This is a genomic window from Pseudomonas putida (assembly GCF_028682475.1).
Taxonomy (GTDB): Bacteria; Pseudomonadota; Gammaproteobacteria; order Pseudomonadales; family Pseudomonadaceae; genus Aquipseudomonas; species Aquipseudomonas putida_AG.
Map to the genome: position 1 here is coordinate 1 of NZ_JANHLE010000034.1, position 55,945 is coordinate 55,945.

The 55,945-nt window shown below is 60.0% G+C and carries 53 protein-coding genes, 5 tRNA genes and 2 pseudogenes (1 of these 60 cut by a window edge); 35 read left to right on the top strand and 25 right to left on the bottom strand.

From position 1 onward, the window contains the following. The first annotated feature begins 121 nt into the window (after positions 1-121). Genes NPS47_RS21950 through NPS47_RS21960 form a run of 3 tightly spaced genes read left to right on the top strand, consistent with a single transcriptional unit; the run spans position 122 to position 3,684 of the window. Positions 122-781, top strand: coding sequence for a paraquat-inducible protein A (locus NPS47_RS21950; protein ID WP_274296865.1), 660 nt, complete (start codon positions 122-124; stop codon positions 779-781). Continuing rightward, positions 768-1,391, top strand: coding sequence for a paraquat-inducible protein A (locus tag NPS47_RS21955; protein WP_274296866.1), 624 nt, complete (start codon positions 768-770; stop codon positions 1,389-1,391). Before NPS47_RS21950 ends, NPS47_RS21955 begins: the two co-directional genes overlap by 14 nt. Continuing rightward, a complete protein-coding gene (locus tag NPS47_RS21960) occupies positions 1,384-3,684 on the top strand; it encodes a PqiB family protein (protein WP_274296867.1) in 2,301 nt (766 codons plus the stop codon). The genes NPS47_RS21955 and NPS47_RS21960 overlap by 8 nt, the downstream gene beginning before the upstream one ends. A 148-nt stretch (positions 3,685-3,832) precedes the next feature. On the opposite strand, the gene rpsT is transcribed toward NPS47_RS21960, so the two are convergent. Further along, positions 3,833-4,111 (bottom strand): 30S ribosomal protein S20, encoded by a 279-nt coding sequence (rpsT, locus tag NPS47_RS21965; RefSeq protein WP_010220592.1) that lies wholly within the window; start codon positions 4,109-4,111, stop codon positions 3,833-3,835. Between the two features lie 251 nt (positions 4,112-4,362). On the opposite strand from rpsT, the gene murJ reads away from it, so the two are divergent. The 6 genes from murJ (at position 4,363) to ispH (ending at position 11,698) form a co-directional block, all read left to right on the top strand. Then, a complete protein-coding gene (gene murJ / locus NPS47_RS21970) occupies positions 4,363-5,901 on the top strand; it encodes a murein biosynthesis integral membrane protein MurJ (protein WP_274296868.1) in 1,539 nt (512 codons plus the stop codon). 118 nt (positions 5,902-6,019) lie between these two features. After that, on the top strand, positions 6,020-6,970 hold the full coding sequence (ribF, locus tag NPS47_RS21975; RefSeq protein WP_274296869.1) for a bifunctional riboflavin kinase/FAD synthetase: 951 nt from the start codon (positions 6,020-6,022) through the stop codon (positions 6,968-6,970). Next, positions 6,967-9,798 carry an isoleucine--tRNA ligase gene (gene ileS / locus NPS47_RS21980; protein ID WP_274296870.1) on the top strand — a complete coding sequence of 944 codons (2,832 nt, stop codon included), beginning with the start codon at positions 6,967-6,969 and terminating at the stop codon, positions 9,796-9,798. Before ribF ends, ileS begins: the two co-directional genes overlap by 4 nt. Next, positions 9,791-10,306 carry a signal peptidase II gene (gene lspA, locus NPS47_RS21985; RefSeq protein ID WP_274296871.1) on the top strand — a complete coding sequence of 172 codons (516 nt, stop codon included), beginning with the start codon at positions 9,791-9,793 and terminating at the stop codon, positions 10,304-10,306. Before ileS ends, lspA begins: the two co-directional genes overlap by 8 nt. After that, positions 10,299-10,736 (top strand): FKBP-type peptidyl-prolyl cis-trans isomerase, encoded by a 438-nt coding sequence (gene fkpB, locus NPS47_RS21990; RefSeq protein ID WP_274296872.1) that lies wholly within the window; start codon positions 10,299-10,301, stop codon positions 10,734-10,736. Before lspA ends, fkpB begins: the two co-directional genes overlap by 8 nt. Positions 10,737-10,750: 14 nt before the next feature. Next, positions 10,751-11,698 carry a 4-hydroxy-3-methylbut-2-enyl diphosphate reductase gene (gene ispH / locus NPS47_RS21995; protein WP_274296873.1) on the top strand — a complete coding sequence of 316 codons (948 nt, stop codon included), beginning with the start codon at positions 10,751-10,753 and terminating at the stop codon, positions 11,696-11,698. Here ispH and NPS47_RS22000 read toward each other — a convergent pair. After that, a complete protein-coding gene (locus NPS47_RS22000; RefSeq protein WP_274296874.1) occupies positions 11,687-12,166 on the bottom strand; it encodes a GspH/FimT family pseudopilin in 480 nt (159 codons plus the stop codon). The genes ispH and NPS47_RS22000 overlap by 12 nt on opposite strands. A gap of 141 nt (positions 12,167-12,307) precedes the next feature. Here NPS47_RS22000 and pilV point away from each other — a divergent pair, with 141 nt between their 5' ends. Genes pilV through thiO form a run of 5 tightly spaced genes read left to right on the top strand, consistent with a single transcriptional unit; the run spans position 12,308 to position 15,254 of the window. Further along, positions 12,308-12,526, top strand: a complete 219-nt coding sequence (gene pilV / locus NPS47_RS22005) for a type IV pilus modification protein PilV (RefSeq protein WP_274296875.1) — start codon at positions 12,308-12,310, stop codon at positions 12,524-12,526. Continuing rightward, entirely contained in the window at positions 12,523-13,194 is a 672-nt protein-coding gene (locus tag NPS47_RS22010) for a prepilin-type N-terminal cleavage/methylation domain-containing protein (RefSeq protein WP_274296876.1), read from the top strand. Before pilV ends, NPS47_RS22010 begins: the two co-directional genes overlap by 4 nt. Beyond that, positions 13,191-13,694, top strand: a complete 504-nt coding sequence (locus NPS47_RS22015; RefSeq protein WP_274296877.1) for a hypothetical protein — start codon at positions 13,191-13,193, stop codon at positions 13,692-13,694. The genes NPS47_RS22010 and NPS47_RS22015 overlap by 4 nt, the downstream gene beginning before the upstream one ends. A gap of 11 nt (positions 13,695-13,705) precedes the next feature. Continuing rightward, entirely contained in the window at positions 13,706-14,113 is a 408-nt protein-coding gene (locus NPS47_RS22020) for a type IV pilin protein (RefSeq protein WP_274296878.1), read from the top strand. Positions 14,114-14,150: 37 nt separating this feature from the next. After that, positions 14,151-15,254 carry a glycine oxidase ThiO gene (gene thiO / locus NPS47_RS22025; RefSeq protein WP_274296879.1) on the top strand — a complete coding sequence of 368 codons (1,104 nt, stop codon included), beginning with the start codon at positions 14,151-14,153 and terminating at the stop codon, positions 15,252-15,254. Between the two features lie 78 nt (positions 15,255-15,332). On the opposite strand, the gene NPS47_RS22030 is transcribed toward thiO, so the two are convergent. Continuing rightward, complete coding sequence (locus tag NPS47_RS22030; RefSeq protein ID WP_274296880.1) at positions 15,333-15,563, bottom strand: PP0621 family protein; 231 nt, start codon at positions 15,561-15,563, stop codon at positions 15,333-15,335. A 93-nt stretch (positions 15,564-15,656) separates the two neighbouring features. Further along, positions 15,657-16,673, bottom strand: a complete 1,017-nt coding sequence (locus NPS47_RS22035; protein WP_274296881.1) for an outer membrane protein assembly factor BamD — start codon at positions 16,671-16,673, stop codon at positions 15,657-15,659. 150 nt (positions 16,674-16,823) lie between these two features. On the opposite strand from NPS47_RS22035, the gene rluD reads away from it, so the two are divergent. The 8 genes from rluD to NPS47_RS22075 all read left to right on the top strand — a co-directional run bounded on the left by rluD (position 16,824) and on the right by NPS47_RS22075 (position 22,553). Continuing rightward, positions 16,824-17,786, top strand: a complete 963-nt coding sequence (gene rluD, locus NPS47_RS22040) for a 23S rRNA pseudouridine(1911/1915/1917) synthase RluD (protein WP_038606900.1) — start codon at positions 16,824-16,826, stop codon at positions 17,784-17,786. Beyond that, complete coding sequence (gene pgeF / locus NPS47_RS22045; protein WP_274296882.1) at positions 17,783-18,523, top strand: peptidoglycan editing factor PgeF; 741 nt, start codon at positions 17,783-17,785, stop codon at positions 18,521-18,523. Before rluD ends, pgeF begins: the two co-directional genes overlap by 4 nt. Before the next feature lie 125 nt (positions 18,524-18,648). Continuing rightward, the gene (gene clpB, locus NPS47_RS22050) at positions 18,649-21,213 is read left to right on the top strand and encodes an ATP-dependent chaperone ClpB (protein WP_274296883.1); all 2,565 of its coding nucleotides are present in this window, start codon (positions 18,649-18,651) and stop codon (positions 21,211-21,213) included. A 295-nt stretch (positions 21,214-21,508) separates the two neighbouring features. Next, positions 21,509-21,584 (top strand) — tRNA-Asn (locus NPS47_RS22055). 10 nt (positions 21,585-21,594) lie between these two features. Then, positions 21,595-21,671, top strand: a tRNA-Pro gene (locus NPS47_RS22060). Positions 21,672-21,676: 5 nt separating this feature from the next. Continuing rightward, positions 21,677-21,752: transfer RNA gene (locus NPS47_RS22065), tRNA-Lys, on the top strand. A 98-nt stretch (positions 21,753-21,850) separates the two neighbouring features. Next, positions 21,851-21,927 (top strand) — tRNA-Pro (locus NPS47_RS22070). 104 nt (positions 21,928-22,031) lie between these two features. Next, positions 22,032-22,553, top strand: coding sequence for a dihydrofolate reductase family protein (locus NPS47_RS22075; RefSeq protein ID WP_274296884.1), 522 nt, complete (start codon positions 22,032-22,034; stop codon positions 22,551-22,553). Positions 22,554-22,647: 94 nt separating this feature from the next. Here NPS47_RS22075 and NPS47_RS22080 read toward each other — a convergent pair whose 3' ends face one another. From NPS47_RS22080 to NPS47_RS22100, 5 genes are all read right to left on the bottom strand, one after another. Beyond that, a complete protein-coding gene (locus tag NPS47_RS22080; protein WP_038606912.1) occupies positions 22,648-23,943 on the bottom strand; it encodes an NAD(P)/FAD-dependent oxidoreductase in 1,296 nt (431 codons plus the stop codon). Between the two features lie 84 nt (positions 23,944-24,027). Beyond that, complete coding sequence (locus NPS47_RS22085) at positions 24,028-24,201, bottom strand: DUF3094 family protein (RefSeq protein ID WP_107024999.1); 174 nt, start codon at positions 24,199-24,201, stop codon at positions 24,028-24,030. 168 nt (positions 24,202-24,369) lie between these two features. Next, positions 24,370-24,999 carry a DUF1780 domain-containing protein gene (locus NPS47_RS22090; protein WP_038606917.1) on the bottom strand — a complete coding sequence of 210 codons (630 nt, stop codon included), beginning with the start codon at positions 24,997-24,999 and terminating at the stop codon, positions 24,370-24,372. Positions 25,000-25,009: 10 nt separating this feature from the next. After that, positions 25,010-26,062, bottom strand: a complete 1,053-nt coding sequence (locus tag NPS47_RS22095; protein WP_274296885.1) for an MBL fold metallo-hydrolase — start codon at positions 26,060-26,062, stop codon at positions 25,010-25,012. 57 nt (positions 26,063-26,119) lie between these two features. Beyond that, positions 26,120-26,785, bottom strand: a complete 666-nt coding sequence (locus tag NPS47_RS22100) for a hypothetical protein (RefSeq protein ID WP_274296886.1) — start codon at positions 26,783-26,785, stop codon at positions 26,120-26,122. Positions 26,786-27,003: 218 nt separating this feature from the next. Between NPS47_RS22100 and NPS47_RS22105 the strand changes: the two genes are divergently transcribed. After that, positions 27,004-27,693 (top strand): energy-coupling factor ABC transporter permease, encoded by a 690-nt coding sequence (locus NPS47_RS22105; RefSeq protein ID WP_274296887.1) that lies wholly within the window; start codon positions 27,004-27,006, stop codon positions 27,691-27,693. A 3-nt stretch (positions 27,694-27,696) separates the two neighbouring features. Here NPS47_RS22105 and yacG read toward each other — a convergent pair whose 3' ends face one another. Genes yacG through NPS47_RS22125 form a run of 4 tightly spaced genes read right to left on the bottom strand, consistent with a single transcriptional unit; the run spans position 27,697 to position 30,603 of the window. After that, a complete protein-coding gene (gene yacG, locus NPS47_RS22110; RefSeq protein WP_274296888.1) occupies positions 27,697-27,903 on the bottom strand; it encodes a DNA gyrase inhibitor YacG in 207 nt (68 codons plus the stop codon). Next, positions 27,900-28,523: a dephospho-CoA kinase gene (coaE, locus tag NPS47_RS22115; protein ID WP_274296889.1), complete on the bottom strand. Its 624-nt coding sequence runs from the start codon at positions 28,521-28,523 to the stop codon at positions 27,900-27,902. The genes yacG and coaE overlap by 4 nt, the downstream gene beginning before the upstream one ends. Continuing rightward, the gene (locus tag NPS47_RS22120) at positions 28,523-29,392 is read right to left on the bottom strand and encodes a prepilin peptidase (protein WP_274296890.1); all 870 of its coding nucleotides are present in this window, start codon (positions 29,390-29,392) and stop codon (positions 28,523-28,525) included. The genes coaE and NPS47_RS22120 overlap by 1 nt, the downstream gene beginning before the upstream one ends. A 2-nt stretch (positions 29,393-29,394) precedes the next feature. Continuing rightward, positions 29,395-30,603 carry a type II secretion system F family protein gene (locus tag NPS47_RS22125; protein ID WP_274296891.1) on the bottom strand — a complete coding sequence of 403 codons (1,209 nt, stop codon included), beginning with the start codon at positions 30,601-30,603 and terminating at the stop codon, positions 29,395-29,397. A 220-nt stretch (positions 30,604-30,823) separates the two neighbouring features. On the opposite strand from NPS47_RS22125, the gene NPS47_RS22130 reads away from it, so the two are divergent. Together NPS47_RS22130 and NPS47_RS22135 are read left to right on the top strand one after the other, a co-directional pair. Then, the gene (locus NPS47_RS22130) at positions 30,824-31,252 is read left to right on the top strand and encodes a pilin (protein WP_274296892.1); all 429 of its coding nucleotides are present in this window, start codon (positions 30,824-30,826) and stop codon (positions 31,250-31,252) included. 63 nt (positions 31,253-31,315) lie between these two features. After that, positions 31,316-31,391, top strand: a tRNA-Thr gene (locus NPS47_RS22135). Between the two features lie 294 nt (positions 31,392-31,685). Here the strand turns inward: NPS47_RS22135 and NPS47_RS22140 are convergent. The 3 genes from NPS47_RS22140 to NPS47_RS22150 are packed head-to-tail and all read right to left on the bottom strand — an operon-like array spanning position 31,686 to position 35,094. After that, complete coding sequence (locus NPS47_RS22140; protein WP_274296893.1) at positions 31,686-33,455, bottom strand: hypothetical protein; 1,770 nt, start codon at positions 33,453-33,455, stop codon at positions 31,686-31,688. Further along, on the bottom strand, positions 33,452-33,928 hold the full coding sequence (locus NPS47_RS22145) for a hypothetical protein (RefSeq protein ID WP_274296894.1): 477 nt from the start codon (positions 33,926-33,928) through the stop codon (positions 33,452-33,454). Before NPS47_RS22145 ends, NPS47_RS22140 begins: the two co-directional genes overlap by 4 nt. Next, positions 33,925-35,094, bottom strand: a complete 1,170-nt coding sequence (locus NPS47_RS22150; protein ID WP_274296895.1) for a dsDNA nuclease domain-containing protein — start codon at positions 35,092-35,094, stop codon at positions 33,925-33,927. Before NPS47_RS22150 ends, NPS47_RS22145 begins: the two co-directional genes overlap by 4 nt. 891 nt (positions 35,095-35,985) lie before the next feature. On the opposite strand from NPS47_RS22150, the pseudogene NPS47_RS25855 reads away from it, so the two are divergent. Then, positions 35,986-36,948: pseudogene (locus NPS47_RS25855) on the top strand (HAMP domain-containing protein); the annotation flags it as partial. Positions 36,949-37,206: 258 nt separating this feature from the next. Beyond that, positions 37,207-37,803 (top strand): annotated as a pseudogene (locus NPS47_RS25860) (methyl-accepting chemotaxis protein); the annotation flags it as partial. Between the two features lie 60 nt (positions 37,804-37,863). On the opposite strand, the gene NPS47_RS22160 reads toward NPS47_RS25860, so the two are convergent. The 4 genes from NPS47_RS22160 to NPS47_RS22175 form a co-directional block, all read right to left on the bottom strand. Further along, a complete protein-coding gene (locus NPS47_RS22160) occupies positions 37,864-38,061 on the bottom strand; it encodes a hypothetical protein (RefSeq protein ID WP_274296914.1) in 198 nt (65 codons plus the stop codon). A 438-nt stretch (positions 38,062-38,499) separates the two neighbouring features. After that, positions 38,500-38,718 (bottom strand): hypothetical protein, encoded by a 219-nt coding sequence (locus NPS47_RS22165; protein ID WP_038606968.1) that lies wholly within the window; start codon positions 38,716-38,718, stop codon positions 38,500-38,502. Between the two features lie 252 nt (positions 38,719-38,970). Further along, complete coding sequence (locus tag NPS47_RS22170) at positions 38,971-39,288, bottom strand: DUF3077 domain-containing protein (RefSeq protein WP_274296897.1); 318 nt, start codon at positions 39,286-39,288, stop codon at positions 38,971-38,973. A 77-nt stretch (positions 39,289-39,365) separates the two neighbouring features. After that, positions 39,366-39,593 carry a hypothetical protein gene (locus NPS47_RS22175; protein ID WP_274296898.1) on the bottom strand — a complete coding sequence of 76 codons (228 nt, stop codon included), beginning with the start codon at positions 39,591-39,593 and terminating at the stop codon, positions 39,366-39,368. A 401-nt stretch (positions 39,594-39,994) separates the two neighbouring features. Here NPS47_RS22175 and NPS47_RS22180 point away from each other — a divergent pair, with 401 nt between their 5' ends. From NPS47_RS22180 to NPS47_RS22190, 3 genes are all read left to right on the top strand, one after another. Continuing rightward, positions 39,995-40,597 (top strand): hypothetical protein, encoded by a 603-nt coding sequence (locus tag NPS47_RS22180; RefSeq protein ID WP_274296899.1) that lies wholly within the window; start codon positions 39,995-39,997, stop codon positions 40,595-40,597. A gap of 158 nt (positions 40,598-40,755) precedes the next feature. After that, positions 40,756-41,997: a molybdopterin-dependent oxidoreductase gene (locus tag NPS47_RS22185; protein ID WP_274296900.1), complete on the top strand. Its 1,242-nt coding sequence runs from the start codon at positions 40,756-40,758 to the stop codon at positions 41,995-41,997. Between the two features lie 10 nt (positions 41,998-42,007). Beyond that, positions 42,008-42,655 carry a c-type cytochrome gene (locus NPS47_RS22190; RefSeq protein WP_274296901.1) on the top strand — a complete coding sequence of 216 codons (648 nt, stop codon included), beginning with the start codon at positions 42,008-42,010 and terminating at the stop codon, positions 42,653-42,655. A 112-nt stretch (positions 42,656-42,767) separates the two neighbouring features. Here the strand turns inward: NPS47_RS22190 and NPS47_RS22195 are convergent, their stop codons facing one another. The 3 genes from NPS47_RS22195 to NPS47_RS22205 all read right to left on the bottom strand — a co-directional run bounded on the left by NPS47_RS22195 (position 42,768) and on the right by NPS47_RS22205 (position 46,807). Beyond that, positions 42,768-45,206, bottom strand: coding sequence for a TonB-dependent siderophore receptor (locus NPS47_RS22195; protein ID WP_274296902.1), 2,439 nt, complete (start codon positions 45,204-45,206; stop codon positions 42,768-42,770). Between the two features lie 102 nt (positions 45,207-45,308). Continuing rightward, positions 45,309-46,268 (bottom strand): FecR domain-containing protein, encoded by a 960-nt coding sequence (locus NPS47_RS22200; RefSeq protein WP_274296903.1) that lies wholly within the window; start codon positions 46,266-46,268, stop codon positions 45,309-45,311. Further along, positions 46,265-46,807: a sigma-70 family RNA polymerase sigma factor gene (locus tag NPS47_RS22205; RefSeq protein WP_274296904.1), complete on the bottom strand. Its 543-nt coding sequence runs from the start codon at positions 46,805-46,807 to the stop codon at positions 46,265-46,267. Before NPS47_RS22205 ends, NPS47_RS22200 begins: the two co-directional genes overlap by 4 nt. Positions 46,808-47,023: 216 nt before the next feature. Between NPS47_RS22205 and NPS47_RS22210 the strand changes: the two genes are divergently transcribed. After that, positions 47,024-48,340 carry a type II toxin-antitoxin system HipA family toxin gene (locus NPS47_RS22210; protein ID WP_274296905.1) on the top strand — a complete coding sequence of 439 codons (1,317 nt, stop codon included), beginning with the start codon at positions 47,024-47,026 and terminating at the stop codon, positions 48,338-48,340. After that, on the top strand, positions 48,337-48,690 hold the full coding sequence (locus NPS47_RS22215) for a helix-turn-helix domain-containing protein (protein ID WP_274296906.1): 354 nt from the start codon (positions 48,337-48,339) through the stop codon (positions 48,688-48,690). The genes NPS47_RS22210 and NPS47_RS22215 overlap by 4 nt, the downstream gene beginning before the upstream one ends. A 10-nt stretch (positions 48,691-48,700) precedes the next feature. Here the strand turns inward: NPS47_RS22215 and NPS47_RS22220 are convergent, their stop codons facing one another. Beyond that, positions 48,701-49,489 carry a TatD family hydrolase gene (locus NPS47_RS22220; RefSeq protein WP_274296907.1) on the bottom strand — a complete coding sequence of 263 codons (789 nt, stop codon included), beginning with the start codon at positions 49,487-49,489 and terminating at the stop codon, positions 48,701-48,703. A 2-nt stretch (positions 49,490-49,491) separates the two neighbouring features. After that, complete coding sequence (cra, locus tag NPS47_RS22225; protein ID WP_274296908.1) at positions 49,492-50,487, bottom strand: catabolite repressor/activator; 996 nt, start codon at positions 50,485-50,487, stop codon at positions 49,492-49,494. Between the two features lie 283 nt (positions 50,488-50,770). Here cra and ptsP point away from each other — a divergent pair, with 283 nt between their 5' ends. The 3 genes in view from ptsP to NPS47_RS22240 are tightly spaced (each overlapping or abutting the next) and all read left to right on the top strand, a layout consistent with a single transcriptional unit that may run on beyond the window. Then, positions 50,771-53,629: a phosphoenolpyruvate--protein phosphotransferase gene (gene ptsP, locus NPS47_RS22230; RefSeq protein ID WP_274296909.1), complete on the top strand. Its 2,859-nt coding sequence runs from the start codon at positions 50,771-50,773 to the stop codon at positions 53,627-53,629. Next, positions 53,630-54,580, top strand: a complete 951-nt coding sequence (pfkB, locus tag NPS47_RS22235; protein WP_274296910.1) for a 1-phosphofructokinase — start codon at positions 53,630-53,632, stop codon at positions 54,578-54,580. Then, on the top strand, positions 54,577-55,945 hold the 5' portion of the coding sequence (locus tag NPS47_RS22240; protein ID WP_274296911.1) for a PTS fructose-like transporter subunit IIB. The gene runs 362 nt beyond the window's last position; the window shows 1,369 of its 1,731 coding nt (coding positions 1-1,369); the start codon lies at positions 54,577-54,579; the stop codon falls past the right edge of the window. Before pfkB ends, NPS47_RS22240 begins: the two co-directional genes overlap by 4 nt.

Sequence of the window (55,945 nt, forward strand, 5' to 3'; positions counted from 1 at the left end):
TCCGGCCTTGTGGGAGCTGGCCTTGCCAGCGATGCCGAGACCACGCAACAGCTGACTTGACCCGCGATCCAGACGCTGCGTATCGGTTAGAATGGCGCCCTCGTTGACTCAGAAGTTCACTATGTCCGAACCTGTCGATTCCCATCCGCTTGCCGACTTACCCCTGGATCAACTGGTGGCGTGTCACGAATGTGACCTGCTGATGCGCAAGCCTGTGCTCAAGCTGGATGAAAAAGCGCATTGCCCGCGCTGCGGCTACGAGCTTTATGCGCACCGTCACAATGTCGTTCAACGCAGCCTGGCACTGGTCCTTGCCGCCTTGCTGCTCTACATACCGGCCAACTTTCTGCCCATCATGCAACTCCATCTGTTGGGCCAGAGCTCCAATGACACGGTCTGGAGCGGCGTGGTGGGCTTGTACAACACCGGCATGGCCGAAGTGGCAGTGGTGGTATTCCTCTGCAGCATGGCCATCCCCTTGCTCAAGCTGCTGTGCCAGCTGGCGGTGCTGTTGAGTATTCGTCTGAACATCGGCCGCAGTTACGGTTTGTTGCTTTACCGGATTTATCACCATCTGCGCGACTGGGGCATGCTCGAGGTGTATTTCATGGGCGTGCTGGTGGCGATGGTCAAGTTGGTCGAACTGGCGGAGTTGAGTCTCGGCCTCGGGCTGGCCTGTTTTATCAGTTTGCTTTTGGTGCAGGTGTGGCTGGAGGTGGTGATGTCACCCCACCAGATCTGGAGTGCTTTATCGGGGGAAGACCTGCATGCGTGCGATTGATGCTGGAATTCTGATTTGTGGCGAGTGCCATGAACTGAATCGCCAGGAGCCTGAGTGTGACTCGCAAACCTGCAGTCGTTGCGGGGCGATTGTGCATGCGCGGCGGCCGAACAGCCTGGCGCGAACCTGGGCTTTGCTGCTCACCTCGGCAATTCTCTACATCCCGGCCAACGTGCTGCCGATCATGACTGTCAGTACGCTGGGGCAGGGGGCACCGGACACCATCATGTCCGGTGTCATCACCCTGATTAAGTTCGGCATGTTGCCGATTGCTGCGGTGGTGTTCATTGCCAGTATTCTGGTGCCCACCTTCAAGTTGGTGGGTATCGGCTTGCTGCTCTATTCGGTGCAGCGCAAGCAGCCACTGTCTGCGCGGCAACGCATTCTGATGTACCGCTTTATTGAATTTATCGGACGCTGGTCGATGCTCGACATCTTCGTGATCGCCATTTTGGTGGCGGTGGTGAACTTTGGCAGGATCGCCAGTATCGAAGCCAACCTGGGCGCCGTCGCCTTCGCCAGTGTGGTGATTCTGACGATGCTCGCTGCAGTAACTTTCGATCCCCGACTGATTTGGGATAACACGGAGTCGGATGACGACCATGAGTGATTTGCCTACGGCTAGAACCCGCCCAGCTTCGAACTGGTCGGCCATATGGATATTGCCCCTGATCGCCCTGGTCATTGGCGGCTGGCTTGGCTGGCAGGCCTACCGCGAATCAGGGGTGAACATTCAGGTTCGCTTCGAGAGCGGCGAGGGCATTGTTGCCAACAAAACCGAGGTGGTCTTCAAGGGCATGTCGGTGGGCAAGGTGAAAGAGCTGGTGCTGGATGCCAAGGGCAGCAACACCGGTGTTATCGCCACCATTGAAATGAACAAGGAAGCCGAGCCACACCTCAATACCGGCACACGTTTCTGGCTGGTCAAGCCGAGTGTCACGCTGGCTGGCATCACCGGTCTGGAGACCCTGGTATCGGGTAATTACATTGCCGTGAGTCCAGGTACGGGCGAGCCAAGCAAACGTTTCAAGGCGCTGGATGAGGCGCCGCCGTTGTCTGATGCCGAGCCAGGGCTGCACCTGACCCTCAAGGCGGACCGACTGGGCTCACTCAACCGCGACAGCCCGGTGTTCTACAAACAGATCCAGGTCGGCAAGGTGAAAAGCTACCGCCTGGCCGAAGATCAGGGCACCGTGGAGATCAAGGTCTTCATTGAGCCGGCCTACACCAGCCTGGTGCGCAAACACACGCGCTTCTGGAACGCCAGTGGCATCAGTATCGATGCCGACCTGTCCGGGGTGAAAGTGCGCAGTGAGTCGCTGGCCAGCATCGTTGCCGGCGGTATTGCCTTTGCGACGCCGGAACACCGTAAGGACAGCCCGCCAACCGATCCGAACCTGCCGTTCCGCTTGTTTGAAGACTTCGATGCTGCCCAGGCGGGTATCAAGGTCAAGGTCAAGCTGAGCGACTTCGAAGGGCTGCAGGCCGGGCGAACGCCGGTGATGTACAAAGGCATCCAGGTCGGCTCGCTGAAAACCCTGAAAGTCGATGCTGACCTCACCAGTGCCGTAGCCGAATTGACCCTGGACCCATTGGCCGAAGACTACCTGGTAGACGGCACCCAGTTCTGGGTGGTCAAGCCGTCCATCTCCCTGGCCGGGATCACCGGTCTGGAGGCGCTGGTCAAGGGTAACTACATTGCCATCCGGCCGGGTGACAAAGGTGCTTCTCCACAGCGCGAGTTCGAGGCCCGGGACAAAGCGCCGCCGCTGGACCTGAAAGCGCCGGGGCTGCACCTGGTGCTGTTCAGTGACAACCTCGGTTCGCTGGAGGTTGGCAGTCCGGTGCTCTACCGTCAGGTCAAGGTCGGTACCGTACAGAGCTACCAGTTCTCCAAGAAGAGCAAGCGTCTGCTGATTGGTGTGCACATCGAGAAGGAGTACGCCAAGCTGGTCAACGGCTCGACGCGATTCTGGAATGCCAGCGGTATCACCCTCACCGGTGGCTTGTCGGGCGTGCAGATCAAGAGCGAATCGCTACAGAGCCTGATGGCGGGCGGTATCGCTTTCGATACGCCGATACCGAATGTGCCGCTCAAGCGCCGGATTCCGAGTTTCCGCCTGAATGTGGATCAGGAGGCGGCCAATCGCAGTGGCACCACCGTGACCATTCGGGTCGAGCGGGCTGATGGCCTCAAGGTCGGCACCCCGGTGCGCTTCAAGGGCCTGGATGTTGGCAAGGTCGAGCAGGTCGATCTGACCGATGATATGCAGGCGGTGCTGCTCAAGGCGCGGATTACCGAGGTGCCCGAGCGCATTGCGCGTGAAGGTACGCAGTTCTGGGTGGTCAAGCCGGCCCTGGGTATCGTCAAGACCGCGAACCTGGAAACGCTGGTGACGGGGCAGTATCTGGAAGTGCAGCCCGCCTCGAAGAACCTGGGGCCGCAGCGCACGTTCAATGCGTTGCCACAAGCGCCGGACTTCTCCGCGCGTGAGCCGGGTCTGGCGTTGGTGCTCAGTGCGCCGCGGCGAGGTTCGATCAAGCCGGGTGTGCCAGTCACCTATCGTGAGATCCCGGTGGGCAAGGTGACCGGCTTCGAATTGGGGCAGACCGCAGACCGCGTGCTGATTCATATCCTTATCGAGCCGCGCTATGCCGCCCTGGTGCGTGGCGGTAGCCGATTCTGGAACAGCAGTGGCTTTGGCTTTGACTTCGGCTTGTTCAAGGGGGCTACGGTGCGTACCGAGTCGCTGGAGACCTTGATCGAGGGCGGTATTGCCTTTGCAACGCCAGATGGCGAGAAGATGGGTAACCCGGCTCGACCGCAGCAGACCTTTGCCTTGTTCGACAAGGCTGAGGACGAATGGCTGCAGTGGGCACCGAAGATTCAGATCGGTAAGTAACAGCGTCAATCGCGGGGCAAACCCGCTCCCACCGGGGGATGTACGAACGGTGGGAGCGGGCTTGCCCCGCGATGCTTCTAATGACAACCGACAAATCGCAGGCAATAAAAAACCGACCCTAGGGTCGGTTTTTTAACAAGCGTGTCGCTTAGGCAGCTGCAGCTTCTTTCAGCGCCTTGATGTGGCCATTCAGACGGCCTTTATGGCGAGCAGCCTTGTTCTTGTGGATGATGCCTTTATCGGCCATACGGTCGATAACAGGAACAGCCAGAGTGTAAGCAGCTTGCGCTTTTTCGGCGTCTTTTGCGTCGATGGCTTTAACTACATTCTTGATGTAGGTACGAACCATGGAACGCAGGCTGGCGTTGTGGCTGCGACGCTTCTCAGCCTGTTTTGCACGTTTTTTGGCGGAAGGTGAGTTGGCCACCGTCGAGCTCCTCGAAAGACTTGGTAAATAGCAAACAAAATAGGCCGCGAATCATGCCGATGAGTTAATCGGTTGTCAAGGGCACTTGCATGGATCCGCTGAGTGGTTGTTCCTGACAAGGGAGTGATTCCCTTCTGCGGTACGACCTGTAAACTCGGGAGCTTTTGCTCTGCTTGCGTTGCGGCGCGGAGTATCGCACAACTGGGCGCGTTCCGGCACAGCCCTTTATCTTTAGGCGTAAAAAACTTTCAATGAACCTTCTGAAATCCCTGGCCGCGGTCAGCTCCATCACCATGATTTCGCGGGTGTTGGGCTTTGTGCGCGACACCATCCTGGCGCGGGTGTTCGGTGCCGGCGTGGCAACCGACGCCTTTTTCATCGCCTTCAAATTGCCCAACCTGCTGCGGCGGATCTTCGCCGAGGGCGCATTTTCCCAGGCGTTCGTGCCGATCCTGGCTGAGTACAAGACCCAGCAGGGCGACGAAGCGACACGCACCTTCATTGCCTATGTCAGCGGTTTGCTGACCCTGGTACTGGCTCTGGTGACCGCGCTCGGCATACTCGCCGCGCCCTGGGTGGTGTGGGTCACTGCACCGGGCTTTGTCAGCAGTGGTGAAAAATTCGAGCTGACCACCAACCTGTTGCGGGTGACCTTCCCTTATATATTGCTCATCTCGCTATCGTCGCTGGCCGGGGCCATTCTCAATACCTGGAACCGATTTTCGGTGCCGGCCTTCGTGCCGACCCTGCTCAATGTGGCGATGATCGGCTTTACCCTGTTCCTCACCCCGTACTTCGATCCGCCGATCATGGCCCTGGCCTGGGGCGTCTTGGCCGGCGGTCTGGCGCAGCTGCTGTACCAGCTGCCACATCTGAAGAAGATCGGCATGCTCGTGCTGCCGCGCCTCAATCTGCGTGATTCGGGTGTGTGGCGGGTGCTCAAGCAGATGCTGCCAGCGATCCTCGGCGTGTCGGTGAGCCAGATTTCGCTGATCATCAACACCATCTTCGCCTCGTTCCTGGTGGCCGGCTCGGTGTCGTGGATGTACTACGCCGACCGTCTGATGGAGCTGCCTTCCGGGGTGCTCGGCGTGGCGCTGGGCACCATCTTGCTGCCGACCCTGGCCAAGACCTACGCCAACCGCGACCGTCATGAGTACTCGCGGATCCTCGACTGGGGCCTGCGCCTGTGCTTCCTGCTGGTGCTGCCATGCACCCTGGCCATGGCGATCCTCGCCGAGCCGTTGACCGTGGCACTGTTCCAGTACGGCAAATTCAGCGCACACGACGCCGCCATGACCCAGCGTGCCCTGATTGCCTATTCGGTCGGCCTGTTGGCGATCATTCTGGTCAAGGTGCTGGCCCCTGGCTTCTATGCCCAGCAGAACATCCGTACTCCGGTTAAAATCGCCGTATTCACCCTGGTCTGCACCCAGCTGTTCAACTTGATGTTCATTACTCACCTGCAACATGCAGGGTTGGCCCTGGCGATCAGCCTCGGCGCCTGCCTGAATGCCGGTCTGTTGTACTGGAAACTGCGCCAGCAGCAGCTGTTCCAGCCACAGCCGGGCTGGGGTAAGTTCCTTGCCAAGCTGGTCCTGGCGGTGCTGTTGATGTCGGCGGTACTGCTGGTGGGCATGCATTACATGCCAGCCTGGGAAGAAGGCCAGATGCTTGAACGTTTCCTGCGTCTGGGCGTGTTGATACTGGCGGGTGTAGTGACTTATTTCGGCAGTCTGTTCGTGTTTGGTTTCCGTCCGCGTGACTTTGCCCGCAAGGCACTGCATTGAGCGGCGACTACGGCCAGACGTCGGTTTTATCTATTCCACGCCTCGGGGTGACGCTGCTGCCTGTCGTCCGCGCCCGGGTGTGGTTATAATCGACCACTTTATGAGCAAGAAGCGCGTTATGCAGCTGGTTCGAGGCCTTCACAACCTGCGCCCCCAGCACCGGGGCTGTGTCGCCACTATTGGCAACTTCGACGGTGTTCACCGTGGCCACCAGGCAATCCTGGCGCGCCTGCGTGAGCGAGCGGTAGAGCTGGGCGTACCCAGCTGCGTGGTGATTTTCGAGCCGCAGCCGCGAGAATACTTTGCTCCGGACACCGCGCCGGCGCGCCTGGCCCGCTTGCGTGACAAGGTCGCGCTGCTGGCCGCTGAAGGCGTGGACCGGGTGCTGTGCCTGGCGTTCAACCAGCGCCTGAGCAAGCTCAGCGCCGCCGAGTTCGTCGATACCATCCTGGTCGACGGCCTGGGGGTCAAGCACCTGGAAGTTGGTGATGATTTCCGCTTTGGGTGCGACCGGGTCGGCGACTTCGAGTTTCTCCAGCAAGCCGGCTTGAGCCAGGGCTTCACCGTTGAAGCGGCGCAGACCGTCGAGCTCGATGGCCTGCGGGTCAGCAGCACGCAAGTGCGCCAGGCCCTGGCCAACGCTGACTTCGCGCTCGCTGAACGTCTGCTCGGGCGCCCGTACCGCATCAGCGGTCGCGTCTTGCACGGGCAGAAGCTGGCACGCCAACTGGGCACACCGACTGCCAACATACAACTCAAGCGTCGTCGTGTACCGCTGAGCGGGGTTTACCTGGTCAGTGTCGAACTCGATGGCAAGGCCTGGCCCGGCGTCGCCAACATCGGCGTGCGGCCAACCGTTTCCGGGGATGGCAGTGCCCACCTGGAAGTGCATCTCCTTGATTACGCCGGCGATCTCTATGGCCGGCGCCTGACGGTGGAATTCCACCACAAGCTGCGTGAAGAGCAGCGTTTCGCCTCCCTGGAGGCGCTGAAGTCGGCGATCGATGCGGATATCGCCGCCGCACGTGCCCATTGGCACGCTCAACCGCTAACGAAGAGCCTGAAATGACCGACTATAAAGCCACGCTAAACCTTCCGGACACCGCCTTCCCGATGAAGGCCGGCCTGCCACAGCGCGAACCGCAGATTCTGCAGCGCTGGGACAGCATTGGCCTGTACCAGAAGCTGCGCGAAATTGGCAAGGATCGTCCGAAGTTCGTGCTGCACGACGGCCCGCCCTACGCCAACGGCAAGATTCACATCGGTCATGCGCTGAACAAGATTCTCAAGGACATGATTGTCCGCTCCAAGACCCTGTCCGGTTTCGATGCCCCGTACGTCCCGGGCTGGGACTGCCACGGCCTGCCGATCGAGCACAAGGTCGAAGTGACCCATGGCAAGCACCTGACCGCGGACAAGACCCGCGAGCTGTGCCGTGCCTACGCTGCCGAGCAGATCGAAGGGCAGAAGACCGAGTTCATCCGCCTGGGTGTGCTGGGTGACTGGGACAATCCTTACAAGACCATGAACTTTGCCAACGAAGCCGGTGAAATCCGCGCCCTGGCCGAGATGGTCAAGCACGGCTTCGTGTTCAAGGGCCTCAAGCCTGTGAACTGGTGCTTCGATTGCGGTTCGGCCCTGGCCGAAGCCGAGGTCGAATACGCCGACAAGAAATCGCAGACCATCGACGTGGCTTTCCCGATCGTCGATGACGCCAAGCTGGCCGCCGCGTTCGGCCTGGGCTCGCTGGCCAAACCGGCTTCGATCGTGATCTGGACCACCACCCCGTGGACCATCCCGGCCAACCAGGCGCTGAACGTTCACCCGGAGTTCAAGTACGCCTTGGTCGACGTCGGCGACAAGCTGCTGGTGCTGGCTGAAGAGCTGGTCGAGTCGTGCCTGAAGCGCTACGCGCTGGAAGGTTCGGTAGTCGCCACCGCAGCAGGTTCGGCGCTGGAACTGATCAATTTCCGCCATCCGTTCTACGACCGCCTGTCGCCGGTTTACCTGGCTGACTACGTCGAACTCGGCGCCGGTACTGGCGTGGTTCACTCCTCGCCAGCCTACGGCGAAGACGACTTCGTGACCTGCAAGCGCTATGGCATGGTCAACGACGACATCCTGACCCCGGTGCAAAGCAACGGTGTCTACGTGCCATCGCTGGAATTCTTCGGCGGCCAGTTCATCTGGAAAGCCAACCCGGCGATCGTCGAGAAACTTTCGGAAGTCGGTGCGCTGATGTACACCGAAACCATCAGCCACAGCTACATGCACTGCTGGCGCCACAAGACCCCGCTGATCTACCGCGCCACCGCGCAGTGGTTCGTCGGCATGGACAAGCAGCCAGACAACGGCGAGACCCTGCGCAAGCGTGCGGTCAAAGCCATCGAAGACACCAAGTTCGTCCCGGCCTGGGGCCAGGCGCGCCTGCATTCGATGATCGCCAACCGTCCGGACTGGTGCATCTCGCGTCAGCGTAACTGGGGCGTACCGATTCCGTTCTTCCTCAACAAACAGACCGGCGAGCTGCACCCGCGCACCGTCGAGCTGATGGAAGAAGTGGCCAAGCGCGTCGAGAAAGAGGGCATCGAAGCCTGGTTCAAACTGGACGCCGCCGAGCTGATCGGTGACGAGGCCGCTCAGTACGACAAGATCGCTGACACCCTCGATGTCTGGTTCGACTCCGGCACCACGCACTGGCACGTCCTGCGTGGTTCGCACAGCATCGGTCACGACACCGGCCCGCGTGCCGACCTGTACCTGGAAGGTTCCGACCAGCACCGCGGCTGGTTCCATTCCTCGCTGCTGACTGGCTGCGCCATCGACAACCACGCACCGTACCGCGAGCTGCTGACCCACGGTTTCACCGTCGACGAAAACGGCCGCAAGATGTCCAAGTCGCTGGGTAACACCATCGAGCCGCAGAAGGTCAACGACACCCTCGGTGCCGACATCCTGCGCCTATGGGTTTCGGCCACCGACTACTCCGGCGAGATGGCGGTTTCCGAGCAGATCCTGCAGCGCAGTGCCGACGCCTACCGGCGTATCCGCAACACCGCGCGCTTCCTGCTCTCCAACCTGTCCGGCTTCGACCCGGCCCGCGACCTGCTGCCGGCCGAAGACATGCTGGCGCTGGACCGCTGGGCGGTCGACCGTACCCTGCTGCTGCAGCGCGAGCTGGAAGAGCACTACGGCGAATACCGCTTCTGGAACGTCTACTCGAAGATCCACAACTTCTGCGTACAGGAGCTGGGTGGCTTCTACCTGGACATCATCAAGGACCGTCAGTACACCACTGGCGCCAACAGTGTTGCCCGCCGTTCCTGCCAGACCGCGCTGTACCACATCAGCGAAGCGCTGGTGCGCTGGATCGCGCCGATCCTGGCCTTCACCGCCGACGAGCTGTGGCAGTACCTGCCGGGCGAGCGCAACGAGTCGGTGATGCTCAACACCTGGTACCAGGGTCTGACCGAGCTGCCGGAAGGCTTCGAACTGGGTCGCGCCTACTGGGACCGTGTGATGGCGGCCAAGACTGCGGTCAACAAGGAACTGGAGAACCAGCGTTCGGCCAAGGCCATCGGTGGCAACCTGCAAGCCGAAGTCACGCTGTTCGCCGACGACGCCCTGAGCGCCGACCTGAACAAGCTGGGCGACGAGCTGCGCTTCGTGCTGATCACCTCGGCCGCCAGCGTTGCGCCGTTCGTCCAGGCGCCAGCCGATGCGGTCGAGACTGAAGTGCCTGGCCTTAAACTGAAAGTGGTCAAGTCCGGTCATGCCAAGTGCGGCCGTTGCTGGCATTTCCGCGCCGACGTCGGGGCGAACCCGGAGCATCCGGAAATCTGTGCCCGTTGCGCCGACAACATCAGCGGCAACGGCGAGGTGCGTCACTATGCCTAACCCTGCTGCAGGGCGCTTCGGGCGCCTTGGCTGGCTCTGGCTGAGCCTGCTGGTCCTGGTCCTCGACCAGACCAGCAAGGTCTACTTCGAGGGTGCGCTGAGCCTGTACCAGCAGATTGTGGTCATCCCTGACTACTTCAGCTGGACCCTGGCCTACAACACCGGAGCCGCCTTCAGCTTCCTGGCTGACAGCTCCGGCTGGCAGCGCTGGCTGTTTGCCCTGATCGCCCTGGTGGTCAGCGGCGTGCTGGTGGTCTGGCTCAAGCGCCTGGGGCGCAACGAGACCTGGCTGGCGGTAGCGCTGGCGCTGGTGCTTGGCGGCGCTCTGGGTAACCTGTACGACCGTATCGTGCTGGGCCATGTGGTCGACTTCATCCTCGTCCACTGGCAGAACCGCTGGTATTTCCCGGCCTTCAACCTGGCCGACAGCGCCATTACCGTGGGTGCGGTGATGCTGGCGCTGGATATGTTCAAGAGCAAGAAGTCCGGAGAACCCGTCCATGACTGAGACCCGCATTGGCCAGAACACCGAAGTGAAACTGCACTTCGCGCTGCACCTGGAAAACGGCGATACCGTCGACAGCACCTTTGACAAGGCGCCGGCGGTATTCAAGGTCGGCGACGGCAACCTGCTGCCGGGCTTTGAAGCGGCCATTTTCGGCTTCAAGGCCGGTGACAAGCGCACCGTTACCGTCGAACCGGAAAACGCCTTCGGCCAGCCCAATCCGCAGAACGTGCAGATCATGCCACGCTCGCAGTTCAACGATATGGAGCTTTCCGAAGGTCTGCTGGTGATCTTCAACGACGCTGCCAATGCCGAGCTGCCGGGTGTGGTCAAGGCGTTCGATGACGCCCAGGTGACCATCGATTTCAACCATCCACTGGCCGGCAAAACCCTGAGCTTTGAGGTGCAAATCCTCGAAGTCACAGCGCTTTGAGCCCGGAGCCGAGCATGCAAATCAAACTCGCCAACCCTCGCGGCTTCTGCGCGGGCGTGGATCGGGCGATCGAGATCGTCAACCGCGCCCTGGAAGTCTTCGGCCCGCCGATCTATGTGCGTCACGAAGTGGTGCACAACAAGTTCGTGGTCGAAGACCTGCGCGCCCGCGGCGCCATCTTTGTCGAAGAGCTGGATCAAGTACCGGATGATGTCATTGTCATCTTCAGCGCCCACGGTGTTTCCCAGGCAGTGCGCCAGGAAGCGGCCGGGCGCGGTCTGAAGGTGTTCGATGCCACCTGCCCGCTGGTCACCAAGGTGCATATCGAGGTGGCGCGCTACAGCCGCGACGGCCGCGAATGCATCCTGATCGGCCATGAAGGTCATCCGGAAGTCGAAGGCACCATGGGGCAGTACGACGCCAGTAACGGCGGCGCGATCTACCTGGTCGAAGACGAGGAAGATGTAGCCCAGTTGCAGGTCAATAACCCGGACAAACTGGCCTTCGTGACCCAGACGACGCTGTCGATGGATGACACCAGCCGGGTGATCGATGCTTTGCGTACGCGCTTCCCGAACATCGGTGGCCCGCGCAAGGACGATATCTGCTACGCCACCCAGAACCGCCAGGACGCGGTGAAACAGCTGGCCGACGAATGCGATGTGGTCCTGGTAGTGGGCAGCCCGAACAGCTCCAACTCCAACCGCCTGCGTGAGCTGGCCGAGCGTATGTCGACGCCGGCTTACCTGATCGACGGTGCCGAAGACCTGCAGAAAAGCTGGTTCGATGGTGTCGAGCGCATCGGTATCACGGCCGGTGCCTCGGCGCCGGAAGTACTGGTGCGCGGTGTGATCGAGCAACTCAGGGCGTGGGGCGCCACCGGTGCCGAAGAGCTCGATGGCCGCGAAGAGAACATCACTTTCTCGATGCCCAAGGAACTGCGCGTTCGTTCACTGATCTGACCCGGCGGCTGCGCACAGCGGCTCCTTGATCAGCGCATCGCGCAGGCTGACTCTGCCGGTGTGCGACAGCACCACCTGATAGTGACTCAGCGCTTCGGGACGTTGGCAAACATGCAACGTCCCGGCCTGAAACGCGCCGCCCCCGCGTAGCGGCACGCCCAGGCCATTGAAGCGCACCTGCCGGGCCACCGGCTGGTTTCCAATAATGAGCGTTCGTCCATTGCTGCGCCATTCGTGCAGCAGTTGCGGACTGTCGTGCTCGACAATCATCTGCCAGCCTTTACTCCAGTCCGACTCCAGTGCTTGCAGGCGCACGTTGCTATTGCGTAGCAGCGCCTCACTGCGCGCGGTGCGCAGCGCCTGGGCCAGGTCCTTGGCGGCGACCTGCCGCTGTAGTCCGGTACTCATGTTGTTGTAGGCCGGGATGCTCATCTGCGTAAGCAGGCCGAGCAGGGCCGATGCGAACAAGATTTGTATCAGTGTTACGCCCTGTTGCTTCACCGTGCATTCCTCCCTGGAAGTGCTTCGCTATAGATTCAAAGCCGACGTTGCTGGTGTCCAGTCGGCCGGGTTGGCAAAGGGCTGTGGAAAAGTCTCGGGAGGTTGGCCATGGATGGCTGGCAGCAACAAGGCATGACGTTGATTGAAGTGCTGGTGGCGATGGCCGTGTTGGGGCTGGGCCTGTTTGCCGCCGCCGGTTTGCAGGTGCAGGCCTTGCAGGCCACTGAAAGCGCACTACGCAGTACCCAGGCGGCCTATCTGGCCCATGGCGTACTTGAGCAGGCCCGTGCTGGCGAGGCTTTACGCAATAAGGACGCTGGGCAATGAGCAGGCAAGCGGGTTTCAGTCTGCTGGAAGCGTTGCTGGCCCTGAGCCTGGGCTTGCTGGTGCTGCTCGGTGGCAATCGCCTGTTTATTGCCGCGAGCCAGTCCTGGCAGGCGCAAGAGGCGGCGGCGCGGATGCAGGAGGATGCGCGCCACGCTCTGCAGCGTCTGGCCCAGAGCATTCGCATGGCCGGAATGTTCGGCTGCCTGCGTCACGATGCCATGGTCTTCGACGACCCCTTGGCTGCCGACGCATTTGCGCAGCCTGTGCAACTCACGCGCGGTGCGGATGGGCGTCTGCTGCGTCTGAGCCTGATCAGTGCCGAGGTCGTGCAGGCCAGTGGGCGGCCGGACTGGACCCTGGTCACCGACTGTCGAACGCAGGCCCATGTGTATGCAGGTATTCGCGCCCCTGAGGTGGGGCAGTTTGCCGTTCCCATCCGTCGTCAGGACTACCGGCTAGTCGCCAACGAACTGCGCCTGCGTAGTGGAGCAAGCGATGGCACCCTGGTGGACGGGGTCGATGAGCTGCAGCTTGATCTGGTCAGGGACGGCTCCTTGGGTATTTCCGGCGTGCACCTGGGCCTGACCCTTGTCGACGCACAGCAACGTGTCAGGCCACAGACTTATCGAACGAGCATTGCCCTGGGCAATCCGTTGGATGGCTCATGAGGCAGCGAGGCCTGGTACTGCTGTTGAGCCTTGCGTTGGTGTTACTGCTGGGGTTGCTCGGGTTATCGGCGCTCGGCAGTGCGATCCAGCAGGAGCGCATGGCACGCAACCTGTCGAGCACGTTGCAAGCGTTCGAACAGGCGCAACAACTGCTGCAGCAGGCAGAGTCCAGGGCGCTGGAGCTGGCAGGGCCACGTTGTGAGTTTTGCCTGCCGCCCCCGGAAGCCGGTGTGATCACCTCGGGCGGCGTGTATGCGGGTACGGGTGCAAGCTCCGGACTGTCTTGGCAGGCAGGTGATCGCGGCTTCTATCTCATTCAGTCCTTGGGGGAGAGCACCAAAGCCAGGCAGATGCCGCCAGACCTCAAGGTAGCGCTGTATCGAATCACTGCCGTGGCGCGCGATGGCAGCGCCCGCAGTGTGCTGGAGAGCGTGATCGCGCAACCCGTCGGGCCAGCGCCGCAGCACGGGCGACGGATCCTTTGGCGGCAGGTCTATTGAGGAGCAGGTGAATGAAGCCGCAGAAAGGATTGAGCCTGATCGAACTGTTGATTGTCATCGCCGTGGTCGGCATTCTGGCGGGCATTGCCTACCCCGGTTACAACGACCAGATCAGAAAAGCTGCACGCACGGAAATTGTCGGCTTGCTGTTCGCCAGTGCGCAGCAGCTGGAGCGCCATTACTCACGTGCAGGTCAGTACAGCGATGATGAAACGCTGGTGACGCCACTGGCGAGCGGGACCGCTCACTATCGTTTGCAAGCGGTACGCGACAAGGAGTCTTTCACCCTGCTGGCACGACGTCTCCCTGGTGGCCTGATGAAGGCTGATCCGTGTGGTGACTATGTGCTTGAGCAGACGGGTGTGCGCGGCAATCCCGAGAGCATCGGGGATGCCGGCAGTGGTTGCTGGGGTGGCTGAAGCCTTTCGCGATTTACTTCAGAAGTTGGATCGATAGATGACCAAGCAAGTAGTGATAGTCGGCGGCGGAGTGATCGGCCTGCTGACGGCGTTCAACCTGGCGGCCGAGGTCGAGCAGGTGGTGCTGTGCGATCGCGGTGAGCTGGGGCAGGAATCGTCCTGGGCCGGTGGTGGCATTGTGTCGCCGCTTTACCCCTGGCGCTACAGCCCGGCAGTGACGGCCTTGGCGCACTGGTCGCAGGATTTTTATCCACAGCTGGGCGAGCGTCTGTTTGCCAGTACCGGGGTCGATCCCGAGGTGCATACCACCGGCCTGTACTGGCTGGATCTGGATGACGAAGCCGAGGCCCTGGCCTGGGCCGAGCGGGAAGGGCGGCCATTGAGTGCAGTGGATATCTCGGCGGCCTACGACGCTGTGCCAGTACTGGGCGCGGGTTTCCACCGGGCGATCTACATGGCCGGCGTGGCCAACGTGCGTAACCCGCGCCTGGTCAAATCGCTCAAGGCGGCGCTGCAGGCGATGCCGAATGTGAGTATTCGCGAGCATTGTGAAATCACTGGATTCAGCCAGGACGGCGGACGAATCACCGGTGTCGAGACTGTTGACGGTGTAATTGCCGGTGATCGTGTCGTACTGACTGCTGGCGCCTGGAGTGGCGATCTGCTGCGCCCCTTGGGTCTGGAGCTGCCAGTCGAGCCGGTCAAAGGGCAGATGATTCTGTTCAAGTGCGCCGAAGATTTCCTGCCAAGCATGGTGTTGGCCAAGGGGCGTTATGCGATCCCGCGGCGCGATGGTCATATTCTGGTGGGCAGTACCCTGGAGCATGCCGGATACGACAAGACCCCGACCGCCGAGGCCCTGGAAAGCCTCAAGGCTTCAGCCATCGAGTTGCTCCCGGCGCTGGCCGACGCCACGCCGGTTGGCCATTGGGCGGGTTTGCGTCCGGGTTCGCCCGAGGGCATTCCCTATATAGGTGAAGTGCCGGGCTGGGAAGGTTTGTGGCTGAACTGCGGGCATTACCGCAATGGCCTGGTGCTGGCGCCGGCGTCTTGCCAGCTGTTTGCCGATCTGTTGCTGGGCCGTGAACCGATCATCGATCCACGGCCTTATGCGCCGGCAGGGCGGTTGGTCAGGGAGTAGGGGACATCGCGGGGCAAGCCCGCTCCCACAGAGAGAGGCTCGGTGGGAGCGGGCTTGCCCCGCGATAAAACGGCTGATTCAGCGCTGATCGCCGGGCCCTTGCTCCAGATGCGCCTGGCTGCAATACCACTGGCTGCCCAGACGCAGGGCGCGGTCATTGGGCAGGTGCACGCCGCAATGGGCGCAGCGCACCATTTTCAACGGGTCTTCGAGGCTGTTGTCGGGCTTGGCAGCGTTGCTGGCCTTGAACTTGCGCCACAGCCAGAAAGCGGCGGCAATCAGGGCGATCCAGAAAAGTAGGCGAACCATGGTGTCCAGCTTTATCAGTGAAGAGCCTTTAGTCTAGGGCTCGGGCATGAAAAAAGGGAGGCCTTGGCCTCCCTTTATCTGTTGCATGATCGATCAGTCGAACACGCCAAAGGTCATGTAGCTGAACCAGGAGCGGTCGTCGTTGTTGCCTTCCGCTTCGTGTTGCTCTTCTTCGACGGCGTCGCTGTTCTCTGGCAGCAGTTCGGCCGGAATCGCTTCCTTGGCGTCTTCATACTGCTTGATCACGTCCTGGTTGGCGCGGGTTTCGCCCGGCGGCAGCGGTGCTTCGGTCTCGATCAGACCGAGGGTAGCCTTGGACAGCCAGGAGCGGTTGTCGGCTTCATCCTGCTTGGGCTGGAACTGGCCGTCGACCAGGCTCGGGTGATCCGGGTAGTTGAGCTTGAGGGTTTCCAGGCTGGTAGCGGCCAGTTCGTCCAAGTGCAGACGCATGTAGGCTTCGGTCATCACCGCCAGGCCGTCGCCGACCGATGGAGTTTCCTGGAAGTTCTCGACCACGTAGCGGCCACGGTTGGCGGCGGCGACATAGGCCTGACGGCTCAGGTAGTAGTCGGCGACGTGGATTTCGTAGGACGCCAGCAGGTTGCGCAGGTAGATCATGCGCTGCTTGGCATCGGGCGAGTAACGGCTGTTGGGGAAGCGGCTGGTCAGCTGGGCGAACTCGTTGTACGAGTCGCGGGCAGCACCCGGGTCACGCTTGGTCATGTCCAGCGGCAGAAAGCGCGCCAGCAGGCCACGGTCCTGATCGAAGGAGGTCAGGCCCTTGAGGTAGTAGGCGTAGTCGACGTTCGGGTGCTGAGGGTGCAAGCGAATGAAACGCTCGGCGGCCGATTTGGCGGCTTCTGGCTCGGCGTTCTTGTAGTTCGCGTAGATCAGCTCGAGCTGGGCCTGATCGGCATAGCGGCCGAACGGATAGCGCGATTCCAGCGCTTTGAGCTTGCTGGTGGCGCTGGTGTAGCTGTGGTTGTCCAGATCGGCCTGCGCCTGCTGGTACAGCTCGGCTTCGCTCAGGTTTTCGTCGACGACTTCCTTCGAAGAACAAGCAGCGGTCAGTCCGAGGATGGCGATCAGCAGCAGGTGTTTCACTTGCATGGCGGCTTGCGTCCCTATGACGGCCGCTGTCTTGGGCGTGGCCGTCCTGTTATGATGAGCACCCCGATGAAACTTGCGGGGCAAAAGACGTCGTATTTAACCACAAGCGTGCAGTCGAAACCAAAGGCTGTGCCGCCCGCTGATTCGAGCATGTCCGAGATCATTCAACTTAGCGCAGAGGTGCCGTCCGAATTGGGCGGGCAACGCCTCGACCAAGTCGCCGCCCAATTGTTCGCTGAGCACTCGCGCTCGCGCCTTTCCACCTGGATCAAGGAGGGGCGCCTGACGGTCGATGGCGCCGTCCTGCGTCCGCGCGATATCGTCCACGGCGGCTCGCTGCTGGCCCTTGAGGCCGAGCAGGAAGCCCAGGGCGAGTGGGTGGCCCAGGACATCGAACTGGATATCGTCTATGAAGACGACCACATCCTGGTGATCAACAAGCCCGCCGGGCTGGTGGTTCACCCGGCTGCGGGCCACGCCGATGGCACCCTGCTCAACGCGCTGCTGCACCACGTGCCGGACATCATCAACGTCCCGCGCGCCGGCATCGTCCACCGCCTGGACAAGGACACCACCGGTCTGATGGTGGTGGCCAAGACCATCCAGGCGCAGACCCAGCTGGTCGCCCAGTTGCAAAGCCGCAGTGTCAGCCGCATCTATGAATGCATCGTGATCGGTGTCGTCACCGCCGGTGGCAAGATCAACGCCCCGATCGGCCGTCATGGCGGGCAACGTCAGCGCATGGCGGTGACCGAAGGCGGCAAGCCGGCTGTCAGCCACTACCGTGTGCTGGAGCGCTTCCGTTCGCATACCCATGTGCGGGTCAAGCTGGAAACCGGGCGTACCCACCAGATTCGCGTGCACATGGCTCATGTGAACTTCCCGTTGGTCGGTGATCCGGTCTACGGCGGTCGCTTCCGTATTCCGCCAGCCGCCAGCCAGACCATGGTCGAAGCGCTCAAGACCTTCCCGCGTCAGGCCCTGCATGCGCGCTTCCTGGAGCTGGATCACCCGGTGACCGGCGAGCGCATGGGCTGGGAGTCGTCGCTGCCGGACGATTTCGTCTGGCTGCTGTCGCTGCTCAAGCAGGACCGCGAGGCGTTCGTCGGATGAGTGCGCTGACGCACGCCCTGCTGATCCCGGACTGGCCTGCGCCAGCCGCGGTTCGCGCGTGCGTCACCACCCGTTCTGGCGGGGTCAGCCTGCCGCCTTATGAAAGCTTTAACCTCGGTGACCATGTCGGCGATGCGCCGGATGCGGTGACCGAGAACCGTCGGCGCCTGACCGCCGAGTTCGGCATCCAGCCGGCCTGGCTCAAGCAGGTGCACGGTGTGGTGGTGGCAGATGCCGAGCCGAGCGTAATCGCCGAAGCCGACGCCAGCTGGACCGCCACCCCAGGCATCGCCTGTACGGTGATGACCGCCGATTGCCTGCCGTTGCTGTTCTGCGACCGTGCCGGTACCCGTGTCGCGGCAGCCCATGCCGGTTGGCGCGGTCTGGCCAGCGGGGTTATCGAAGCCACCCTTGACCGCCTGAACCTGCTGCCAGAAGAGGTGCTGGTGTGGTTGGGCCCGGCGATCGGCCCGCAAGCCTTCGAAGTCGGTCTGGAAGTGCGCGATGCCTTCACGACCGTTCATCCGGAAACTGCCCAGGCTTTTGTGCCCGGTGCACGCCCGGATAAACTGATGGCCGACATCTATACCCTGGCGCGCCTGCGTCTGGCCGCTCGTGGCGTAAATGCGGTGTATGGCGGTGGTTTGTGCACCGTCAGCGATCCTCGCTTCTATTCTTATCGGCGCACCCCGCAAGGTGGGCGCTTCGCCTCATTGATCTGGCTGGCCCCGCGCTGACCTGAATCAACCCCGCTAAGCTTGAATCCGCCAGAATCACCCTCATCTAATGGGGTATCTCAGGCAGGTTTATCTTCATCAGGTGTGTCCATCGCTCCGGCCTGCCCATAAAAGGAAGGTAACTTATGCGAATAGACCGTTTGACCAGCAAATTACAGCTGGCGTTATCCGACTCCCAATCCCTGGCCGTTGGTATGGACCATCCCGCCATCGAGCCTGCGCACCTGCTGCAAGCGTTGATCGATCAGCAAGGTGGTTCGATCAAGCCGCTGCTGATGCAGGTCGGCTTTGACGTCAACAGCCTGCGCAAGGCGTTGAGCAAAGAGCTCGACCAACTGCCGAAAATCCAGAACCCGACCGGCGACGTGAACATGTCGCAGGACCTGGCGCGCCTGCTCAACCAGGCCGACCGCCTGGCCCAGCAGAAGGGCGACCAGTTCATCTCCAGTGAACTGGTGCTGCTCGCCGCCATGGACGAGAACAGCAAGCTGGGCAAATTGCTGCTGAGCCAGGGCGTGACCAAGAAAGCCCTGGAAAACGCCATCAGCAACCTGCGTGGCGGTGAGGCAGTCAACGACCCGAACGCCGAGGAGTCGCGTCAGGCCCTGGACAAGTACACCGTCGACCTGACCAAGCGTGCCGAAGACGGCAAGCTCGATCCGGTGATTGGCCGTGACGACGAAATCCGCCGGACCATTCAGGTGCTGCAGCGCCGGACCAAGAACAACCCGGTGCTGATCGGTGAGCCTGGCGTGGGTAAAACCGCCATCGCCGAAGGCCTGGCCCAGCGCATCATCAACGGCGAAGTGCCGGATGGCCTCAAAGGCAAGCGTCTGCTGTCGCTGGACATGGGCGCACTGATTGCCGGTGCCAAGTTCCGCGGTGAGTTCGAGGAGCGCCTCAAAGCGCTGCTCAATGAGCTGTCCAAGCAGGAAGGGCAGATCATTCTGTTCATCGACGAACTGCACACCATGGTCGGCGCCGGTAAAGGTGAAGGCTCTATGGACGCCGGCAACATGCTCAAGCCGGCCCTGGCCCGCGGTGAGCTGCACTGCGTCGGTGCCACGACCCTGAACGAGTACCGCCAGTACATCGAGAAAGACGCGGCCCTGGAGCGGCGCTTCCAGAAAGTACTGGTAGAGGAGCCGAGCGAGGAAGACACCATCGCCATCCTGCGTGGCCTCAAAGAGCGTTACGAGGTGCACCACAAGGTGGCGATCACCGACGGCGCGATCATTGCCGCGGCCAAGCTCAGCCATCGCTACATTACTGACCGGCAGCTGCCGGACAAGGCCATCGACCTGGTGGACGAAGCGGCCAGCCGCATTCGTATGGAGATCGACTCCAAGCCGGAAGTGCTCGATCGCCTGGAGCGCCGCCTGATTCAACTGAAGGTTGAATCCCAGGCGCTGAAGAAAGAAGAAGACGAAGCCGCTATCAAGCGTCTGGAAAAGCTGACCGAAGAGATTGCCCGGCTGGAGCGTGAATACGCTGACCTGGAAGAAGTCTGGACCTCGGAAAAAGCCGAAGTGCAGGGCTCTGCGCAGATCCAGCAGAAAATCGAGCAGTCGCGCCAGGAGCTGGAAACCGCACGGCGCAAAGGCGACCTCAGCCGCATGGCCGAGCTGCAGTACGGGGTGATCCCGGACCTGGAGCGCAGCCTGCAGATGGTCGACCAGCATGGCAAGGCCGAGAACCAGCTGCTGCGTAACAAGGTGACCGAAGAGGAAATCGCTGAAGTCGTCTCCAAGTGGACCGGTATTCCGGTTGCCAAGATGCTTGAAGGCGAGCGGGAAAAACTGCTGAAGATGGAAAGCCTGCTGCACCAGCGTGTGATCGGTCAGGAAGAGGCAGTGGTTGCGGTCTCCAACGCCGTTCGTCGTTCGCGCGCCGGCTTGTCCGACCCAAACCGGCCAAGTGGCTCGTTCCTGTTCCTCGGCCCGACCGGGGTAGGTAAGACCGAGCTGTGTAAAGCCCTGGCCGAGTTCCTGTTCGACACCGAAGAGGCGATGGTACGTATCGACATGTCCGAGTTCATGGAGAAACACTCCGTGGCCCGTCTGATCGGTGCGCCACCGGGCTACGTCGGTTACGAGGAGGGCGGTTACCTGACCGAAGCGGTACGGCGCAAACCGTATGCCGTGGTGCTGCTCGACGAGGTTGAAAAGGCCCACCCGGATGTGTTCAACGTGTTGCTGCAGGTGCTTGAAGACGGTCGCCTGACCGACAGCCACGGACGCACGGTGGATTTCCGTAATACCGTGATCGTGATGACCTCCAACCTCGGTTCGGCACAGATCCAGGACCTGGTCGGTGATCGCGAAGCGCAACGGGCTGCGGTGATGGACGCGGTGGGTGCGCATTTCCGCCCAGAGTTCATCAACCGTATCGACGAAGTGGTGGTGTTCGAGCCGCTGGGCCGCGATCAGATCGCTGGCATCACCCAGATCCAGTTGGGCCGTCTGCGCAGCCGTCTGGCTGAGCGCGACCTGAGCCTGGAGCTGAGCGACGAAGCGCTGGATAAACTGATCGCCGTCGGTTACGACCCGGTCTATGGCGCACGGCCGTTGAAACGGGCGATTCAGCGCTGGATCGAGAACCCGTTGGCGCAGCTGATCCTGGCTGGCAAGTTCCTGCCAGGCACCGGGATTACCGCCAAGGTCGAGGGCGAGGAAATCGTCTTCGCCTGATTTTTCGGGTGGTTACGCTAAGGCCTCGAAATTCGAGGCCTTTTTTCTTTGCATTTTTTCTCGAGTGCTTGTAAAGTGCGCCCCGCTGTATGTCGCCCCGCAGGTTTCCAGCAAAATCGGGAATCTGAAAAAAAGTTGCAAATCAGTAAGTTGAATGCAAATTAGGGGTTGACAAGGGTTTTGAAGGTTGTAGAATAGCGCGCCTCAGAGACATGAACGCAGCGATGCACAAGGTCGAAGGGTTCGAAGCGGTAGTGATACAGTTTTCGAAATTGCAGTACTTGAAATTGATAGTTCCGCGATAGCTCAGTCGGTAGAGCAAATGACTGTTAATCATTGGGTCCCAGGTTCGAGTCCTGGTCGCGGAGCCAAATTTCAAACCGGGGTATAGCGCAGTCCGGTAGCGCGCCTGCTTTGGGAGCAGGATGTCAGGAGTTCGAATCCCCTTACCCCGACCATTTTTGGGTCGTTAGCTCAGTTGGTAGAGCAGTTGGCTTTTAACCAATTGGTCGTAGGTTCGAATCCTACACGACCCACCATTTTTGAAGCCGGTACGCTGGGTTCAAATCTTAAAAGGTTGGATTGCCATTAGCGTCCAGCCGTAAAAAAGGCGCCTTAGTTGGTGCCTTTTTTTTACCGGGGTATAGCGCAGTCCGGTAGCGCGCCTGCTTTGGGAGCAGGATGTCAGGAGTTCGAATCCCCTTACCCCGACCATATTCAGAGAAAAGGGCACCTTGCAAAAGGTGCCCTTTTTTCGTTTCTGCAGCCCTGAATATTGCCTGCTACTATCCGCCAATATTCTGCAAGGGAGCTGCCCCATGACCCTCAAAGCCTCCGTATACATCGCCACCAGCCTCGATGGCTTCATCGCCCGTGCAAGCGGCGAGCTGGACTGGTTGATGGTTGCCACCAGTTCCAGCGACGACCACGGCTACGCCGCTTACATGGCGTCGGTCGATACCCTGGTCATGGGGCGCAACACCTACGAAAAAGTACTGACCTTTGGTGACTGGCCCTATCCGCACAAGCGCGTGGTGGTGTTGAGCACTACCCTGGGCCAGGCGCAGGGGGTCGAAGTGCATCCCGGGCCGATTGCCGAGCTGCTTGAGCATTTGCGCGACACAGGCGCCAGGAGCCTGTACCTCGATGGTGGTCAGGTGGTGCAGAGCTTCTTGCGTGAGGGGCGGGTGGATGAGCTGACCATCACCCGGATTCCGGTGTTGCTGGGCAGCGGGATCCCCCTGTTCGGGGCCTTGGCGGGGGATGTGAAGCTGCAGCATGTGCGCAGCACCACCTTCGAGAACGGTTTTGTGCAGAGTACCTATCGGGTACTTCGTTAATAGGGCTGCTTTGCAGCCCATCGCCGGCAATGCCGGCTCCCACATGTCCGGTGTTCACACTGACCTGTGGGAGCTGGCCTTGCCAGCGATGATGTCAGTGCAGCTTCAGGCGCGGCTCGGTGCCACGGCCGATGCGGCTACCCAACATCAGCATCAAGGTACGGAATGTGCCGTATAGCGCCATCTGGTGCATGCGGTACAACGACACGTAGAACATCCGCGCCAACCAGCCTTCGAGCATCACGCTACCGGTCAGGTTACCCATCAGGTTACCCACCGCCGAGAAGCGCGACAGCGATACCAGGGAGCCGTAATCGCGGTAGGCGTAAGTCGGCAGGGGTTTGCCTTCCAGGCGCGCCTTCAACGATTTGGCCAGCATCGAGGCCTGCTGGTGCGCGGCCTGGGCCCGTGGCGGTACGTTGCGGTCGCTGCCCGGCTGCGGGCAGGCAGCGCAATCACCAAAGGCGAAAATGTCGTCGTCCAGTGTGGTCTGCAGGGTAGGGCGAACCACCAGCTGGTTGATCCGGTTGGTCTCCAGGCCGTCGATGTCCTTGAGGAAGCCCGGCGCCCGAATACCAGCGGCCCAGACTTTCAGGCTGGCCGGGATCACGTCGCCATTGCTGGTTTTCAGCTCGGTTGCCGTCACTTCACTGACCGAGGCATTGGTCATCACCGTCACCCCGAGCTTTTCCAGGGTCTGGTGCACCGGCACGCTGATACGCTCCGGCAACGCCGGCAGTACCCGCGGGCCCGCTTCGATCAGGGTGATGTGCATGTCCTTGGGCTGGATGCGATCCAGGCCATACGCCGCCAGCTCGTGCGCGGCGTGATGCAGTTCGGCAGCCAGTTCCACACCGGTGGCACCGGCACCGACAATCGCCACGCTGATGGTTTCATTGGCCTGATCGCCGGCATGGGCGCGCAGGTAATGGTTGAGCAGCTGCTGATGGAAACGCTCGGCCTGCTTGCGGGTATCAAGGAACAGGCAGTTCTGCGCCGCACCCAGCGTACCGAAGTCGTTGGTGTTGCTGCCCACGGCGATCACCAGGGTGTCGTAGCCCAGAGTACGCGCAGGCAGCAGCTCGCGGCCCTCTTCGTCGAGGGTGGCGGCCAGCTGGATCTGTTTGCTCTCGCGGTCCAGGCCACTCATGCGCCCGAGCTGGAACTGGAAGTGATTCCACTTGGCCTGGGCCACGTAGTTCAGTTCGTCTTCCGAGGAGTTCAGCGAGCCGGCGGCGACTTCGTGCAGCAAGGGCTTCCAGATGTGCGTCAGGTTGGCGTCGACCAGGGTAATGCTGGCGCTGCCCTTCTTGCCCAGGGTTTTACCCAGGCGGGTCGCCAGTTCCAGGCCGCCGGCGCCGCCGCCGACAATCACAATACGGTGAGTCATGGGGATATCTCATAAGGTTTACGGAATTCTGTTCGAGCGTCATCGGCCGCTCGGGGCGGGCGGTTCGGGCGAGCGCAAGGCAGCTCATAGCACCAGGTTACTCAAGAGGCGGCTCAACAGGCCCAGGCCAACAGTCACCAGCACCACCATACAAAGGAGCAGCCACGGCCGGAAAGGCTTGCGCTCGACTTGATGCTGGGGAGCTTGCAGGTATTGATCGACACGACGTTGGTCTTCGGGGTTCAGGCGGCTGGTCATGAGGGCCTCGTCAGGTAGACGCATGTGACTGAAGGGAAGCTACAGGGTTCACTGTAGTTGTTTGAACAAGGCCCATGGCGCAGTCACGCGGCGGTCATTATGACGAATGATTGCGCTTTGTATCACCGCCGCGCAATTTATGCCATTACGCGTTGGCAGGGGGCCAGCTCAGAGGCTGATGCCAACATCGAAAACAATGCTGCGGCCCAGGTTGCCACGCAGAAAGTCCGGCGCATCCGGGTGGGCGAACAACACCCGGGCGAAGGTCGGGCCGACCAGCGACAATGAGCGCCAGCCCTGGCGCAGGTACTCGGTGGGCGGCGGGAAGTGGCTGTTGAGGTCGAGCACTTCGCGCTTGAGGCTGGCGAAGGCGATGATGTCCAGTTCGCTCAGGTCGAGCCCGCGTTCCTGGTAGTTGTGCGATTTTTTCCGCAAGGTCGGCGCCAGACGCTGCAGCAGCTCCTGGGCACTGATCCGTCGTGGCCGGGCTTCACGCCGCACCAGCTGGCTCAGGGAAAAGGCACTGCGCCGCCGTTGCAGCTCTTCGCGCCACTCGTCGTTGAGCCGACGGCCTTCGTCGAGGACGAAAAACACTTCAAACGCCGCATCGCGAAACAATACGTCAGGCGGCTCCTGGCCGGCGGGAGTGAAGTCCTCGCTGCGATAAGGAATGTTCAGGCCTTGCAGCAGGCGCTGGCACACCCAACGCTCACGTTCCCATTTACGGGCATTGGAAAGAAACGCATTGGCTTGTTCGGCCTGAATGGTTAGCAGGCGCAAGTAGTCTGAGTCGTCCATGGGGACAAGCTTAGCGTTCAATTGTGTCTACAGAAATAAAGTCGTTAACCGAGCGTGGGTTACGCGGTGGCAGAGCGATTTCGCTGAACGGTCTGGGCACGACGATCTGTGATGCTTTCGGCAATGCGGTGCGCACGATCCGGTACAGGGCGTGTACGTCTTTTTCGCCGCGTAGCACTTTGGGGTCCTGCGGGTCGCCGCCGAAAAAGTCCTCCCAATGGCACAGTACGACCAGCCGCGGTTGAGTCAATTCGATCAGCGCCTGTGGATATCTTTTGACTTGAATCCACGACGCCACCGGCAGGATCGCGACATCGATACCCCTGCCATCGCCAAGATCGGGAGGAAATCCATAAGGCGCGTCGCTTGAACTGTCCTGATAGTGAATGCGGTAGGCGATTTCGCCGTTTTCATCCAGCAGGTCCACCAGCCAGGCCAGGGTCTGGCCTTCCTTCCAGTTGCGGAAGCTCTTGGGCAACGTTTTCAGGTCTTGTTGGTAACTGCCGCCCATCAGGTCAATGTGTGTGGCGTTGGGCGCGTGGCTGCTCTGAATCGGCATGGCCCGGATAGTGCCTTTTTTCGATTTGAACCAGCCATCTTCCCGGGCAATCGGACGTGGTCCGTTGGGGCCGGGGAGCCAGGCCATTTTCTTCTCGGCATCTTCGAATTCACGCTCCGCACCGACTTCGGCGCGCAAGATATGCCCGGCAGTGCGTGAGCCATAGAAGGTCGCGTTCGGGGTTTTATGGTTCAAAACCCAGGCCACATCGAGCAGATGATCGTAGTGGGCGTGACCGACCAGCAGCATGGTCGCTTCCGGGGTTCTGGGCATGCCTTTGTTGATTCTTTTGACATCGGGCGTGAGCCAGAGCAGCTGGGGCAGGGAAGGGCGGCTGAAAAAAGGGTCGAACACCACCGCTTCATCACGCCAGCGCAGCAGAAACCCCGCCACACCGAAAAACTCCAGTTTTGGTTTTGCCAGTTTGTGCTCGTCCGATGGTTTTATCGGGCCGAGCTCACTCAGGTCCTGCGGACACCCGGCCGTCAGCAGCACCAGCACCATCAGCATCCAGCGCATTGCACACCCTCCATGCTCGCGTTCAGCACCAAGGCAGAGGCGTTACTGTGGTGATTCGGTGATGGTGACGCGCGCGCATCCCTGGTTATTGCGGTAGAGCAGATCCCCCAAAACCGATCCGCCACCCACGTCGTTCACGTAGAAGAACAGCGGGCCGTCGCTGCGCGCGGTAAAACTGCTGTTGAAGATTCGGCCGCCTTCCACCGCCACGGCATCAGGCGGGCAGCGCCACGCTTTGGGCCACTCCTCGATCGTCGGTCCAGGATCGCAGTAGCCTTTCGGTAATGTTTTTTCCGGATTGATAGGCAGCGCGTAACTGTCGTCGCCGCTGGTGCCGATACGCGCCATGGTCTGAAACCAGGGTTGATCGGGGTGCCGACGTAGAGACGTTGAGAGGGCGGTTACCCACGAAGCGGGAAACTTCGGCGGACATTCGTAGCCGCCGGGGTTGGCTGGAATATATTTGTCACTCCAGCGCCACTGATCAGGCACCTGCAACTTCACCTGATAGGTGCGGCCTTGATGAACCTGCATGCCGGAGTAGGCGCAGAGCGAGCGTGTGTCGAACCAGAAGGTCGCGGCATCGCTGGCGCTGCCGTCCTTTACCTTGCACAAGGTTTCATAGTTCGCCGCCGAGGCGGGCAGCGGCTGGCCCAGCAGTATTGCCAGGGCAATCACCATGAGGGCTGTAACGAGAGGTTTGGGCATGACTCACTCCGTTTCAGGAGCGCCAGTGTCGCTTGCGTTTGAGCATAGCCGAATCCGGTGGGAGCGGGCTTGCCCCGCGATGCGATGTGACAGTGGGAATGCTATCGCGGGGCAAGCCCGCTCCCACCGGGAGGTATCACATTACCCACGCAAGCGGTCTGAGGCGTAGCTTGCGGTGTAGACTGCCAGCAACGTCTTGTCTGAAGGGCTCTGCTGCCGTGATTGATGCTCAAGTGCTGTCTGACCTCAGCCTGACCCTGGGGTGGGTCGGCTATGCCGTGCTGCTGGTGTGGGCGGTGGCGCGTACGCGCTGGGTTGAACTGTTCACGGACAGTCGCCGTCAGCACCTGCTGTTCGGCACGGTGTTCGCCTTGTTTGCGTTGTGGTTGGTGCGCCGCGATTTCGACAACGGGGTGTCGTACCACTTCATCGGCATGACCGCCGTCACCTTGCTGCTGGATTGGCCGCTGGCGATTGTCGGCGGTTTGCTGGCGCAGGTCGGGTTGATCCTGCTCGGGCGTCAGGACCTGGCCGCCATGGGCGTCAACGGCCTGTTGTTCATCGGCCTGCCGGTGCTGGTCACCGAAGTCTGCGCGATCCTGGTGGAACGCGCGCAGCCGAAAAACCTGTTCGTTTACATCTTCTGTTCGGGATTTTTTGCCGCAGCCCTGGCGGCACTGCTGTGCCTGTTGCTCGGGCTGGGTTTGCTATGGCTGGACGGGCGCTTCGTGATGCCGGAGTGGATCGAAGACTTTATCGGCTACCTGTGGCTGATCATCTTTCCCGAAGCCTTTATCAACGGCATGATCGTCAGCGCCCTGGTGGTGTTTTGCCCGGAGTGGCTGGAAACCTTCAACCGCACCCGCTACCTGCAGGCGCCGTGGAAGGACGACGACGCCGGGCGTTAAGGCTCAATGGTGGGCGCGCGGATCGAGCTCGCCGGAAAACAGATCGTCTTCAGCATCCGGTGCAACTGGAATCTTGTGCTCTTCAGCGGCCCAGGCGCCGAGGTCGATCAACTTGCAGCGGTCGGAACAGAACGGCCGGAACGGGCTGGCATCGCTCCACTCAACGGGGGCGCCACAGGTCGGGCATTCTACGGTCAGGGGTTGGCTCATGCTTGGCCTCCTCGCAAAGTCAGGTAAAAGTGGTGCAGGCGGTCGACCTCTGAATGCAGCCAGGTCAGGTCGCGGTCGTTGACCAGCACATCTTGGGCATGGCGCAGACGCTCTTCGCGGCTGGCCTGAGCCTTGAGAATGGCCTGCACCTGTTCAGGGCTGGTCTGGTCGCGCTGCAGGGTGCGCTGGATTTGCAGCTCCTGCGGGGCATCGATCACCAGCAGGCGTTGGGTGCGCTGAAACTGGCCCGACTCGACCATCAGCGGCGACACGAACACCGCATACGGCGACTCGGCCTTGGCCAGGTAACTGAAAATCTCCTGACCGATCAACGGATGCAGCAGGGCTTCCAGCCAGCGCCGTTGCTCGGGGTCGCGAAAGATCAGCTCGCGCAGCGCCGCCCGGTTCAGTTGGCCATCTTCCTGCAGCACACCCGCACCAAAGCGCTCGACAATACTGGCCAGCGCCGGACGCCCGGGCTCGACCACCCAGCGCGCGGCCTGATCGGCGTCGACCAGGTGCACACCCAGTTCGACAAAGCGCTGGGCCGCAGCGCTCTTGCCGCTGCCGATGCCGCCGGTGAGACCGAGAATCCAGGGAGTGAAAGCAGCGGTGGTCATCACATTCCAGAAAGGTTCAGGTAAGAAGTGGTTATTTGACCACCCCAGAGCAGTGCGATCCAGCCCGCGATGGCCAGATAGGGACCAAAGGGGATCGGCGTGCTGGCCTTCAGGCCTTTAACCCGCAGCATGATCAGCCCGATTATCGCGCCGAGCACCGACGACAGCAGCAGCGTCAGCGGCAGGATCTGCCAGCCACCCCAGGCGCCGATCAGCGCCAGCAGCTTGAAGTCGCCGTAACCCATGCCTTCTTTGCCGGTGATGAACTTGAACAGCCAGAACACCGACCACAGGCTCAAATAGCCTGCGACCGCGCCCCACAGAGCATCCGCCAACGGCACGAACAGCTCGAAAGCGTTGACGATCAGCCCCAGCCATAACAGCGGCAGCACCAGCACATCGGGCAACAGCCGGTGCTCGATGTCGATCAGGCTCATGGCCAGCAGCCCCCAACTCAATAGCATCAGGGCCAGTGCAGCGGTATTGGCGCCCAGATACCAGGCGACGAACCCCGTCAATGCCGCACAGCCCAGTTCCACCAGTGGATAACGGGCACTGATGGCGCTGCGGCAACTGCTGCAGCGCCCGCGCAGCAGCAAGTAGCTCAAAACCGGAATGTTTTCCCAGGCACGAATGCGATGCCCGCAGTGTGGGCACTGCGAGGCGGGCAGAAACAGATCGTAGCGCTCAGGCGCGTCTTCGCCCGGCAGTTCCAGCACCTCCCGCGCTTCCGCCTGCCACTGGCGTTGCAGCATGATCGGCAGACGGTGCACCAGCACGTTGAGAAAACTGCCGACGATCAGCCCCAGGAGCAGGGCAAAGCTCAGGTAAAGCAGCGGCTGGCTGGCCAGCGTATCCATCAGGTCCATGTTCAGATCACACTACCCAGCTGAAAGATTGGCAGGTACATGGCGATCACCAGACTGCCCACCAGCAGCCCGAGAATCAGCACGATCAGAGGTTCGAGCAAGCTGGCCAGGTTATCGAGCAAGCGCTCCACGGCACTTTCGTAATGGCTGGCGACTCTGGCGAGCATATCGTCCAGCGTACCGCCTGTCTCGCCGATGGCGCACATCTGTTGCATCAACCTTGGAAACAACCCGCTGCTGGCCATCGCCAGGCTCAACGGCTGGCCGCTGGCGAGGTCCTTGCGCAGGCGCAGCACCGCTTTTTCATACAACGGATTGCCGCAAGCTCCGGCCACCGGCCCCAGCGCTTCCACCAGCGGAACCCCAGCGGCGAACGAGGTGGACAGCGTGCGGGCGAAACGGGCGAGGGCGGCATTGCTCAGCAAATCACCAACCACCGGCAGCTTCAGCGCCAGGCCCAGACACCACAGACGAAACGTGGGCTGGCGTCGGTATGCCCGACCCAAACCCCAGACACTGCCAACCCCGCACAGCAGCAACCAGCCAACGTAGTGCCCCAACCACTCGGACAACCCGATCACCCGTCGGGTGAATGCCGGCAGCTCTGCGCCGAAACCGCTGAACATCGCCTGAAACTGCGGCACCACCTCAAGCAGCAACAGGCTGGAAACACCGAGCCCGGTCAACAGCACGATCAGCGGATAGGTCATGGCTTTCTTCAACCGCGCGCGCAGCGCCTGGCGTTGCTCCTGCAGGTTGGCGACCTGTTCAAGCACCGCCTCCAGGCTGCCGGACTGTTCACCGGCGGCAATCAGGTTGCAGTACAGCGCATCGAAATATTGAGGGTGTCGACGCAACGCATCCGCCAGATTGCTACCGGCGCCGATATCCGTCTTCAGCGCGCCAATCAGGCTGATCAGCGCCGGATTGCTGCTGCTTTGGGCAATCACCTCAAGCGCTTGCAGCAGCGCAACGCCGGAGCAGATCAAACTGGCCAGCTGGCGGCTGAACTGGCTCATCTCGCGGCTACCCAGCGTGCTCCGCCGGCGCCACAACCTGGCGTGCACCCGTTCCACGCTAACCGGTCGAATACCGCGTTTACGCAACTCGGCGCGCAGCAAGGCAGGGCTGCGTCCGCGGATTTCACCGCCGACCAGCGCCCCTTGCGCTGTGGTCCCTTGCCAGCTGTAGCTATAGGTTTTTTCGGTCATCGCGACATCCTTGTGGCGTGGCCCGCACAAACCCGGAAACAGCTTCAGGGCCAGTGCCACGGGCAGGAGTGCCCGCTGCTCACTAGAGTAGTCGAGCCGGCATCAGCGAATGACCGGCACAGGGTGACAAAAGGTGTCTATTCGGGCCTACTGGCGCGCCTGTTGGCGGCCTGCCCCTGAGCGCCGCTGACCAGAACCGATTTTGCGAGGGAGAACGTCCATGAAAGGACAAAGCGGCATTACCTTGATCGAACTGATGATCGTCGTAGCGATCATCGGCATCCTGGCGACCATCGCCTTGCCCATGTACACCAACCACCAGGTGCGGACCAAGGCGACGGCTGCCCTGGTCGAGATTTCCGCCCTGAAAACCCCGTTTGATTTGCGCATGAACGAGGGGAAAGATGTTGCCGACGTCGCTGCTCTGGGCGGTCAGGCTACTACCAGCAACTGCGCCATTACCGCTACTGGCACGGCTGCCACTGGCGCGGGCAGCATCGTCTGTACCCTGGTCGATGCCCCGGCTACTGCGCTGGGCAAAACCCTCACGCTGACTCGTTCGGCTAGCGGTTGGGCGTGCGCCAGCACCCTTGAAGAAGACCTTGCCCCAGCAGGCTGCAAGCCCGCTGAAAGTGCTGCGGCACAGTGAGCAATAGCTGTTATTAAACAGTGATTTGCGTAAGCGATCCGGCAGTGGTAGCGTTGGTGCCACGCCGGTGTAGCTCAGTCGGTAGAGCAGCGCACTCGTAACGCGAAGGTCGCAGGTTCGATTCCTGTCTCCGGCACCAGTTCAGGTTCCATTGAAGGCGATCAAAATCTTTGGAGCTCTCGAAAAACCCGTCTTTTGGCGGGTTTTTTCGTTATAGCGTTCTGTTGGATTCCGAAGGATGCCAGCCGTTGCAAGGGTGACGTTTGGGATAAAGTCGCTTTGATAAGGGGTTCACCCTTATGGCTCGCACTACTTAACATCAAGCAAAACAAGAGCAACTAAATAGATGCGGTTGCTTTTTCTTGTGACTATGTCAACTTGGAAAGTTAGAAAAATAATCTGCGGGGCTGCTTAAGCCCAGCAGATTCTAACTCTAGCTATGAGGGCCACCTACGTGCAGGAACATATTCTGATCCGCACCAACGTAAGAGGGTAGCCACTCAGAATCATTGCCATCGCCAGAGTAATGATATTCGGTGGTAGAAAAAACAACTTGAGCTCCATGCTGACTACATAGAGACTTCAAAGCATTTAGATATCGCCCTAGGTCATCATTATTGATTTCATGCTGTTTTGGTGTATCTAGAATCAGAAACCTAAATCCTAGTACTCCCCGCTCAGCAAAAACCTGAAATACCGCTGCATGATAGGCCAATACAGCCCGAATCTTAGTGCTACCCTTGATCTGCGCTATGGTTTCGACGCCAAGCAACGGAGTGAAGTCATCTTTGAATGTTATATCCCTGCTCACGTTATATGTGTGCAGTATGTCGAGCCACTCTATGAAATGTTTACGGATGTCAGCTCTAACCTTTATCAAATCAGGGGATGAAGATCGGTCATTAGAAAAGGATTGATAATTTGCATATGCCTTGTCTCTTTCAATGATTGAGGCGAAATGTTTCTCTTCCAGAGATGAAATTTTGTTAAGCTCGCTAAGCTGCATCTGTAGCTCAAATATTTCTGTTTTCAGCTTCGTTATTGAGTCAACTAGAGCAGAAATTTCACTGCGGGAACTTGAAATGTTGCGTTCATCCACAAGCTGCTGGATCACGACTTCTTGAGCGGCACGTTGATTTTTTAGTTCCTCAATCCTTACCTCATCAAGACTAGCATTTCTCTCTAGGTCCTTAATCTGGTCGCGAAGATATAAAAGATTTTTGCTATACGCCTCTGAGCTAGAGGAAAACAACTGGCAAACTTCAGATCCGCAGACTTCTTTGAAAGAAAGAAAAACCCTTCGAGCCTCCTCATTGAGGTTAAGGGTTTCGATTTCTGTATTGATTTCGTGGACTATCCTACCAATACCATCATTTCGCTTTTTAAGCTGATAGATCTCGCCTGAAATTTCACGAATTGTATTTCTACGGCCTGATATTAGACGATCGATAGCATCAATAGAGTCATCACGACTTGCGCCAACGCTCTGAAGGCTCTCAACTTCTATCTCAAGCTGCTCTATTTCAGAGGTTAACTCAACTCTGGATTTGTGTTGTCCTGAATTATTTTTTTTAGCAGACTCAATCATCCTTGCTAGAGTCTGGGTTTCCTTATCTAAAAAGTCCAGGTTCTCTTTGGCTCTAAACTTATCTTTTTTTAGATCAAATGAATTTTTTACGGGGAGATCAAAGACCATTCTCATCATCTCGGAAAATTGATCTTTAATAAACCGGCTGGGTGGGCAGTAGATCTCAGTGTAGCCAATATCTTGGTCTAAATAATATAAGGGCAGTAAAGAGGAAAGGTATGGGTAGCCCAATTGATTGGCAGTGGTAACCAAATTATGTGCTGTTAGCCCCAGCCACTCAAATAGGTAGCGAGAATAATCAAGTTCATTGAAAAAACGCTGGGCTACCCCAGAGGGCTCTATAACCTGTATGTCGATATCTCTGCTGTATACTCGGCGCAGTATCAACACTCCTTTGCTCGACGATACTGTCAATTCGACGTGCTTACATTTATCGTAAATATCATTCCTGAATACACTGGGGAAGCCCAAGCAAAACGGGATAGACTGTACGACCGGAGTTTTACCACAGCCGTTAGGACCAAATAGTTGAGTAATATCGCGTCCAAAGTAAAAAAGAGGCGACCCCCATCCAGAGGGACCGTTCGGGAAAATTTTCAGGCTTACGAGATTCATTCCAACTCCAAATCTAGCTGCTTGGCAACGCAAATATTTCTATAAGCTCTAGCTATCTGCGCAAGATTATAAGCTAGATCGTCATCTTGGCTTGTTGCTCTTGCTATGATCTTCTTGCCAAGGTCAGTAATGGCTAGGCGGCTCTTTCTATTATTAACCTCAATGAGGTAAGAATTTTCAAGGAATGTAATTGCTTTAACGGTTCTAACTCTTAAGTTGGCAGACCAGCCAAGGTGTTGAGCAGATCCTTTAAAGCCTGGCATGGCGCTTTCGATACTTTCTCCTACAAGCTGCCCTAACTCAGAAATTCTAGGCTTTCTCTTATCCTTGGCCATCAAAAGAACTATTAGACAAATTAGCGGGAGCTGAAAAAGAGCCTCGTTATTAAGGTAGTACTTGCCTGCGCCAACCGCCTCGACTGGCAAAATCAAATCATCAGATTCTACTGTGGCGAAGAAGCTATCAAAATTCATGACTTTCCCTTCACTAGCGCAGAGAATATCCCGCCCAAGATGAGGTCCTCAGTTAGATCAAATTTTAGTCCATGACTCTCAAGCTCGATTAGCAGATCTCTGATAGGTTGTCGCAGAGTACTAACAGCTAACATTCCTTGAGGTCCAACCGATTTCCAAAGGGTAGACCCGATGCGCTCAGAAATAGATAAAAGCTCAAGTTCAGGAACAATGTGCCGTGCGTTTCTAAACCACAGATCCCAATCTATCTTACATCTTGAGCAATACATAACGGCAGAGATATCAGCTCCACCGGCCTTCAGAGATCGCTGTATCATAGACGCTGACCTGACAGCGTTAGGATCGCCACCATTAAGTAAGGCCAAGTATGCATCCTTGGAGATACTCAATATCGACAATAGATCATCTATAGAAATGCCCGCGAAAGTCTCTATAGATTCGGCGTCCCAGGTTTTTATCACGCCACTGGACTTCCGCTCAACTAGGTCTAATAGTCTTAGCAAGATCTCTCTGAACTCAGCGCGCTCAAGTTCAATTTCACTAAATTGGTATATTTTTTCTTTCACCACCAAATCAAAAAAGCTATCACCTTCCTTTAGATAGGAAACATCTGACTGAAAGCATAGCTTGGATAGGCGCTCTTTTATTTGCTCTAATGTATATTTTTCCGCCCCTTCACCAAAGCACTCATTAAATCGATCAATAAGAACCGCTGTGAACTTATTAGAGAAGCTTCCAGACTCTATATCATCCATCAAGTCAATGACTTCGTCACTATTGTGAATGTTGCTCTGAAAAACTACTGAGTTACAGAATTGATCAAAAACCACCGTATGGAGCAAGAGCTTTCCAATAAAGCTTTCTTTTATAGACTTTGAGCATTGCTTTGACTGATCTTTTAGTTTTGATTTGAGGCCAAATAGTTCATTAATGCTCCAGTTATGGTTTTGCTTGCCCTTCGTTTTGACTTGATAAAATATATAGGTTAATCCACTACCATCGTTTTTTCTAATGACGAAGTCGTCATGCAAATCGCAATAAACCCTATCTACATCTAGCCCCTCAAGAATCGACAGTGTTGCAACCGCCGCTGAGCGAACTTGTGCACGATATCTGCTAAAAGAGTCTCTACCACTTTGCTCCCTTGCTCGTCTACTCTCCAGCATCATCCTGTCCCAAGATTGTTAAACTTTGCCGCAGACACACGGATTGACAGGCATATATGGGACGCACCTAAACGCTTATAGGAAGGAGTCGTGCCAAGTTATCCTGTATAGTTCCAGTCCTTGGTTGGCAGATAGCCATCATGTAGAAAATAGCTGTTCAAGACGCTGAGGTAAAGCCTGTAGTAGAATCCTGAGGATTTTCGATGGAATACGGCGCGATCAGGCTTGATCCAGCCAGCTTGGAGCCTACGGTTCGGCGACTGAATGGGGGAATTATTAAGAGACACCGAATGCCGGCATGTCTCTCGGAGAGTGCCTACTCCGACTAGCCAAGTGATCTCCTCTTACACCTCAAAAATGGCAGCCTTGCTATCCGCGCTCCTAGCATTCCATATGGTATTCCAACACAAATATGAATTGATATTTTCTCTAAATATCAATGAGTTAATTAATAACTACAACTTAACCTGGCTCAGGATCTCGCGGTGCTGTTCTAGTCAGCGAGTGCAGCCTCCACCACCCACCGGTATCGGTGCTCAGAAGGCCAGATCATGAGATCCGCATGCTGTCGGTTGTAGGGGGCGCCAATCAATAGATTCGAATGCACTTTGGCTCCTGTCTCCACCACAGAACAGTTTCTTGAAGTCTATGGTTGTCTACGAAGCGCCACACAAAGCCCGCTCACTACTGGCTTTGTGGTGTCCACCTACCTCACATTGCCTTCACCCCCATCCCCCCACCAAACGGCATCACCCCCTCCCTCCACCCTCAAGCTTTCCCCCCCGCAACCGATACCAATCAAATGTCCCGGTAAAAAGACCTACTGAACACACCATGAATAAAAATCTGCGTTTCAGTCACAAAATTCTTTTGGTCGCGTCATTGATCGTGATGCTCGCCTTTACCCTGTTCACCCTGTACAGCGACTACCTCCAGCGGAATGCGACGCGCATTAATCTGGAAAACTACCTGGCTGAAATGGGTACCTCGACGTCCACCAACATCCGCAACCTCCTGGAGGGGCGGATCAGTCTGGTGGAAAACCTGGCACAGAACATTGCCCAGGACCCAGCCAACGCTGAGACGCTGATGGGTCAGAACGCTCTGATCTCGAGCTTTCTCACCGTCTACCTGGGCAAGGTTGATGGCGGTTTCAGTGTTCGTCCAGACGCCAAGATGCCCGACGGCTATGATCCGCGCACCCGCCCCTGGTACAAGGACGGCATGAGCGCCAGCGGCGCGATGCTCACCGAGCCCTATATCGATCTGACCACCAACAAGATGGTCATCGGCATCCTCAGCAAGGTCTCCGGCAGCATCGGTGTGGTCGGGGGCGATCTGGCCCTGGATGGCCTGGTGGAAATCATCAGTTCGCTGAACTTCGGCGGTATGGGCTATGCCTTCCTGGTCAACGACCAAGGCAAGATCCTGGTCCACCCGGACAACGCGCTGGTGATGAAGTCGCTGTCGGACCTATACCCTGCGAACACGCCGAAGCTGTCTGCTGAGCTGACCGAGGTCGAGGCCAATGGCCAGGCCCGTCTGCTGACCTTCGCGCCGATCAAGGGCCTGCCTTCAGCCAATTGGTACATCGGTCTGTCGGTGGACAAGGACAAGGCCTATGCGATGCTTAGTGATTTCCGCACCTCGGCAATCATTGCCACGCTTATCGCGGTGGCCATCATTATCACGCTGCTCGGCCTGCTGATCCGTGTCCTGCTGCAACCGTTGAACACGATGATCCGCGCGATGGAAGACATCGCTGAAGGTGAAGGGGATCTGACCAAGCGCCTGACCATCCACAGTCAGGACGAGTTCGGTGCGCTGGGCACGGCGTTCAACCGTTTCGTCGAGCGTATCCACGCCTCTATCCGTGAAGTGTCGTCGGCCACCGAGCAGGTCAACGAAGTGGCACTGCGGGTGGTGAGCGCGTCCAACTCGTCGATGGTCAATTCCGACGAGCAATCCAATCGCACCAACAGCGTCGCGGCCGCGATCAACGAGCTCGGCGCCGCCGCCCAGGAAATCGCCCACAACGCCGCCCAGGCTTCGCAACAGGCAAGCTCGGCGCGTCACCTAGCCGAAGAAGGCCAGCAGGTGGTTGAGCGCAGCATTGCGGCAATGAATAGGCTGTCGGATCTGATCTGCACCTCCAGCTCGCACATCGAGACGCTCAACAGCAAGACCGTGAACATCGGCCAGATCCTCGAAGTGATCACCAGCATCTCTCAGCAAACCAACCTGCTGGCGCTCAACGCCGCGATCGAAGCGGCCCGGGCCGGTGAAGCCGGGCGCGGTTTTGCGGTGGTTGCCGATGAAGTACGTAACCTCGCGCACCGTACCCAGGAGTCGGCGCAGCAAGTGCAGAACATGATCGAGGAGCTGCAGGTCGGCGCCCGCGAGTCGGTTGACACCATGGGCCAAAGCCAGCGCCACAGCCAGGACAGCGTCGAGATCGCCAATCAGGCCGGTGAGCGTCTGGGCAGCGTGACCCTGCGCATCGGCGAGATTGACGGCATGAACCAGTCGGTGGCCACCGCCACCGAGGAGCAAACCGCTGTGGTTGATTCGATCAACATGGACATCAACGAGATCAACATGCTCAACCAGGAAGGGGTGGAAAACCTGCAGTCCACCCTGCGCGCCTGCGCCGACCTGGAACAGCAGGCCAGCCGCCTGAAACACCTGGTGGGCAGCTTCCGTATCTGATCCGCGCCTGGCGAAATTCCGCGCCTACAGAATCAAACCCTGTAGGTGCGGGATTTGAACTCACTCGCCGTCATCATCGGGGACTTCATCGGTAACCATGACCCGCGCATGCGCGCTGTGCTCGTCTTCGATGCGTAAGCCGAAGTAGCGGGAGTCATTGGCGTCCCAAAACGCCTCGACCTGTGTCATGAGTGCGTTGTTAAGCAGCACCTCAGCACTACGCTCCAGGATGATTGAGTATCGTCTTTCGGTGTTCATTACAAAGGAGGCTCGCAACAGCTGAGGGAAGAGGCCGGGGTGAACCAGCATCGTTGCCATTATGCCGCCTCACTCGTTTTCGACCGCAACCGCTCATCGTTTCATTGCGTTTTTGCCTGCCGCGGGACGTTCGAACACCCCACCATCATCCCGTGCGCCAGATCCTCAACCATCGCCTTGTAGTGGTCTAATGAACTGACCTAATGATTCTGAACACCCATTTAGGCGAGAGTGCTCCCATAGAGAGGTGTGCGGATATCCCGAATGTGCTGGTTCTGTGTGTCGGCACCAAATGAGGTCTGGTGCGCCTTGGACATGGCCTATGAGCAGCATGGCCGGCCTCAGAGCGTTCTGTTTCACTCCGGGATGAGTTGACCACTACAGACGAAGGCTAGTGCTCAGAGTAGGGCGGCGCACTTCCGGCTCCGCCCAGGCGCTTCAACCTTTATTCGCGTTGAGCTTGCGCAGCTCTTCGTAGGTAGCAGACTGGACGAACCAGAAGCCAGAAACGATGCACCAAACCAAGGTGCCGACCACGAAAATCCCCAGGGCTGGCAAGAAGCCGCTGGTGAAGATGGCGATGAAAGAGAAAAGCCAGATCACGGCCAGGGAGACATAGAGGACGATGTTGTTGACGCTGATGACGAAGTCTTTCACAGGGCGTATTCCTTGCGGGAAGTCAAAAATTACCCCTCCGGGGGCATACGAATGCTATCACATTGCCATGATTTGGGTGGCGAACACGGCCCACGCCATAGGACTCGATGTTCTCTGACAGGAGGTTAAGTGATGCAGCATGCAAGATTCGAAAGCGGGCAGCTTTACTTGTTAGGTTCTCACACAGTGTTGAGTCCCCATTGCATAAGGCCAACGATGCTATTCAATATATTTGGGTAAATGAACCAAGCATCAACTTGCACTTTTGAAGTGCCCCGAGCTCCCCACCATCATCCCATGCGCCAGATCCTCAACCATTGCCTTGGCCATCCCGCTCAGGTAATGCGCTGCACAAATCATCGCTTCATCCTGCTCAAACAACACATGCTGGGTGAGTTTGCTCACACAGTTCATCAGCAGCGCCGCTTGTTCCAGAACAAAGTCCGCATTGTGCCCAGGCTCAACCCGGAACAGGCGGTCAGCAGCCATGCCGCTTGCGCCTTCTCCGAACACCCCGACACCTGTTGTTTTTAAACCTGTGCTGTTGTTTCCAATAGAATCTTCGTTCATCCATTCTCTCCCGGCATGCACTAGGCCCTAAGCAACCAGCCTTGCCTCAGCAACGCTGGCGCTCACTTGTGGATAACTCAGTGTTGTGACTGAACCTTGCTCAACGCCACTTCAACCAAACTTCGGGCGTTGTCGATTTCGTGCATGGTGGACAAGGTCAGGATTTGGCCTGGAGAGCTGGAATGGAGGAGGACGGTCTGTTGCGCCACGGTCATGGCACAGACCAGGTATTCAGAGATCTGGACGAGGATGTCTTCGAGGGATTGGTTAGTGTGAAGCGGTGGATCAGGAACGATTTTTAGCATGGTAGCCTCCCAGTGAACGGAGCCGCCACGTATCTGCTGTCAAACAAATGGGTGGCAACTGTACGCGGGTTGACAGACCGAACACCGGGGAACTCGGCGCACACGAAGGTGCCCCACGTACAATTGCCATAAAGGCTTGCACATGTTCCGCGATGAGATCGGCCTGTCAAAACCGGTCGTTGAAATTGGCAACGACCGGTCGAGACTAGGCCCCTCGCGGGACCACCGCAATGACTTGAAAGCCGCAAAAGTATGATTCGGAAATGGACTACAGGGAATCGGGAAATTCTGAAAGTTCGTTGCGCTGAAGCAGGTGACCCTGCCAAGGTGCAGGCCATCATAGAATTCTGCGTGACATACGAAGGGCAACTAATGCCCTCATTTTTTTGCTGGGGCGATGGATGAAACAAGGGCTGGTTTGGGCACTGATGCTGATGTGTTTGATCTTGACTGGCTGCGCCACCGCGCCACCCAGGGATCAGAACAATCTCTGCAATATCTTCCGCGAATACCCGGACTGGTACGAAGATTCGCTGGAGATGCAGCAGAAGTACGGCACGCCGCAACACGTGGCGATGGCGATCATGAAGCAGGAAAGCAGTTTCGTTCACGATGCGCTGCCGCCGCGTGATTATCTCTTGTGGGTGATTCCCTGGGGCCGTGTGAGTTCGGCCTATGGTTATGCACAGGCCCAGGACCCGGTCTGGGGTGAGTACAAGGACGGCACCGGCAATGGCGGCTCGCGGGACAATTTTGATGACGCGATGATGTTCATTGGCTGGTACACCGACGGCACGCAAAAGCAGCTGGGGATCTCCAAGTGGGATACCTACAACCAGTACCTGGCCTACCACGAGGGGCGCGGTGGGTTCAGCCGCGGCACCTATCGCAGCAAGCCCTGGCTGATGCAGGTGGCGCGCAAGGTTGAGCAGCAGTCGAAGGTTTATGGTGCGCAGCTCAAGCAGTGTCGGACTGAGCTGGAGGAAGATACTGGCTGGTTTTGATGTGCTGGTAACCGCTGCTCCCCTCTGTCATCAATTGCCAAGCCGCTGACGCTCAATGAAAAGCAGCGAATCTGCGGGTGACGATACTGAAAGGCGCGAGAAAAACTGACAGTGCGCTGTCAGTCGCCTTTCAGGAACGCCATCACAGGGAGCGCGGCATGAAGTTCAGCTTTATCGGTAACAAGCACCTTGGCCGTCGACGTGTGCTGCGCGATGCCTTCGCCCTGGCGGTGGCCGCCTCGCCGTTGGCAAACCTGGCCAGGGCGGCCGACGAGAACGTCGAAGAGGTAACCTTCGCCGCCGGGCCGCGGCCACTGGTGCAATACCCGCAGAAGCGCCCGCTGACCCTGGTGACCACCCGCCCGCCGCACCTCGAAACGCCGTTCACGGTGTTCAACGAAGGGCCGATCACGCCCAATGACGCGTTTTTCGTCCGCTACCATCTGGCCAATTTCCCTACCAGCATCGACCCGGACAGCTACCGGCTGACGGTCAAGGGTTCGGTCGCTACGCCGCTGTCATTGTCTCTTGATGAGCTCAAGGCCCTCGCCGACCCCGTCGAGGTGGTGGCAGTCAATCAGTGTTCGGGCAACAGCCGTGGCTTCTCGATGCCACGGGTGTTCGGTGCGCAACTGGGCAATGGCTCGATGGGCAACGCGCGCTGGCTGGGGGTGCCGCTCAAGGCGGTACTGGAAAAGGCGAGCGTGAGCGCTGCGGCCCGGCAAGTGACCTTCCGTGGCCTCGACAAGCCGGTGCTGGCGAGCACGCCGGAGTTCATCAAGGCCCTGGACATCAGTCATGCCATGAACGGCGAGCCGATGATCGCCTGGGCAATGAATGGCACCGACCTGCCTTTTCTCAACGGTTACCCGATCCGTCTGGTGGTACCGGGCTATTTCGGCACGTACTGGGTCAAGCACCTGAGCGAGATCGAGGTGCTCGACCACACCTATGACGGTTTTTTCATGGCCAAGGGGTACCAGATTCCGGACAACGATTGTTTCTGTATCGCGCCCGGCACCACGGCGGCGAAAACCCGGCCGATTTCCACATTGCCGGTGCGCAGCTTCATTACCAGCGTCAAACACGGCGATGTGTTGCCACTTAACAAAAGTGTGCTGCTCAAGGGCATCGCGTTCGACGGTGGGGCTGGCGTCAACAAGGTGGAGGTTTCGATTGACGGTGGTCAGCGTTGGCGTGAGGCCACGCTGGGTGAGGACCTGGGGCGTTTCTCCTTTCGCGAGTGGACGCTGGCGATCAGCTTTGACAGTCAAGGCGCCACTCAATTGATGGTGCGCGCCAGTAACGCTGCGGGCGAGACACAGCCGCTGCGAGCCGACTGGAACCCGGGCGGCTATCGCCGTCACGTCGTCGAAACCACCCACGTGACCGTCGCCTGAGGAAGCCTGCATGAGCCAGATGAAACGCATGACCACCTTGCTGTGCGCGGTTCAGGTTTGTTGGGTGGCGATGCTTGAGGCTGCGCCGCTGTCGATCACCTTGCCGGCGGAAACGGCGGTGTTCAAGGCCAATGCGCTACCGGGCTACGCGTTGGCCCAGCAGAAGTGTTCAACCTGCCATTCTGCCGATTACATCAGCTTCCAGCCGCCGGGCATGAGCCTGGCGCAATGGACGGCCGAAGCCGGCAAGATGCAGAAGGTGTATGGCGCGCCGATCAGCGATCAGGATGTGAGCATCATCGGCGCTTACCTGGCGACGACCTACGGCAGTGCCCAGGCGAGCGATGCCGATGTGCAGGCGGCCTCGTATCCGGCGCCGGGCAAGCCTCCGGCAGGGCAGGGGGCCAAGGTCGATGCCATGGCGTTGTTGCAGAGCAATGCTTGCCTGTCTTGTCATGCGCTGGATCACAAGGTTGTCGGTCCGGCGTATCACGATGTGGCGGCCAAGTACGCCAACGATGCGCAGGCATTGGCCAAGGTGACGTCGAGCATTCAGCAGGGAGGTACGGGCAAGTGGGGGAATGTGCCAATGCCGCCGTTTACGCAATTGAGCCCGGATCAGCTGCAGGTTATGGCGACGTTCATATTGCAGCAGTAAGTGCAGCTTGGGTCTTGATGTGTTGAGCGGGGGATTGATCGCGGGGCAAGCCCGCTCCCACCGAGATACTGCACTCCCCCCCCGGTGGGAGCGGGCTTGCCCCGCGATGGCCTTACCAGTTGTAAGCCACGCTCGCACTGACCATCCGCGGATAGCCATAGTTGCAGCGGAATTCGCCGTTCTGGCAGGTGGCGTAGCTGTTGTCGAGCAGGTTGCTGGCGTTGAGCTGCAGGCGCCAGTTTTCGATGTCGTAACGCGCCATGGCGTCGAACAGGGTGTAGCCCGGTACGCGCAGTTTGTTGGCGTCGTCACCGAAGCTGGAACCTACGTAACGCGCACCCGCACCAAAGCCCAAGCCCTTGAGTTCACCGCTCTTGAAGCTGTAATCGGCCCACAGCGACGCGGTGTGCTCCGGCACGTTGTACGGGCGGTTGCCTTCGAAGTTGGTGTCTTCGGTGATCTTCACTTTGTTGTAGGTGTAGTTGGCGATCAGGTTCAGCTCTTCGCTCAGGCTGGCGATGCCTTCAAGCTCGATACCGCGCGAGCGCACTTCGCCAATCTGGATCTGGTTGATGCCGCTCGGGTCGTTCGGGTCGGTGGTCGGCACGTTCTGTTTGCGCAGGTCGAACGCCGACAAGGTGATCGAGCTGTTGCTGCCCGGCGGCTGGTATTTCAAACCAACTTCGTGCTGTTTGCCGGTCGAGGGTTCGAGGATTTCGGTGGTCAGCGCTACGGTCGGTACGAACGATTCGGAGTAGCTGTAGTACGGCGCCAGGCCGTTGTCGGCGAGGTACATGACGCCGGCGCGCCAGGTCGCTTCGCGGTCGTTGCGCTGGTTGGTGCCGGCCGGGTTGCCGGCTTCGTACACGCCGCTGCCGCCATCGTTGTTCTGGTTGACCCGCGCCCAGTCCACCCGCCCGCCGAGGGTGAAGGCCCAGTGGTCGTACTTGATCTGGTCCTGCACGTAGACGCCGAGCTGGCGCACTTTGGCAGTGACGTCGTTGGTGGTTTGCAGGTCGCTCGGCACCCAGCCGTAGCGCGGGTCGAGGTAGTTGAAGGCATTCGGGTCGCCGTTGGGGCTGCCCTGGTTGAAGATGTCGTAGGTGGTGTACTGCGCATCGCCGCCGACCAGCACGGTGTGCTCCAGCGCGCCGGTGCTGAAGTTGGCCTGCACCTGGTTGTCCAGCGCCCAGCCGCTGAGCTTGGTTGAAGAGGTCAGGGCGCCGCGGAAACCTTCGCCGTATTCGGCGGGCTGGGTCGGGTACGGGAAGGCCCAGTAGCCCAAGCCGTAAACGGTTTCGTAATCGAGTTTCAGGTGGCGGTAACGGAAGTTCTGCCGAAAGCTCCAGGTGTCGTTGAAGCTGTGTTCGAACTGGTAGCCGATGCTGTCCTGGTCACGGTTGAAGTGGTCGAAGTCCGGTTCACCGGCAAACAGGCTGTCGTCGAAGCGCCCGACCGGGCTGCTTTTCACCGTGCCGTAGTAAGGCAGGTACTGAAACACCGAGCCATAGCGCTCGCGCTGGGTCTGGGCGAGGAGGGTCAGCGAGGTGCTGTCATCGATGTTCCAGGTCAGCGAAGGGGCGATGAACCAGCTGCTTTCGTCGACATGGTCGATCTGCGTGGAGCCGTCCTTGACCTGCGCGGTCAGGCGTCCGAGCCACTGGCCCTGCTCATCGAGTTTGCCGCCGACATCGACGCCGGCGACTTTGCGGTCGTAGCTGCCGTACTGCACTTTTACTTCCTGGCGCATGTCGGCCCGCGGGCGTTTGCTCACCTGGTTGACCAGGCCACCCGGCGAACTCTGGCCGAACAGCACTGAGCTTGGGCCGCGGATCACGTCGACGCGCTCCAGGCTGTAGGCGTCGACGCGCCACATGGCGTAGTTGCGGTTGAGCAGGTTGAGGCCGTCGAGGTACAGGCCGTCGTTGGATTGATCGAAACCACGCATGTAGATGTAGTCGTTGCGGTTGTCGGCACCGAACGGCTCGGAGTTGACCCCGGTGCTGTAACGCAAGGCTTCGCTGAGGTTCTGGACGTTCTGCGTGTCCATCTGCTCGCGGGTGACGACCGACACCGACTGCGGGATTTCGTGAATCGCCGTGTCGGTTTTCGTCGCCGTGGCGGTGCGTGTGGCCAGGTAGCCCTGGCTTGGGCTGAACAGGCTGCTCTGCAGCTGGCTGGCGTCGATGTTGGTGGCGCCCAGTTCGACGCTGCCTTCAACCTGGCGCTCAAGGGTCAGGGTGCCTTGCCCGGTGCTGCGCACCACCAGCCCGCTGCCGGCCAGGGCGCGGCTCAGGGCCTGCTCGGTGGTCATCTGACCCTTGATTGCTGGCGCCTGCAGGCCCCTGACCAGGCTCGGTGCGTAGAGGATGTTGTTGCCGCTCTGCCGGCCAATAGCGCTCAGGGTGGCAGTGAGGGAGCTGGCGGGCAGGTCGAATTGGCGCAACTGCTGTTGCTCGCCGGCACAGGCTGGCGCCACGGCGCCGGCCAGCGGCGTGAGCAGGAGGGCGAGGTACAACGGGGTCAGTTCAAAGCACGAGCGGCGAGACATGAAGGGCTCCAGAGGGCGTGGCCGGGCTGCGTTTTCGCGAGCGGTTCATGGGCTATGTGCGATGAACGGGGAAAAGCTATATAGGCAACTGAAAAAATAATTTCAGGCCAGTTCGATACGCGTCCACCAACCGAGGTAGCGGGTGATACGCAGCGGCATGGTCTGCTCCAAGGAACGCAAGGCGCGCGCGCTGTCATCCAGCGAAATCACCCCGGAAACCGGCAGCGCGGCGGCTTGTGCGCTGATGCGCAGCACCCCCGGCTGGTACGGGCGCAAGGCCTCGATGACATCGCCCAACGGCCAGTTGTCGACCTCAAGCATGCCGCTGTGCCACGACGCTTCGCCACTGCGGTTGGCTGCCAGCAACCGGACATCCTCCGCCATGCGCGCGCCGTGGCCTGAGCGCAATTGCTGGGTGTGATGCTCACGGCTGACGACCTGCACCTGCTCGTCCAGCACCCAGACATGCGCGGACTGCTCATGCAGGGCAACCATGAAGCGCGCTGCGGACGTCTGCACGGTGCCGAACGGGGTAAGCACTTGCAGCGGGCGCATGTCTGGTTGGGCGTCGATCAGCAGTTTGCCGGCGCGTAAGGTCAGGGTGCGTGCGCTTGTGCTGAAGGCGATATCGACTGCGCTGCGGGCGTCGAGTTGCAGCTGGCTGCCGTCATCCAGCGGCACCACGCGGCGCTCGCCGGTGCCGGTGCGCTGATCGGCACCGAGCTGCGCCAGCGGCAGGCCCGGCTGGCTCAACAACCCGCCGCAGGCGCCGACACCGGCCACCACCAATGCTCCGCGCAGCAGCTGACGCCGCGAAGTGTCGGGCGTTTGCAGGGCATGACGCAGGGCGCGGCCAGGCTCGCCATTGAGCGGGGCCAGGGTTTGCTGCAAGTGCCCCTGAACCTGGGCCCAGGACAGCGCATTGAGGCGATCTGCTGCCAGCCAGGCATTGAACGCTGCCTGCTCGGCGGTGCCGACCGGGCTGTCCTGGAGGATCACCGTCCAGTCGATGGCTTGCTCCAAAGCGCGCCGTTGCGGGGTTTTGCCTGCACGCGCGCTCATGACGCCAGCAGTTCCTGGCAACACAGGCGCAGGCCTTTGGCGATGTACTGCCGCACGCGGATCACCGAGACACCAAGCATGGCGGCGATATCGGCGTGCTTCATGCCGTCGACCTGGCTGCACAGAAAGGCCGCCCGCGCCCGTGGCGACAAGCCGGTCAACAGGTTGTCGATCGCCAGCAGGCTTTCCATCACCAGATAACTTTCTTCAGGCGATGGGGCTGTGGCTTCGGGTTGCAGGGCCAGGGCTTCAAGGTAAGCCCGCTCTAGATCACGGCGCCGCCAGCTGGCGTACATCAGGCGCTTGGCAATGGTGGTCAGCAGGGCCCTGGGTTCGCGAATCGCCTGCAGGGAAGGCAGGGCGACGACCTGGGTGAAGGTTTCGGCAGCCATGTCCGCAGCATCGTGCACACAGCCCAATCGAGCACGCAGGCGCCCCAACAGCCAGCCGTGATGCTCGCCGAAGAGTTGGGTCAATGCCTGGTGGTGTGAGGTGGTGTCGCAGGTCTGGGGAGACAGATAAGCGTGAGTGAGCGACATGGCAAGCTAGGCCTTGATACTAATGGAAACAATTATCATTAGATCTAGGCGATCGCACAACTCCTTAATGTCGGCAGGACTCCGGCGCCCTGGAAATCTAATCAGTACTATAATGCTGGTTTATTGCATGGATTGTTATTAACAAGAACTTTATTGCCGATTAGTGTGGGCGGAGCTATATTTTGCAGCATTAAAGTTCCGATTGACGAGGGCGTGATGGCTGAGCAACTCACTCTGCAGGCCTTTGTGGAAGGCCAATGGCACGACGCGTTGGTACTTACCGTTCAAAATGAGCAGCGGGTGGCTGACAGTGCTTGTACCACTGCCTATAGCCAAGGCTACCTGGTGGAATTTATCGACAGCATGGGGTCTGCTTTCGAGCCCGCTGTCAGTGTGAATTTGCCGTTGAGCTGGACGGCGACGGATACCGTCGGGTATCCCGCCTTTGTCTACGACATCGTTCCCGCCGGTGCGGCACGTAAATCCCTTGAGGCCCGTTTCGGGCACGAGAAGCCCGAAGGGATGGATATGGAGTTGTTCCTGTTCAAACGCTGCACGCCAGCCCCTGTCGGACACCTGCGTGTCAAGGAGTCGAGCGAGCATATCGATCCTGCCAGTGACATCGCTTTCCCACGGCAAGACGTTATTGAGCGATCGAATGATTTCCTTGAGTACGCCTATGAGCTCGGCGCCGCCATGGGCGGCGCGACCGGAGCTCAGGGAGAGGCGCCGAAGCTGCTGATGACCGAGGATGTCAACGGCGGTCTACATGCCGATGCCGTGCTCGCGGATGACCAGGCACACCGCCATTGGTTGGTGAAGTTTGCTCGTAACAAGGTGACTGAACGCGATAAGGATATCCTGCGTGCCGAGTTTCATTATTACCGGGCGATCGCGGCACTGGGGCTCGATACCGTGGCGATAGAGGGATTGGCGCTGGAGGAAGCTGAAAAGCCGAGCCTCTGGATGCCACGTTTCGATAGGCGCGCAGACGGCGGCAGAGTAGAGCGTATTGCGATGGAGTCGATCTATTCGGTCTGCGCCAACACGGTACCCGGCTCGGCGATGCAGCATGAAGAGGTCGTGCAGCGACTGGTCCATCTGTGGAAAGCAAACCAGCAGGATGATGAGATCGATGACCTGGTGTTCGAGTACGTACGCCGCGATCTGCTTAACCGCATCCTGGGTAACTCGGATAACCATGGCCGCAACACCTCGATCTTCCGTCACAAGGGACGACTGCAGTTGGCACCTATCTATGACCTCGCACCGATGGTGCTCGACCCGGAGGGGGTTACGCGGGTGACCAAGTGGCAGAGTGAGCGGGCAGGTTCACCTGACTGGGCTGCGGTGTGTGCCTCTTTCGATGGCGTGCTTGATACGCAGCGGTTGATGCACAGGTTGAAGCAGGCGGCGCAAGCGTTCCGGGCGCTTCCCGACCTGTTGAGCGAGTTGCCTGAAGGCGTACGCAGGGCACAATCGATTCCCTTGAATAATCTGGATGTCCGTTTGGCGGAGTGGGGCCTGCAATGAAGTTGATCTCGATTGAAGAACGCCAAAAGCTCATTGAAGACATCAAGCTGAAAAATGTGGCTGGCCAGGAGACCCTCGGTACCACGATTCGCCGCTTGCGTGTCGAGGTGACCGGCCTCGATCAGGCAACCTTTGCGACCATGTGCAAAATGTCGACGAAAGCGCTGTACCAGCTGGAAACGGACAAGGGCAACCCGACCATCAATACGCTTAACGGTATTCTGCGCCTCTTCGGTATGAGGATGACCCTTGGCTCAATCGGCATGCCGACCTTTCCCGCAGAGGATCGTACGGTGATCAAGAAGCGCGGTGCGCGACCACCGGCCCGCAAGGCCAAGGCTGGCGTGTAAGCGTCTTTCGTCAGCCTTTACTTGGCCAGCCAAACACCTCGCACGCATTGCGCGTACTCACCTCAGCCAGGCGCTCCACTTCAATCCCGATCACTTCCGCCAGCGCAGTCGCAATCTGCGGTAAATGCTCGGGGCTGTTGCGCTGCCCGGCATACATCACCGGCGCCATGTCCGGGGCATCGGTCTCCAGCACCAGACTCTCCAGCGGTAACTGCGGCAGCACCTTGCGCAGGCGCAGTGCTTGCGGCCAGGTCGCGGCGCCGCCCAAACCCAGTTTGAAACCGAGCTTGTGGTATTCGCGAGCCTCTTCAAAACTGCCAGCAAAGGCATGAATGATGCCGCCACGCGGGAGCTTGTAGCGCTTGAGCGTAGCGATCACTGCGGCATGGCTGCGGCGCACATGCAGCAGGGCGGGCAGGTTGAAGTCGACGGCCAGTTGCAACTGGGCTTCGAAGCAGTGCTGCTGACGCTCGCGGTCGAGCTCCGGGAGGTAGTAATCGAGGCCGAATTCACCGACGGCGCACAGCTGGCGCTCGCCGTGCAGGCGGTTCAGCCAGTCGCCCAGTTCACGCAGGTGTTCCGGGCGGTGCTGGTCGAGGTAGACGGGATGCAGGCCGAAGGCGGCGTACAGGTGCGGGTCGCTGCTCACCAGCTCCCACACCCGCTGCCAGTTGTCCTGGTACACCCCGAGCACCACCATGCGCTCGACACCCGCAGCCCTGGCGTTGGCCAGCAGGGCCGTACGGTCAGGGTCGAAATCCGGAAAATCCAGATGGGTGTGGGTGTCGATCAGGCGCATGTTCAGGCCTTGATGATTCGCTGTTTGAAGGTTCGACCGACGGCGTGTACGCCAGGTTCGTAGTGTTTCTCTTCAACCGCTGCCAGCGCCAGTTTCAGGGCGATCTCGGCCATCACGCCGTGTTGCTGGGCCATGGCGTTGACCGGCAGCGGCAAGAAGTCGAGCAGTTGGTTATCCCCGAAGGTGCCCAGTTGCAGGCTGCGCGAGTCGGCCGGGCGCGCCTGCAGTACGTCGAACACGCCTTGCAGCAGCACGTAGGAGGTGGTGACCAGGGCATCGGGCAGGCCACCGAGTTCGGCGAGCAGTTCGGTCATCAGGCGCTGGCCGCATTCGCGGCTGAAGGCTTCGCCCTGGTAGCGGCTGACTGTGCCGGTAAAGTCTTGCAGGGCTTCATCGAAACCACCGGCACGCGCCTGGCTGACGCTAAGCTCTGGCCGCGCACCGATCAGGGCGATGTGCGCAGGCTTGGTGGCGAGCAGGCTGCGGGTCAGTTGCAGGCTGGCGTTGCGGTCGTCGCTGACCACCGAGCAGAAATGCGCCGGGTCCAGGCTACGGTCGATGGCGATGATCGGCAGGCCCTTGGCTTGCAGCTGGCGATAGCTGTCGTCACCGGCCGGCAGGCAGCTGGCGACAAACAGCGCATCGCAGCGACGGGCACGGAACAGCTGCTGCAACTGGCGCTCGCTCTCGGGCTGGTCGTCGCTGCTGGCAATCAGCAGTTGGTAACCTTTGGCCCGGGCGCCTTGTTCCAGTTGTTTGGCAATGCGTGCGTAGCTGGGGTTTTCCAGGTCCGGGAGAATGAACCCGAGGGTCTTGGTGTGACGGCTACGCAAGCCGGCCGCCTGCGGGTTGGGGGTGAAGCCATGGGCTTCGACCACCGCACGCACACGCTCCACCGTGCTGTTGCTGATGCGTTGCTGTTCGGCCTTGCCATTGATGACATAGCTGGCAGTAGTCACGGACACACCGGCCAGACGGGCGATATCGCTGAGTTTCACCGCAAATTCCTTGTTATACCGGGGCTGCTTGCACAGCCTGACCGGGAATTGTCGCCGATTCTAGGATCAGGGCGCAGACGACCATTGTCGCAATTGTCCGACAAGATGGGGCTTCATTGATCGAAGATTATCGAGTAACGTGCTCACAATTCCAGATTAAACGTTTCAGCAAGCGATTTTTCTGCCGAACCACTGCCTGCCAAGGGCTGATAGCAACTGGCCCTGTGCTGAAAAATTCACAACAATACCTCAGCACCCACCTGGTGCTGCAAAGGAGAAGGTCATGCTCGAGCTCACTGTAGGGCAGATATCCATGGGCCAGTCGGCTGTGGATAAGTCGGCGGCGCTGCAGCTTATGGCCGAGCACCTGGTCCGCGATGGCCTGGTTGCCGACGGCTATCTGGCGGGCGTGCAAGCCCGTGAGGCGCAGGGTTCGACCTTTCTTGGCCAGGGTATTGCGATCCCTCACGGCACCCCGGAAACCCGTGATCAAGTGTTTACCACCGGTGTGCGCTTGTTGCAGTTTCCCGACGGCGTGGACTGGGGCGATGGTCAGCGGGTGTACCTGGCCATCGGCATCGCCGCACGCTCCGATGAACACTTGCGCTTGTTGCAACTGCTGACCCGCGCCCTGGGCGAAACCGACCTGGCTGAGGCGTTGCGCCGGGCCAGTTCTGCCGAGGCGCTGCTCAAGTTGCTGCAAGGCGCCCCGCAGGAGCTGGCGCTGGATGCGCAGATGATTGGCCTGGGTGTGCCCGCTGAAGATTTCGACGAGCTGGTCTGGCGCGCAGCGCGGCTGTTGCATCGCGCCGACTGTGTCAGTGCAGGCTTTGCCGGAGTGTTGCAGCAGGTCGAACCGCTGCCGCTCGGCGAAGGCCTGTGGTGGCTGCATAGCCAGCAGGCGGTACGTCAGCCCGGGCTGGCCTTCGTTACCCCGCAACAACCGCTGCGCTATCGCGACCAGCCCCTGCACGGGGTGTTCTGCCTGGCCAGCCTGGGCGCAGCGCATCAGGCGTTGCTTGAGCGTTTGTGCGCTCTGCTGATTGAAGGCCGTGGCCAGGAGCTGTGCCGCGCCACCAGCAGCCGCACGGTGCTGGAAGTGCTGGGCGGTGAAGTGCCGGCCGATTGGCCCAGCGCGCGTATCGGCCTGGCCAACGCCCATGGCCTGCATGCGCGCCCGGCCAAGGAGCTGGCGCAACTGGCCAAGGCCTTTGACGGCGAAATTCGTCTGCGGGTGGTCGACAGCGGTCAGCCGGCCGTCTCGGCCAAGAGCCTGAGCAAGCTGCTCAGCCTCGGTGCCCGGCGTGGTCAGGTGCTGGAAATCATCGCCGAACCCCATGTTGCCGCCGATGCATTGCCGGTCTTGCTGGCGGCGATTGAAGCGGGGTTGGGCGAGGAAGTCGAGGCGCTGGCTGCGGTGCCTGAGGTGGTGCCTGAAATACTGCCGGAGCCTGAGCTTCAAGCGCCGTTACCGGGGGCGGTGATCCAGGGCGTGGCCGCCGCGCCGGGGATCGCCAGCGGCCCGGCGCATATTCAGGTACTGCGTGAATTCGACTATCCACTGCGCGGTGAATCGCTGCCCAGCGAGCGCCAGCGTCTGCAGCAGGCGCTGGCGGCGGTGAATGCCGAAATCGGCGCGCTGATCCAGCGCAGCCAGGCCAAGGCCATCGGCGAAATTTTCATCACCCATCAGGAAATGCTCGCCGATCCCGACCTTACTGACGAAGTCGACCAGCGTCTGCGTCAGGGCGAAAGTGCTCCGGCGGCGTGGATGGCAGTAATCGACAACGCGGCGCGCCAGCAGGAGGCCTTGCACGATGCCTTGCTTGCCGAGCGTGCTGCCGATCTGCGTGACATTGGCCGGCGGGTGCTGGCCCAGCTGTGTGGCGAGGCTGACATCCCGGCTCCGGAGCAACCCTATGTGCTGGTGATGGAGGAGGTCGGCCCGTCGGATGTGGCGCGTCTGGACCCGACGCGCGTCGCCGGGATCCTCACCGCCCGTGGCGGGGCGACGGCGCACAGTGCCATCGTCGCGCGCGCGCTTGGCATTCCTGCTGTGGTGGGTGCAGGTGATGCAGTGTTGTTCATCGCTTCAGGTACGCCACTTCTTCTCGATGGCCAGCGCGGTCGCCTGCAAGTCGCGCCGCCTGCCGATGAGCTGCAGCGCGCCCTGGCCGAAGGCGATCGCCGCGAGCAACGTCTGCAACTGGCCCGTGCCCATCGCCTGGAACCGGCGGTGACCCGTGACGGCCATGCCATCGAAGTGTTCGCCAACATTGGTGACAGCAAGGGCATCGAGGCGGTGGTCGATCACGGTGCCGAAGGCGTTGGCCTGTTGCGCACCGAACTGATTTTCATGGCCCACCCGCAGGCCCCCGACGAAGCGTTGCAAGAGGCCGAGTACCGCCGCGTTCTCGATGGCCTCGCCGGCCGGCCACTGGTGGTGCGTACGCTGGATGTCGGTGGCGACAAACCGCTGCCTTACTGGCCGATCGCCAAGGAGGAAAACCCCTTCCTCGGCGTGCGTGGCATTCGCCTGACCCTGCAACGTCCGCAGGTGATGGAGAGCCAGTTGCGCGCCTTGCTGCGTGCGGCGGGTGACCGGCCGCTGCGGATCATGTTTCCCATGGTCGGCCAGCTTGAAGAGTGGCAACAGGCGCGGGCGATGGTCGAGCGTCTGCGCGAAGAAATCAGCGTCAGCGACCTGCAACTGGGGATCATGATCGAGGTGCCTTCGGCGGCCTTGCTTGCCCCGGTACTGGCCCGCGAAGTGGATTTCTTCAGTATCGGTACCAACGACCTGACCCAATACACCCTGGCCATCGACCGTGGCCATCCGAGCCTGTCGGCCCAGGCCGACGGCCTGCACCCGGCAGTGCTGCAACTGATCGACATGACCGTGCGTGCCGCCCATGCCCATGGCAAGTGGGTGGGGGTATGCGGCGAGCTGGCGGCTGATCCGCAGGCGGTTGCCGTGCTGCTGGGGCTGGGCGTCGATGAGCTGAGCGTTGCCGCGCGCAGCATTGCCGAGGTCAAGGCCCTGGTCCGTGAACTGAATTATGAACACACCCGGCAGCTTGCTTCGCAAGCCCTGCTGCTGGGCAGTGCCAGCGCCGTACGGGCGCTGGTGGAGAACGATTGAATGGCCAAGATACTCACCCTGACCCTCAACCCGGCGCTGGACCTGACGGTCAGCCTCGATACGCTGTACAGCGGCCAGGTCAACCGCAGTCAGGGCCAGCACAGCCATGCGGCGGGCAAGGGCCTGAATGTCGCGCAGGTGCTGGCGGACCTTGGCCATAGCGTTACCGTGGGAGGTTTTCTCGGTGCCGACAATCTGCAGCCGTTCGAAGACCTGATCGCCCGCCGCGGCTTTGCCGATTGTTTTGTTCGCGTGCCGGGCGAGACCCGCTGCAACATCAAGCTGGTGGAAGCCGATGGCCGCGTGACCGACATCAACGGGCCGGGCCCGGAGGTTGGCGAGCAGGCCTGCGAACAGCTGCTGGCCAAGCTGACGTATATCGCCCCGGGCCATGATGCGGTGGTGGTGGCGGGCAGTCTGTCGCGTGGCCTCAGCCCGCAATGGCTGCGGCAATTGCTTGAGCAGCTCAAGGCCATGGGCCTGAAGGTCGCTCTGGACAGCAGCGGTGAAGCCCTGCGTGCCGGGCTGCAAAGTGCGCCCTGGCTGGTTAAACCCAACACCGACGAGCTGGGCGAAGTGCTGGGCAGCAGCGTGCACAGCTTTGCCGAACAACAGACGGCGGCCCGCCAGCTGATCGCTCAAGGTATCGAGCATGTGGTGGTGTCCCAGGGCGAGCGTGGGGTCAATTGGTTCCAGCAAGGTCGCGTGCTCACAGCGGTGCCGCCGACGGTCAAGGTGGCCAGTACGGTCGGTGCCGGGGATTCGTTGCTGGCTGGCATGGTTCATGGCCTGCTCAGCGCTGAGCCAGCAGAGCAGACCTTGCGCCGGGCCACCGCGATTGCCGCCCAGGCCGTCACCCAGATCGGATTTGGCATCAATGACCGGGCCCAGCTGGCGCAACTGGAACACGACGTGCGTCTGTGCGAAGAACAACAAGAGGGTTGCAGATGAACATTGCCATCGTCACCGCCTGCCCCAACGGCCAGGTCTCCAGTGTGCTCAGTGCGCGTCTGCTGGAGGCTGCTGCGCAACGTCTGGGCTGGAGCACCAGTGTTGAAGTGCATGATCCCCGGCAACCCCAGGGGCAATTGTCGGCGGCGGTGATCGCGGCCGCCGACTGGGTGCTGGTGGTCAACAGCGGCCAGCTGGACTTGCAGCGTTTTGCCGGTAAGCGCCTGTTCCAGAGCACGCCGGCCCAGGCCTTGAGCGATACCCAGCACTTTCTCTGTCAGGCGGCGGAGCAGGCCGAGGTCTATCAGCCGGTGGCTGAAGCGCCATCGACAGCGGTCGAGCGCAGCGCAAAGATCGTTGCCATCACTGCCTGTCCGACCGGCGTCGCCCACACCTTTATGGCCGCCGAGGCCTTGCAGCAGGCGGCGCAGCAACTGGGTCATCAACTCACGGTCGAGACTCAAGGCTCGGTCGGGGCGCGCAATCCACTGGCGCCTGCGGCAATTGCCGAGGCCGATGTGGTGCTGCTGGCTGCCGATATCGAGGTACCTACCGAACGCTTTGCCGGCAAGCGTATCTATCGCTGCGGAACCGGCGTGGCGTTGAAACAGGCGCAGGCCACGTTGAACAAAGCCCTGGCGGAAGGCCGCGAGGAGTCAACCGCGCAAAGCGCCAGTACGAGCCGCAGCGAGAAAACCGGGGTCTACAAGCACCTGCTCACCGGTGTCTCGTTCATGCTGCCGATGGTGGTGGCGGGCGGATTGCTGATCGCCTTGTCCTTCGTGTTCGGGATCGAGGCCTTCAAGGAACCCGGCACTTTACCCGCCGCGCTGATGCAGATCGGTGGCGAAGCGGCGTTCAAGCTGATGGTGCCGTTGCTTGCCGGCTATATCGCCTACTCGATTGCCGACCGTCCCGGGCTGGCGCCGGGGATGATCGGTGGCCTGCTGGCCAGCACCCTGGGGGCTGGATTCATCGGTGGCATTGTCGCCGGTTTTCTTGCCGGTTACAGCGCCAAGGCCATCAGCCGCTGGGTGCGTTTGCCCAGCAGCCTGGAGGCCCTCAAGCCGATCCTGATCATTCCGTTGCTGGCCAGCCTGTTCACCGGTCTGGTGATGATTTATGTGGTCGGCAAGCCGGTGGCCGGGATGCTCGAAGGGCTGACGCATTTTCTCGACAGCATGGGCACCACCAACGCAATTCTGCTCGGTGTGCTGCTTGGCGGGATGATGTGCGTGGACCTCGGTGGGCCGATCAACAAGGCTGCCTATGCGTTCTCGGTGGGCCTGCTGGCGTCGCAGAGTTACGCACCGATGGCGGCGACCATGGCCGCCGGCATGGTGCCGCCGATTGGCCTGGGCATCG

Coding starts and splice junctions, on each gene's coding strand:
- NPS47_RS21950 (WP_274296865.1), top strand. CDS start 122: ATGTCCGAACCTGTCGATTCCCATCCGCTTGCCGACTTACCCCTGGAT.
- NPS47_RS21955 (WP_274296866.1), top strand. CDS start 768: ATGCGTGCGATTGATGCTGGAATTCTGATTTGTGGCGAGTGCCATGAA.
- NPS47_RS21960 (WP_274296867.1), top strand. CDS start 1,384: ATGAGTGATTTGCCTACGGCTAGAACCCGCCCAGCTTCGAACTGGTCG.
- murJ (WP_274296868.1), top strand. CDS start 4,363: ATGAACCTTCTGAAATCCCTGGCCGCGGTCAGCTCCATCACCATGATT.
- ribF (WP_274296869.1), top strand. CDS start 6,020: ATGCAGCTGGTTCGAGGCCTTCACAACCTGCGCCCCCAGCACCGGGGC.
- ileS (WP_274296870.1), top strand. CDS start 6,967: ATGACCGACTATAAAGCCACGCTAAACCTTCCGGACACCGCCTTCCCG.
- lspA (WP_274296871.1), top strand. CDS start 9,791: ATGCCTAACCCTGCTGCAGGGCGCTTCGGGCGCCTTGGCTGGCTCTGG.
- fkpB (WP_274296872.1), top strand. CDS start 10,299: ATGACTGAGACCCGCATTGGCCAGAACACCGAAGTGAAACTGCACTTC.
- ispH (WP_274296873.1), top strand. CDS start 10,751: ATGCAAATCAAACTCGCCAACCCTCGCGGCTTCTGCGCGGGCGTGGAT.
- pilV (WP_274296875.1), top strand. CDS start 12,308: ATGGATGGCTGGCAGCAACAAGGCATGACGTTGATTGAAGTGCTGGTG.
- NPS47_RS22010 (WP_274296876.1), top strand. CDS start 12,523: ATGAGCAGGCAAGCGGGTTTCAGTCTGCTGGAAGCGTTGCTGGCCCTG.
- NPS47_RS22015 (WP_274296877.1), top strand. CDS start 13,191: ATGAGGCAGCGAGGCCTGGTACTGCTGTTGAGCCTTGCGTTGGTGTTA.
- NPS47_RS22020 (WP_274296878.1), top strand. CDS start 13,706: ATGAAGCCGCAGAAAGGATTGAGCCTGATCGAACTGTTGATTGTCATC.
- thiO (WP_274296879.1), top strand. CDS start 14,151: ATGACCAAGCAAGTAGTGATAGTCGGCGGCGGAGTGATCGGCCTGCTG.
- NPS47_RS22030 (WP_274296880.1), bottom strand. CDS start 15,563: ATGGTTCGCCTACTTTTCTGGATCGCCCTGATTGCCGCCGCTTTCTGG.
- NPS47_RS22035 (WP_274296881.1), bottom strand. CDS start 16,673: ATGCAAGTGAAACACCTGCTGCTGATCGCCATCCTCGGACTGACCGCT.
- rluD (WP_038606900.1), top strand. CDS start 16,824: ATGTCCGAGATCATTCAACTTAGCGCAGAGGTGCCGTCCGAATTGGGC.
- pgeF (WP_274296882.1), top strand. CDS start 17,783: ATGAGTGCGCTGACGCACGCCCTGCTGATCCCGGACTGGCCTGCGCCA.
- clpB (WP_274296883.1), top strand. CDS start 18,649: ATGCGAATAGACCGTTTGACCAGCAAATTACAGCTGGCGTTATCCGAC.
- NPS47_RS22075 (WP_274296884.1), top strand. CDS start 22,032: ATGACCCTCAAAGCCTCCGTATACATCGCCACCAGCCTCGATGGCTTC.
- NPS47_RS22080 (WP_038606912.1), bottom strand. CDS start 23,943: ATGACTCACCGTATTGTGATTGTCGGCGGCGGCGCCGGCGGCCTGGAA.
- NPS47_RS22085 (WP_107024999.1), bottom strand. CDS start 24,201: ATGACCAGCCGCCTGAACCCCGAAGACCAACGTCGTGTCGATCAATAC.
- NPS47_RS22090 (WP_038606917.1), bottom strand. CDS start 24,999: ATGGACGACTCAGACTACTTGCGCCTGCTAACCATTCAGGCCGAACAA.
- NPS47_RS22095 (WP_274296885.1), bottom strand. CDS start 26,062: ATGGTGCTGGTGCTGCTGACGGCCGGGTGTCCGCAGGACCTGAGTGAG.
- NPS47_RS22100 (WP_274296886.1), bottom strand. CDS start 26,785: ATGCCCAAACCTCTCGTTACAGCCCTCATGGTGATTGCCCTGGCAATA.
- yacG (WP_274296888.1), bottom strand. CDS start 27,903: ATGAGCCAACCCCTGACCGTAGAATGCCCGACCTGTGGCGCCCCCGTT.
- coaE (WP_274296889.1), bottom strand. CDS start 28,523: ATGACCACCGCTGCTTTCACTCCCTGGATTCTCGGTCTCACCGGCGGC.
- NPS47_RS22120 (WP_274296890.1), bottom strand. CDS start 29,392: ATGGACCTGATGGATACGCTGGCCAGCCAGCCGCTGCTTTACCTGAGC.
- NPS47_RS22125 (WP_274296891.1), bottom strand. CDS start 30,603: ATGACCGAAAAAACCTATAGCTACAGCTGGCAAGGGACCACAGCGCAA.
- NPS47_RS22130 (WP_274296892.1), top strand. CDS start 30,824: ATGAAAGGACAAAGCGGCATTACCTTGATCGAACTGATGATCGTCGTA.
- NPS47_RS22140 (WP_274296893.1), bottom strand. CDS start 33,455: ATGAATCTCGTAAGCCTGAAAATTTTCCCGAACGGTCCCTCTGGATGG.
- NPS47_RS22145 (WP_274296894.1), bottom strand. CDS start 33,928: ATGAATTTTGATAGCTTCTTCGCCACAGTAGAATCTGATGATTTGATT.
- NPS47_RS22150 (WP_274296895.1), bottom strand. CDS start 35,094: ATGCTGGAGAGTAGACGAGCAAGGGAGCAAAGTGGTAGAGACTCTTTT.
- NPS47_RS22160 (WP_274296914.1), bottom strand. CDS start 38,061: ATGAACACCGAAAGACGATACTCAATCATCCTGGAGCGTAGTGCTGAG.
- NPS47_RS22170 (WP_274296897.1), bottom strand. CDS start 39,288: ATGAACGAAGATTCTATTGGAAACAACAGCACAGGTTTAAAAACAACA.
- NPS47_RS22175 (WP_274296898.1), bottom strand. CDS start 39,593: ATGCTAAAAATCGTTCCTGATCCACCGCTTCACACTAACCAATCCCTC.
- NPS47_RS22180 (WP_274296899.1), top strand. CDS start 39,995: ATGAAACAAGGGCTGGTTTGGGCACTGATGCTGATGTGTTTGATCTTG.
- NPS47_RS22185 (WP_274296900.1), top strand. CDS start 40,756: ATGAAGTTCAGCTTTATCGGTAACAAGCACCTTGGCCGTCGACGTGTG.
- NPS47_RS22190 (WP_274296901.1), top strand. CDS start 42,008: ATGAGCCAGATGAAACGCATGACCACCTTGCTGTGCGCGGTTCAGGTT.
- NPS47_RS22195 (WP_274296902.1), bottom strand. CDS start 45,206: ATGTCTCGCCGCTCGTGCTTTGAACTGACCCCGTTGTACCTCGCCCTC.
- NPS47_RS22200 (WP_274296903.1), bottom strand. CDS start 46,268: ATGAGCGCGCGTGCAGGCAAAACCCCGCAACGGCGCGCTTTGGAGCAA.
- NPS47_RS22205 (WP_274296904.1), bottom strand. CDS start 46,807: ATGTCGCTCACTCACGCTTATCTGTCTCCCCAGACCTGCGACACCACC.
- NPS47_RS22210 (WP_274296905.1), top strand. CDS start 47,024: ATGGCTGAGCAACTCACTCTGCAGGCCTTTGTGGAAGGCCAATGGCAC.
- NPS47_RS22215 (WP_274296906.1), top strand. CDS start 48,337: ATGAAGTTGATCTCGATTGAAGAACGCCAAAAGCTCATTGAAGACATC.
- NPS47_RS22220 (WP_274296907.1), bottom strand. CDS start 49,489: ATGCGCCTGATCGACACCCACACCCATCTGGATTTTCCGGATTTCGAC.
- ptsP (WP_274296909.1), top strand. CDS start 50,771: ATGCTCGAGCTCACTGTAGGGCAGATATCCATGGGCCAGTCGGCTGTG.
- pfkB (WP_274296910.1), top strand. CDS start 53,630: ATGGCCAAGATACTCACCCTGACCCTCAACCCGGCGCTGGACCTGACG.